This is a genomic window from Sinomonas sp. ASV322, from assembly GCF_030908245.1.
Classification (GTDB): Bacteria; Actinomycetota; Actinomycetes; order Actinomycetales; family Micrococcaceae; genus Sinomonas.
On the sequence record NZ_JAVFJJ010000007.1, the window covers coordinates 1 to 56,489 of the forward strand.

Annotated in this window: 50 protein-coding genes and 2 pseudogenes (1 of these 52 running past the window's edge); 28 read left to right on the forward strand and 24 right to left on the reverse strand. The window is 68.1% G+C overall.

Annotated features, from left to right (window positions below; all coding sequences use genetic code 11):
- From RBS12_RS11040 to RBS12_RS11050, 3 genes are all read left to right on the forward strand, one after another.
- Positions 1 to 824, forward strand: an 824-nt coding sequence (locus tag RBS12_RS11040; RefSeq protein WP_307966157.1) for a D-galactonate dehydratase family protein, incomplete at its 5' end; no start/stop codon positions are given.
- Positions 825 to 916: 92 nt separating this feature from the next.
- Positions 917 to 1,504 (forward strand): orotate phosphoribosyltransferase, encoded by a 588-nt coding sequence (gene pyrE / locus RBS12_RS11045; RefSeq protein ID WP_307966158.1) that lies wholly within the window; start codon positions 917 to 919, stop codon positions 1,502 to 1,504.
- A complete protein-coding gene (locus tag RBS12_RS11050) occupies positions 1,485 to 2,552 on the forward strand; it encodes a thioesterase domain-containing protein (RefSeq protein WP_307966159.1) in 1,068 nt (355 codons plus the stop codon). The genes pyrE and RBS12_RS11050 overlap by 20 nt, the downstream gene beginning before the upstream one ends.
- Positions 2,553 to 2,773: 221 nt before the next feature.
- On the opposite strand, the gene RBS12_RS11055 is transcribed toward RBS12_RS11050, so the two are convergent.
- The 4 genes from RBS12_RS11055 to RBS12_RS11070 all read right to left on the reverse strand — a co-directional run bounded on the left by RBS12_RS11055 (position 2,774) and on the right by RBS12_RS11070 (position 8,156).
- A complete protein-coding gene (locus RBS12_RS11055; protein WP_307966160.1) occupies positions 2,774 to 5,107 on the reverse strand; it encodes a glycosyl hydrolase family 65 protein in 2,334 nt (777 codons plus the stop codon).
- A 133-nt stretch (positions 5,108 to 5,240) separates the two neighbouring features.
- On the reverse strand, positions 5,241 to 5,972 hold the full coding sequence (locus RBS12_RS11060; RefSeq protein ID WP_307966161.1) for a beta-phosphoglucomutase family hydrolase: 732 nt from the start codon (positions 5,970 to 5,972) through the stop codon (positions 5,241 to 5,243).
- 18 nt (positions 5,973 to 5,990) lie between these two features.
- Positions 5,991 to 7,022 carry a LacI family DNA-binding transcriptional regulator gene (locus RBS12_RS11065; protein ID WP_307966162.1) on the reverse strand — a complete coding sequence of 344 codons (1,032 nt, stop codon included), beginning with the start codon at positions 7,020 to 7,022 and terminating at the stop codon, positions 5,991 to 5,993.
- A 282-nt stretch (positions 7,023 to 7,304) separates the two neighbouring features.
- Complete coding sequence (locus tag RBS12_RS11070; protein ID WP_307966163.1) at positions 7,305 to 8,156, reverse strand: HAD-IIA family hydrolase; 852 nt, start codon at positions 8,154 to 8,156, stop codon at positions 7,305 to 7,307.
- A 136-nt stretch (positions 8,157 to 8,292) separates the two neighbouring features.
- Between RBS12_RS11070 and RBS12_RS11075 the strand changes: the two genes are divergently transcribed.
- The 7 genes from RBS12_RS11075 to RBS12_RS11105 all read left to right on the forward strand — a co-directional run bounded on the left by RBS12_RS11075 (position 8,293) and on the right by RBS12_RS11105 (position 14,520).
- Entirely contained in the window at positions 8,293 to 8,700 is a 408-nt protein-coding gene (locus RBS12_RS11075) for a TOBE domain-containing protein (RefSeq protein WP_307966164.1), read from the forward strand.
- The gene (modA, locus tag RBS12_RS11080) at positions 8,697 to 9,494 is read left to right on the forward strand and encodes a molybdate ABC transporter substrate-binding protein (protein WP_307966165.1); all 798 of its coding nucleotides are present in this window, start codon (positions 8,697 to 8,699) and stop codon (positions 9,492 to 9,494) included. The genes RBS12_RS11075 and modA overlap by 4 nt, the downstream gene beginning before the upstream one ends.
- A complete protein-coding gene (locus tag RBS12_RS11085; RefSeq protein WP_307966166.1) occupies positions 9,472 to 10,323 on the forward strand; it encodes an ABC transporter permease in 852 nt (283 codons plus the stop codon). The genes modA and RBS12_RS11085 overlap by 23 nt, the downstream gene beginning before the upstream one ends.
- Positions 10,320 to 11,393 (forward strand): ATP-binding cassette domain-containing protein, encoded by a 1,074-nt coding sequence (locus RBS12_RS11090; RefSeq protein WP_307966167.1) that lies wholly within the window; start codon positions 10,320 to 10,322, stop codon positions 11,391 to 11,393. The genes RBS12_RS11085 and RBS12_RS11090 overlap by 4 nt, the downstream gene beginning before the upstream one ends.
- A 72-nt stretch (positions 11,394 to 11,465) precedes the next feature.
- Positions 11,466 to 12,962, forward strand: coding sequence for an alpha-amylase family protein (locus tag RBS12_RS11095; protein ID WP_307966168.1), 1,497 nt, complete (start codon positions 11,466 to 11,468; stop codon positions 12,960 to 12,962).
- 241 nt (positions 12,963 to 13,203) lie between these two features.
- Complete coding sequence (locus tag RBS12_RS11100; protein ID WP_307966169.1) at positions 13,204 to 13,836, forward strand: TrmH family RNA methyltransferase; 633 nt, start codon at positions 13,204 to 13,206, stop codon at positions 13,834 to 13,836.
- Between the two features lie 198 nt (positions 13,837 to 14,034).
- Positions 14,035 to 14,520: a hypothetical protein gene (locus RBS12_RS11105; RefSeq protein WP_307966170.1), complete on the forward strand. Its 486-nt coding sequence runs from the start codon at positions 14,035 to 14,037 to the stop codon at positions 14,518 to 14,520.
- Between the two features lie 218 nt (positions 14,521 to 14,738).
- Here RBS12_RS11105 and RBS12_RS11110 read toward each other — a convergent pair whose 3' ends face one another.
- The 6 genes from RBS12_RS11110 to RBS12_RS11135 all read right to left on the reverse strand — a co-directional run bounded on the left by RBS12_RS11110 (position 14,739) and on the right by RBS12_RS11135 (position 21,719).
- Positions 14,739 to 16,079 carry a NosD domain-containing protein gene (locus RBS12_RS11110; protein WP_307966171.1) on the reverse strand — a complete coding sequence of 447 codons (1,341 nt, stop codon included), beginning with the start codon at positions 16,077 to 16,079 and terminating at the stop codon, positions 14,739 to 14,741.
- A 29-nt stretch (positions 16,080 to 16,108) separates the two neighbouring features.
- Positions 16,109 to 17,452, reverse strand: coding sequence for a glycoside hydrolase family 32 protein (locus RBS12_RS11115; protein ID WP_307966172.1), 1,344 nt, complete (start codon positions 17,450 to 17,452; stop codon positions 16,109 to 16,111).
- A gap of 84 nt (positions 17,453 to 17,536) precedes the next feature.
- The gene (locus tag RBS12_RS11120; protein WP_373886514.1) at positions 17,537 to 18,598 is read right to left on the reverse strand and encodes a LacI family DNA-binding transcriptional regulator; all 1,062 of its coding nucleotides are present in this window, start codon (positions 18,596 to 18,598) and stop codon (positions 17,537 to 17,539) included.
- A 57-nt stretch (positions 18,599 to 18,655) separates the two neighbouring features.
- Positions 18,656 to 19,495, reverse strand: a complete 840-nt coding sequence (locus tag RBS12_RS11125; protein WP_307966174.1) for a carbohydrate ABC transporter permease — start codon at positions 19,493 to 19,495, stop codon at positions 18,656 to 18,658.
- Positions 19,492 to 20,349, reverse strand: coding sequence for a sugar ABC transporter permease (locus RBS12_RS11130; RefSeq protein WP_307966175.1), 858 nt, complete (start codon positions 20,347 to 20,349; stop codon positions 19,492 to 19,494). The genes RBS12_RS11125 and RBS12_RS11130 overlap by 4 nt, the downstream gene beginning before the upstream one ends.
- Positions 20,350 to 20,447: 98 nt before the next feature.
- Positions 20,448 to 21,719 (reverse strand): sugar ABC transporter substrate-binding protein, encoded by a 1,272-nt coding sequence (locus RBS12_RS11135; protein WP_307966176.1) that lies wholly within the window; start codon positions 21,717 to 21,719, stop codon positions 20,448 to 20,450.
- 561 nt (positions 21,720 to 22,280) lie between these two features.
- Between RBS12_RS11135 and RBS12_RS11140 the strand changes: the two genes are divergently transcribed.
- From RBS12_RS11140 to RBS12_RS11150, 3 genes are all read left to right on the forward strand, one after another.
- Complete coding sequence (locus RBS12_RS11140; protein WP_307966177.1) at positions 22,281 to 22,475, forward strand: hypothetical protein; 195 nt, start codon at positions 22,281 to 22,283, stop codon at positions 22,473 to 22,475.
- Positions 22,476 to 22,521: 46 nt separating this feature from the next.
- Positions 22,522 to 23,706 (forward strand): right-handed parallel beta-helix repeat-containing protein, encoded by a 1,185-nt coding sequence (locus RBS12_RS11145; protein WP_307966178.1) that lies wholly within the window; start codon positions 22,522 to 22,524, stop codon positions 23,704 to 23,706.
- A gap of 133 nt (positions 23,707 to 23,839) precedes the next feature.
- Positions 23,840 to 26,320, forward strand: a complete 2,481-nt coding sequence (locus tag RBS12_RS11150; RefSeq protein ID WP_307966179.1) for a GH32 C-terminal domain-containing protein — start codon at positions 23,840 to 23,842, stop codon at positions 26,318 to 26,320.
- Between the two features lie 4 nt (positions 26,321 to 26,324).
- Here the strand turns inward: RBS12_RS11150 and RBS12_RS11155 are convergent, their stop codons facing one another.
- The 5 genes from RBS12_RS11155 to RBS12_RS11175 form a co-directional block, all read right to left on the reverse strand.
- The gene (locus RBS12_RS11155) at positions 26,325 to 26,906 is read right to left on the reverse strand and encodes a cadmium resistance transporter (RefSeq protein ID WP_307966180.1); all 582 of its coding nucleotides are present in this window, start codon (positions 26,904 to 26,906) and stop codon (positions 26,325 to 26,327) included.
- A gap of 27 nt (positions 26,907 to 26,933) precedes the next feature.
- Positions 26,934 to 27,848, reverse strand: coding sequence for a carbohydrate ABC transporter permease (locus tag RBS12_RS11160; RefSeq protein ID WP_307966181.1), 915 nt, complete (start codon positions 27,846 to 27,848; stop codon positions 26,934 to 26,936).
- Positions 27,845 to 28,714 (reverse strand): sugar ABC transporter permease, encoded by an 870-nt coding sequence (locus RBS12_RS11165; RefSeq protein ID WP_307966182.1) that lies wholly within the window; start codon positions 28,712 to 28,714, stop codon positions 27,845 to 27,847. The genes RBS12_RS11160 and RBS12_RS11165 overlap by 4 nt, the downstream gene beginning before the upstream one ends.
- Positions 28,715 to 28,790: 76 nt before the next feature.
- Complete coding sequence (locus RBS12_RS11170) at positions 28,791 to 30,095, reverse strand: extracellular solute-binding protein (protein ID WP_307966183.1); 1,305 nt, start codon at positions 30,093 to 30,095, stop codon at positions 28,791 to 28,793.
- A gap of 175 nt (positions 30,096 to 30,270) precedes the next feature.
- The gene (locus RBS12_RS11175) at positions 30,271 to 31,281 is read right to left on the reverse strand and encodes a LacI family DNA-binding transcriptional regulator (RefSeq protein ID WP_307966184.1); all 1,011 of its coding nucleotides are present in this window, start codon (positions 31,279 to 31,281) and stop codon (positions 30,271 to 30,273) included.
- Between the two features lie 204 nt (positions 31,282 to 31,485).
- Between RBS12_RS11175 and RBS12_RS11180 the strand changes: the two genes are divergently transcribed.
- Entirely contained in the window at positions 31,486 to 32,841 is a 1,356-nt protein-coding gene (locus tag RBS12_RS11180; RefSeq protein WP_307966185.1) for a DUF2961 domain-containing protein, read from the forward strand.
- On the forward strand, positions 32,841 to 34,085 hold the full coding sequence (locus RBS12_RS11185) for a glycoside hydrolase family 32 protein (protein WP_307966186.1): 1,245 nt from the start codon (positions 32,841 to 32,843) through the stop codon (positions 34,083 to 34,085). Before RBS12_RS11180 ends, RBS12_RS11185 begins: the two co-directional genes overlap by 1 nt.
- Before the next feature lie 107 nt (positions 34,086 to 34,192).
- Here RBS12_RS11185 and RBS12_RS11190 read toward each other — a convergent pair whose 3' ends face one another.
- Positions 34,193 to 35,383, reverse strand: a complete 1,191-nt coding sequence (locus RBS12_RS11190; RefSeq protein ID WP_307966187.1) for a TerC/Alx family metal homeostasis membrane protein — start codon at positions 35,381 to 35,383, stop codon at positions 34,193 to 34,195.
- 444 nt (positions 35,384 to 35,827) lie between these two features.
- Between RBS12_RS11190 and RBS12_RS11195 the strand changes: the two genes are divergently transcribed.
- The 4 genes from RBS12_RS11195 to RBS12_RS11210 all read left to right on the forward strand — a co-directional run bounded on the left by RBS12_RS11195 (position 35,828) and on the right by RBS12_RS11210 (position 40,183).
- On the forward strand, positions 35,828 to 37,681 hold the full coding sequence (locus RBS12_RS11195; RefSeq protein WP_307966188.1) for a S53 family peptidase: 1,854 nt from the start codon (positions 35,828 to 35,830) through the stop codon (positions 37,679 to 37,681).
- Positions 37,682 to 37,910: 229 nt separating this feature from the next.
- Positions 37,911 to 38,933, forward strand: a complete 1,023-nt coding sequence (gene fbaA / locus RBS12_RS11200) for a class II fructose-bisphosphate aldolase (protein WP_307966189.1) — start codon at positions 37,911 to 37,913, stop codon at positions 38,931 to 38,933.
- Between the two features lie 5 nt (positions 38,934 to 38,938).
- Positions 38,939 to 39,367 carry a DUF3151 domain-containing protein gene (locus tag RBS12_RS11205; protein ID WP_307966190.1) on the forward strand — a complete coding sequence of 143 codons (429 nt, stop codon included), beginning with the start codon at positions 38,939 to 38,941 and terminating at the stop codon, positions 39,365 to 39,367.
- 159 nt (positions 39,368 to 39,526) lie between these two features.
- A complete protein-coding gene (locus RBS12_RS11210; protein WP_307966191.1) occupies positions 39,527 to 40,183 on the forward strand; it encodes a hypothetical protein in 657 nt (218 codons plus the stop codon).
- A gap of 109 nt (positions 40,184 to 40,292) precedes the next feature.
- Here RBS12_RS11210 and RBS12_RS11215 read toward each other — a convergent pair whose 3' ends face one another.
- Entirely contained in the window at positions 40,293 to 41,723 is a 1,431-nt protein-coding gene (locus tag RBS12_RS11215; protein WP_307966192.1) for an MFS transporter, read from the reverse strand.
- 49 nt (positions 41,724 to 41,772) lie between these two features.
- Between RBS12_RS11215 and RBS12_RS11220 the strand changes: the two genes are divergently transcribed.
- Positions 41,773 to 42,564, forward strand: coding sequence for an IclR family transcriptional regulator (locus RBS12_RS11220; RefSeq protein ID WP_307966193.1), 792 nt, complete (start codon positions 41,773 to 41,775; stop codon positions 42,562 to 42,564).
- 22 nt (positions 42,565 to 42,586) lie between these two features.
- On the opposite strand, the gene RBS12_RS11225 is transcribed toward RBS12_RS11220, so the two are convergent.
- A complete protein-coding gene (locus tag RBS12_RS11225; RefSeq protein ID WP_307966194.1) occupies positions 42,587 to 43,312 on the reverse strand; it encodes an FCD domain-containing protein in 726 nt (241 codons plus the stop codon).
- 142 nt (positions 43,313 to 43,454) lie between these two features.
- Here RBS12_RS11225 and RBS12_RS11230 point away from each other — a divergent pair, with 142 nt between their 5' ends.
- Entirely contained in the window at positions 43,455 to 43,976 is a 522-nt protein-coding gene (locus RBS12_RS11230) for a gluconokinase (protein WP_307966195.1), read from the forward strand.
- 40 nt (positions 43,977 to 44,016) lie between these two features.
- Here RBS12_RS11230 and RBS12_RS11235 read toward each other — a convergent pair whose 3' ends face one another.
- The 4 genes from RBS12_RS11235 to RBS12_RS11250 form a co-directional block, all read right to left on the reverse strand.
- Positions 44,017 to 45,261 carry an FAD-dependent oxidoreductase gene (locus RBS12_RS11235; protein ID WP_307966196.1) on the reverse strand — a complete coding sequence of 415 codons (1,245 nt, stop codon included), beginning with the start codon at positions 45,259 to 45,261 and terminating at the stop codon, positions 44,017 to 44,019.
- 8 nt (positions 45,262 to 45,269) lie between these two features.
- The gene (locus tag RBS12_RS11240) at positions 45,270 to 45,641 is read right to left on the reverse strand and encodes a non-heme iron oxygenase ferredoxin subunit (RefSeq protein WP_307966197.1); all 372 of its coding nucleotides are present in this window, start codon (positions 45,639 to 45,641) and stop codon (positions 45,270 to 45,272) included.
- Between the two features lie 74 nt (positions 45,642 to 45,715).
- On the reverse strand, positions 45,716 to 46,000 hold the full coding sequence (locus tag RBS12_RS11245) for a hypothetical protein (RefSeq protein WP_307966198.1): 285 nt from the start codon (positions 45,998 to 46,000) through the stop codon (positions 45,716 to 45,718).
- A gap of 47 nt (positions 46,001 to 46,047) precedes the next feature.
- A complete protein-coding gene (locus RBS12_RS11250) occupies positions 46,048 to 47,421 on the reverse strand; it encodes an FAD-dependent monooxygenase (RefSeq protein WP_307966199.1) in 1,374 nt (457 codons plus the stop codon).
- 308 nt (positions 47,422 to 47,729) lie between these two features.
- Between RBS12_RS11250 and RBS12_RS11255 the strand changes: the two genes are divergently transcribed.
- The 5 genes and pseudogenes from RBS12_RS11255 to RBS12_RS11275 all read left to right on the forward strand — a co-directional run.
- A complete protein-coding gene (locus RBS12_RS11255; RefSeq protein WP_307966200.1) occupies positions 47,730 to 48,857 on the forward strand; it encodes a cupin domain-containing protein in 1,128 nt (375 codons plus the stop codon).
- A complete protein-coding gene (locus RBS12_RS11260) occupies positions 48,854 to 49,768 on the forward strand; it encodes a fumarylacetoacetate hydrolase family protein (RefSeq protein WP_307966201.1) in 915 nt (304 codons plus the stop codon). Before RBS12_RS11255 ends, RBS12_RS11260 begins: the two co-directional genes overlap by 4 nt.
- 1 nt (position 49,769) lies before the next feature.
- On the forward strand, positions 49,770 to 50,534 hold the full coding sequence (locus RBS12_RS11265; protein ID WP_307966202.1) for a maleylpyruvate isomerase family mycothiol-dependent enzyme: 765 nt from the start codon (positions 49,770 to 49,772) through the stop codon (positions 50,532 to 50,534).
- A 167-nt stretch (positions 50,535 to 50,701) separates the two neighbouring features.
- Entirely contained in the window at positions 50,702 to 51,715 is a 1,014-nt protein-coding gene (locus RBS12_RS11270; RefSeq protein WP_307966203.1) for a PHP domain-containing protein, read from the forward strand.
- A gap of 191 nt (positions 51,716 to 51,906) precedes the next feature.
- Positions 51,907 to 52,575, forward strand: a pseudogene (locus RBS12_RS11275) (glycosyltransferase family 87 protein); the annotation flags it as partial.
- Between the two features lie 59 nt (positions 52,576 to 52,634).
- Here RBS12_RS11275 and RBS12_RS11280 read toward each other — a convergent pair.
- Positions 52,635 to 52,781: pseudogene (locus RBS12_RS11280) on the reverse strand (IS481 family transposase); the annotation flags it as partial.
- Positions 52,782 to 52,856: 75 nt separating this feature from the next.
- Positions 52,857 to 53,912 carry a LacI family DNA-binding transcriptional regulator gene (locus tag RBS12_RS11285; RefSeq protein ID WP_307966204.1) on the reverse strand — a complete coding sequence of 352 codons (1,056 nt, stop codon included), beginning with the start codon at positions 53,910 to 53,912 and terminating at the stop codon, positions 52,857 to 52,859.
- A 474-nt stretch (positions 53,913 to 54,386) separates the two neighbouring features.
- Here RBS12_RS11285 and RBS12_RS11290 point away from each other — a divergent pair, with 474 nt between their 5' ends.
- Positions 54,387 to 55,706, forward strand: a complete 1,320-nt coding sequence (locus tag RBS12_RS11290) for an extracellular solute-binding protein (protein WP_307966205.1) — start codon at positions 54,387 to 54,389, stop codon at positions 55,704 to 55,706.
- A 2-nt stretch (positions 55,707 to 55,708) separates the two neighbouring features.
- Positions 55,709 to 56,489: the 5' portion of a sugar ABC transporter permease gene (locus RBS12_RS11295; RefSeq protein WP_307966206.1), read on the forward strand. Its footprint extends 122 nt past the window's final position; 781 of the gene's 903 nt are visible here — the first part of the coding sequence; it begins with the start codon at positions 55,709 to 55,711; the stop codon falls past the right edge of the window.

The window sequence follows — 56,489 nt, forward strand, 5'->3', positions numbered from 1 at the left end:
GGCACCACCTCGAGCTCGGCTACAAGTCCATCCGCGTCCAGACCGCGGTCCCGGGGATCAAGGCCGTCTACGGCGTCGCGGCCCAGGCCCAGGCCTCGGGCGAGCGGTACGACTACGAGCCGGCCGGGCGCGGGGCCTACCCGCTCGAGGAGGACTGGGACACGCGCGCGTACCTGCGCCACCTGCCCACCGTGTTCGAGGCCGTGCGCAACGAGTTCGGCCCCGAGATCCCGCTCCTGCACGACGGCCACCACCGCATGACCCCGATCCAGGCCGCCAAGCTCGGCAAGGCCCTCGAGCCCTACGACCTGTTCTGGCTCGAGGACTGCACCCCGGCGGAGAACCAGGAGGCCCTGCGCCTGGTCCGCAGCCACACCACGACCCCGCTGGCGATCGGGGAGGTCTTCAACACGGTGTACGACTTCCAGTCGCTCATCAAGGAACAGCTCATCGACTACGTCCGCGCGGCCTCGACCCACTTCGGCGGCATCTCCCCGCTGAAGAAGGTCATGGACTACGCGGCCCAGTACCAGGTCAAGTCCGGCTTCCACGGGCCCACGGACATCTCCCCGGTCGGCTTCGCCGCCCAGCTGCACGTGGGCCTGGCGATCCACAACTACGGGATCCAGGAGTACATGCAGCACTCGGACGCGACGAACACCGTGTTCGAGCAGTCCATGACCTTCACCGACGGCTACCTCCACCCCGGGGACAAGCCCGGCCTCGGCGTCGAGTTCAACGAGGAGGCCGCGAACTCGTACCCGTACCAGCAGGCCTACCTCCCGTACAACCGCCTCATCGACGGCACCGTCCACGACTGGTGACCCCGTAGTTCGCTTCGCACCACCGCGCCGTCCTCTCCTGTCCGCGGACAGGGGAGGACGGCGCGTTTTGCGCACCAACTAGAATCGAAGCCATGACTGCGCCCCTCGACTCTGCCCTGCCCGACCTGGCGACCGCGCGCGCTCGCCTCCTCGAGCTCATCAAGGAACTCGCGGTGGTGCACGGCCGCGTGACGCTCTCGAGCGGCAAGGAGGCGGACTACTACATCGACCTTCGCCGCATCACGCTCCACCACGAGGCCTCGCAGCTCGTCGGCCGTGTGATGCTCGACCTTGTCGATCGCGCAGGCGTCTCGGTCGAGGCCTCGGGCGGCCTCACGATGGGGGCGGATCCCGTCGGGACGGCCATGATGCACGCCGCGCGGGAGGCCGGCCGGAACATCGACGCGTTCGTGGTCCGCAAGGCGCAGAAGTCGTACGGCATGGGCCGCCAGGTCGAGGGCCCCTCGGTCGAGGGGCGGAAGGTCGTCGTCGTCGAGGACACGTCGACGACGGGCGGGTCGGCGCTGACCGCCGTCGAGGGCGTCCGCAACGCGGGCGGCGACGTGACCGCCGTCGCCGTCATCGTGGACCGCGCGACGGGAGCGAAGGAGCGCATCGAGGCCGAGGCCGGTGTCCCCTACCTCTACGCGTTCAGCAAGGATGAGCTCGGACTCGACTGAGAGGCGCCACGGACCCCCCGCCCTCGACGAGGGCGGGGTCCGTGAGCTGGCCGCGGGCCTTCGCGCCGTCGACGGACTGCGGCGCGTGAGCCGGCGCGCGTTTGTAGGCGGCACGCTTGCGGCGGGCCTTCTCGCCGTCGACATGTTCGCGACGCGCGCGATCCAGGAGCAGCGGCGGCAAACGGTCGTGCTCACGGCGAACGACGACGACACCCGGCGGCGCTTCCCCGGAACCTCGTGGATCCTGTTCCCCGGCTACAAGACGAGCTGGGAAGAGGCCCAGCTCATCATCACCCTCCTGCGCCCGTCGCTCGGCGAGCGCGGGCAGCTCGCGGCGGTGGGCTACTCGAACAACGGCCTCGACGTGGGCGAGGTCATGAGCGCAATCCGCAATCATGCCGCGCGCAACAGGCTGACCGAACTCCACCTCTACGGCCACTCGTTCGGCGGCATGCTCGCCGTCGACGTCGCGTCGCGGCTCCTGCGCGAGAGCTCCGGGCCCTCGGTCGGGGCCATCGTGCTCGACTCGACCCCGGCCTCGAAATACGACGTCAAGGATCTCTCGTGGTTCGAGGGCGTCGTCGAGCTCTACGAGCTGGGCTTCCGCGTGCCGAGCGTGCTGCGCGGCGGCTACGAGCTCGGCGAGCGGATCGTCAACAAGCACGAGCGGACGTGGACGCAGGTGGTTGACCAGACGCTCGAACAGCTCACGCCGCTTGCGCCGTCGAGCGTGCTCATTCAGACCGAGTCCGAGTACATCTACAACTGGGACGTCACGCGGTTCAGGGGGGAGCTCGGGCACACACAGCTGGGGTTCATCGGCAACCCCGGCGATCAGACCGTCGACTACCTGGCGGCCCGTGCCCGCTGGGGAGAGAACTTCCCCGACAACCTCGTCTCGTCGTCGCTCCAGACTCTCGGCGCGTTCCCGGCCCATGCGAGTCCCGAGTGGAGCGCATTCGTGTACAACTCCGTCCTCGCGAAGCTGCTCCCACAGCTCCTGCCGCTGCCGCGGAAGCTCGGCGGCGCGGGCGGCGGGGTGGGTTAAGAGGAGGGCGGTGGGTTAAGAGGAGGGCGGTGGGTTAAGAGGAGGGCGGTGGGGTGAGGGCGGCGGGGTGGGTGAGGGCGGCCGGCCGGTCGGCAGCGTCCGACGACGCCGCCTCCACCGCGGTCCCGCCCGGTTGTGATTCCTCAATCACTCGCTACCGCAGCGTGTTGCCCCGGGACGCGATTTTCGCGGCTCAGAAGCGGGCTGGATCGCGTTGCGGCCTAGTTCACCGGCGCGAGAGCGCTGAGCCCTGCGGTCGGGAAAGGCCGGGGGAAGACGCTCGGCGCGGGCACGGCCACGGGCCCGAGCGCAACGACCGTTGGCTCGGTGCCGACCGCCACGATGCTGCCTCGCACGCTCACCTCTAGCGGGTCGCCGCCCTCGACGGCCAGCTCGATATCGTCCGAGGTCAAGCGCACGCTCAGGGTCCGACCGTGGAGCTGGAGCCGGAACGAGAGGCTCTCCCATTCCTGAGGAAGCCGCGGATCGAAGTGCGGAAGCGTGCCCTGGTCCCGGAAGCCCGCGAAACCGTTGATCAGCGCCGACCACACGCCGCCCGCGGACGCGGTGTGCACGCCGTCGATCGTGTTGCGGTGGAGATTGTCGAGATCGATGAACACGGCATGCGTGAAGTGCCGCATGGCCTCGTCGAGGTAGCCGACCTCGGCGGCCATGATGCCTTGGACGCACGCCGAGAGCGTCGAGTCGCCCGTCGTGATCGGGTCGTAGAAATCGAACGCGCGCTGCTTCTCCTCGGCCGTGAAGTCCTGCCACTGGAGGAACATCGCGAGCACCGCGTCTGCCTGCTTGATCACCTGGTGGCGGTAGATGACGAGGGGGTGGAAGTGGAGCAGGAGCGGGTACTTCGAGCGCGGCGTCTCCCAGTCCCATGGTTCGAGGGTCATGAAGTCGGCGTCCTGCGCGTGGACACGCATGTCCGAGTCGTACGGGACCGCGATCCGCTCCGCGATGTGGGACCACAGGAGCCGCTCGGTGTCCGAGATGCTCGGGTGGTCGAGCGCCGCGGCCGCGCGCAGGTTGAACCGCGCCATGACGTTGGTGTACAGGTTGTCGTTCACGACCGCCGTGTACTCGTCTGGACCGGTCACGCCGTGGATGTGGAACTGGCCGTTCTTGCCAAAGAAGCCGAGCGACGCCCACATGCGGGCCGTCTCGACGAGGAGGTCAGCACCGGGCCCCACGCGGAAGCCCGCGTCCCCGGACGCCCATGCGTAGCGCGCCGCCGCGAAGGCGATCGCCGCATTGATGTGGAACTGCGCCGTGCCTGCGGCGTAGTAGGCGCTCGCCTCTTGGCCGTTGATCGTGCGCCATGGGAAGAGCGCGCCGTCGACGTTGAGCTCCGCTGCCCGCTCCGTCGCCGCCGGAAGCATCCGGTGCCGGAATTCGAGGACCTTCCGGGCTGCCGCGGGCGCCGTATACGTGAGATAGGGGAGGAGATAGACCTCCTGATCCCAGAAGTAGTGGCCCTCGTAGCCAGAACCCGTCACGCCCTTCGCCGGGATGCCCGCGATGCCGGCCTGCGACGTCGCCTGCGCGAGCTGGAAGAGGTTCCACCGGACGGCCTGCTGAAGGTCGTCGGACGCGCCGACCTGGATATCTGCCGCGGCCCAATAGCGGGCGTAGTGCGCCGCGCTCTCGGCGAGCAGCTCGTGGAAGCCGCGGGCGGCGGAGACCGCGGCGTCGAGGAGTCCGGCCGAGCTCGACTGTGCGGCGGCGTACCCCACCCGCTTCTCGAGGCGGAACGTCTCGCCCGGGTCGAGGGGGAGGACGTACCGGACGCCGCTGCGATCCGAGCCGGGTTCGGTTGAGAAGGGCGGCATCGGGCTGTTGGCCGAATGGTCGACGGCGACGGCGATGTGCTGGCGCGACGCGACCGTCGCCCATTCGAGGCGGAGGCTACCGTTCGATCCCTCGGCCGCGATCGGCTCGAGGACGCGCCCCGCGTGCCGGCCCGCACGGCGCGGATCGTGCTCGGAGTGATCGTCCCGGGGCTGGTCCTGGCGATTGACGACGTACGACTCGACATCGGCCACGATGCGGCGATCCGCGCTGATGACGAGCTCGATGCCGAGGCTCGAGCGCGAGGCGGCGCCCACGACGCGGCGTTCGGTCGTTGTCACGATCGCCCCGGAGACGGCCTTCCACACGACCGTGCACTCGTAGACCCCCGTCGCGAAGTCGAGCCGCCGCCGGTACTCGAGGACCTCCGAGCCCGCAAGGGTGAGGTGCTCGCCGTCGACCCGCACGACCGATTCCTGCGCGTCCGGCACGTAGAGGATGCGCTGCCCCTGCTTCGCGAAGCCATACGCGTTCTCCGCATGGCGGATGTCGAAGATCTCGTGGAAGCCGTTGACGAAAGTGCCCGGAAGCCCCGCGTCGGCCTCGGCGAGGTGCGCGCCGCGCACGCCGAGATGGCCGTTGCCGAGGCTGAAGAGCGTCTCGAGGGCGCCCTCGGAACCGGGGGCGTGACTCGTTTCGACGAGGGCCCACGGGTCGACGGGGAAGCGGGTGCGGTCTGCGGAGACGAGGGTCATGAGGCGCCGTTTCGGGTGGTGGGGTGGGTAGGGGTGGGCGGGTGGGTTCGGGTGGTCGGGTGGGTTCGGGAGGTGGGGTGGGTTCCGGGGGGAACCGGGGTCGGTTCGGAGTAACCGGGGGTTCGGGTGCGACTCAGAGCAGCTCGGCGAGGTCGCCGACGACGAACGTCGCGCCTGCGGCGAGCAGCTGGTTCGGGCCCGCGCCGCGGTCGACGCCGACGACGGCGCGGAATCCGCCCGCCGCCCCGGCCTGGACACCCGAGACGGCGTCCTCGACGACGACGCATGCCGAGCGTGGCGCCCCGAGCAGCTCCGCCGCGTGGAGGAATGTCGCTGGGTCGGGTTTGCCGGGGAGCCCTTCGCGTGCCGCGAGCGAGCCGTCGACCACGACAGGGAAGGCACCGTCGAGTCCCGCCGCGCGCAGGACGGCGGGCGCGTTGCGGGAGGACGAGACGACGGCGAGTTTGACTCCGCGCTCGCGTGCCGCCTCGACAAGCCGGACGGACCCCTCGTAGGGGGCTACGCCGTCGTTCTCGATGATCGTGTTGAAGATCCGGTTCTTCCGGTTCCCGAGGCCCTGGACGGTTTCGTGGGCGGGGTCGTCGTCGAGCGGGCCCTCGGGCAGGACGATGCCCCGGGAGGCGAGGAAGTCGCGGACTCCGTCGAAGCGGGGCTTGCCGTCGATGTGGTCGAAATAGTCCGCGTCGGAGTACGCCGGGCCGCGGCCGACGGCGGCGAGGTATTCCTCGAAGAGGCGTCGCCAGGCGAGCTCGTGCACGATCGCGGTCGGGGTGAGCACGCCGTCGAGGTCGAAGAGCAGGGCTTCGGTTCCGGTCCAGAGGTCGAGTCGGGTCTCGGGGGGCATGAGGAGGCCTTCCGGGGTTCAGTGCCGTGAACGGCGGGTGGTCTTGCGCTCGATGAGGGGGGTGGGGAGGCGGTGGTCTTCGGGGTTGGCGCCGTCGTCGGGATTCTGGAGCCGTTCGGTGAGCAGCGTGGCGGCGAACGCGCCTTGGTCCGGGACCGGCTGGGCGACGGTCGTGAGCCCGAGGAATGAGCTCATGGGGTGGTCGTCAAGCCCGATGATCGAGACCTTCTTCGGGGCGGAGAGCCCGTGCTCGCGCATCGCCTTGAGTGCGCCGAAAGCCGCCTCGTCGCAGCCCGCAAAGACCGCGCTGGGGACGCGCCTCGTCGACATGAGCTCGGTCATCGCCCGGTAGCCGCCGTCGATCGTCGAGGGTGCGCTCACGACGAGGTCCGGATCCGTGTCGAGGTGCTCCTGGGCGAGGGCCCGCTCGAAGCCCGCGCGTCGCTGCGCCGCGGTCGTCACCGTCCCGTGGCTCTCCTCGTCCCCGGTGAGCATCGCGAGGTCCCAGTGGCCGAGGTCGAGCAGGTGCCGCGTCGCGGCCCGCGCGGCGGCCTCGTCGTCGATGCCGACGTTGTCCCACGGGACGCCCTCGAGGCCGACGCTCGCGACCGCGAGCCGCGATTCTGAAAGCGCTTCCACGTGGGCGGGGCCAAGATTGACGCCGAGGAGCAGGACGCCGTCGACCCGCTGGGAGAGTTCGGTGGGGTCATCGAAGAGCCGGTCCCTGACCTTGCCCTGGCCCCGGAGGCTCACGAGCACGGTATCGAGCCCGCTGTCCGCGAAGACTTCTTCTGCCGCCTCGACGGCTTCGGCGAAGAACCAGCTCGTGGCCTTCGGCGCGACGATCGCGACCTGTCCCGTGCGCCCGCCTGCGAGGCGGGAAGCGGCCGACGACGCGCGGTAGCCGAGCTTTTCGGCGGCGTCCTCGATGCGCTGCTGGGCGTCGTGGGAGACGTTTGGCAGGCCCCGGAGGGCCCGCGAGACGGTGCAGATGGAGAGACCCGAGAGGGTCGCGACGTCACGGATCGTCGCCCGAGTGCGCTCAGTCACACAACACGGCCTCAACCCTTTCACTTGAGCGGAACGGAAGAGGGCGCTCGACCGCGCCCGGAAAAGTGTAAGCAGGTACTGTAAGCGTTTACAAGATCGCCTGATTTCGGTGCTTTCACCGATTTCCCCGGTCTCCCCGGTTTCCCGTCCGAGCTCCCCAGCCTTCAGACGACGACGGCGCGACACGCCGGCGCCCGGGCACAACACACCGCGGGTTGAAGCGTGAAGTTGGGGAGGGCGGAGTTGAACTAGGGGAGGACGGAGGGCAGGGCGGCCGACTCCTCAGAGCTGCTTGAGCAGGTCCGCGACCGAGTTGAGCACCTGGTTGGGGCGGAACGGATACGTGGCAATGTCCGTCCGCTGCGTGATGCCAGAGAGCACGAGCACCGTGTGAAGGCCCGCCTCCATGCCCGCGACGATGTCCGTGTCCATGCGGTCGCCGATCATCGCGGTCGTCTCCGAATGCGCGTCGATCTGGTTCATCGCGGACCGGAACATCATGGGGTTCGGCTTGCCGATTGTGTACGGCTCGCGGCCCGTGGCCTTCGTGATGAGGGCCGTGATCGCGCCCGTCGCGGGAAGGACGCCCTCCTTGGACGGCCCGGTCGCGTCGGGGTTCGTCGCGATGAAGCGCGCGCCGCCCACGATGAGCCGGATGGCGGTCGTGATCGCGTTGAACGAGTACGTACGCGTCTCGCCGAGCACCACATAGTCGGGGTCCTGATCGGTGAGGATCATGCCAGCCTCGTGCAGCGCCGTCGTGAGCCCGGCTTCGCCGATGCAGTAGACGCGCGCGCCCGGCATCTGGTCCTTGATGAAGACCGCCGTGGCGAGGGCCGAGGTCCAGATGTTCTCCTCGGGGATCGAGAGGCCCGAGGACGCGAGGCGGGCCGCGAGGTCGCGCGGCGTGAAGATCGAGTTGTTGGTCAGGACGAGGAAGCGGCGGGACGTGTCGACCCAGCGCCGGATGAGCTCGGGCGCACCGGGGATTGGGTGGTTCTCGTGCACGAGAACCCCATCCATGTCCGTGAGCCAGCACTCGATCTCCTCGCCGCTGCGGTACACGACCTTCGAGGGTGCAGGCGCCGGAACGGCGGGGGAGGCGTCGGTGGTCGGGGCGACAGTTTCAGCCATGATGCCTCCTGCTCAGGGGACGATTCAGTGTCAGTCTTTCATCCCCCGCCCCCGGAGGCGGACATGGCATTGGTCACCCGTCGCATATGCGGATGATGTAGGCGGAAGTGCCCGCATATGCGGATAGACTTTCCCTATGCCCCTCATCCGCATTGCCGAGGCCGCGAGCCTCCTCGGCGTGAGCGACGACACCGTGCGGCGATGGGTCGACGCCGGAACGCTCACCGCCGCGAAGGATGCCTCCGGCCGCGCCGCGGTCGACGGCGCCGAACTCGCCGAGCTCGCGCGGCGGCAGGCGACGGCGCCGCGGGACGCGAGCGGCGTGGCCCGCTCGGCGCGCAACAGCTTCGTGGGCCTCGTGACGAACGTCGTCGAGGACAAGGTCATGGCCCAGGTTGAGCTCCAATGCGGGCCGTATCGCGTCGTGTCGCTCATGAGCTCCGAGGCGGTCCGCGAGCTCGGGCTTGAGCCCGGAAGCGTGGCGACCGCCGTCATCAAGGCCACCAACGTCATCGTCGAGACTCCAGGAGGCAAGGGCACGTGACGAGACCCCGACGCATCTGGTCCCTGCTGGCGGTCGCGGCCGCGGTGCTCGCTTTCCTGCTCACAGCGTGCGGCGAGATTCCGGCGTCGGGGGGTGCGGCGTCGTCGTTCGCTGCACGCGGCGTCACGCTCCGGGTCTTCGCGGCCGCGTCGCTCAAGGCGACGTTCACCCAGCTGGCCCAGGAATTCGAGGACGACCACCCGGGCACGACCGTGAGCATCAACGTCGGCGGATCCTCCGACCTCGTCTCGCAGCTCCAGAACGGCGCGCCGGCCGACGTCTTCGCTTCCGCCGACGAGGCCACCATGGCCAAGGCGACGAACGCAGGCCTCGTGAACGGCACGCCGCAGGTCTTTGCGACCAACGTGCTCGAACTCGCGGTCCCGAAGGGCAACGCGACGGGGATCCATTCGCTCCAGGATCTTTCGAGGCCCGGGGTCAGGCTCGTCGTGTGCGCGAAGCAGGTGCCGTGCGGGGCCGCGGCCCAGAAGGCGGCGCAGGCCGCGGGCGTCACGCTCAAGCCCGTGAGCGAGGAGCAGTCGGTCACGGATGTGCTCGCCAAGGTGATGTCCGGCGACGCCGATGCGGGGCTCCTATACATGACCGACGTGAAGAGCACGGCGGGGAAGGTCGACGGCGTGCCGTTCCCTCAGGCGACCGCCGCCGTCAACCGATACCCGATCGCAGCTCTCAAACAGTCCAAGGAGGCGGCCCTTGCCCAGGCGTTCGTCGACTTCATCGGCGGAGACAGCGGCCGGAAGGTCCTCGGAGATGCCGGCTTCGGCGCCCCGTGACCCGGCCCCTGCCGCTTCCCGCCCGCGGGCCGCGACCCGCGCGTATTCGGGCCTCCCGCGCTGGATCTACATCCCGGCAGCCGCGGGCGCGCTCTTCGTGCTCATTCCGTTCCTCGGGATCCTCGCGCGGGTCGACTGGCTCCACTTCGTTCCCCTCATCACGTCGGCGTCCTCGCTCACGGCACTCGGGCTGAGCCTCGAGACGGCCCTCGCGAGCACCGCCGCGTGCCTGGTCTTGGGGGTGCCGATGGCCCTCGTCCTCGCGCGGGGGCCGGTGCGCGGGCGCCGTTGGCTGCGCTCGCTCGTGCTGCTTCCGCTCGTGCTTCCGCCGGTCGTCGGAGGTCTCGCGCTCCTCTATACGTTCGGGCGGCTCGGCCTCGTGGGTCGCTGGCTCGACGTGCTCGGCGTCCACCTTGCCTTCACGACGACGGCGGTCGTCATGGCCCAGGCCTTCGTCTCGCTCCCGTTCCTCGTCGTGAGCCTCGAGGGCGCGCTGCGGACGGCGGGCGGGCGGTACGAGGCGGTCGCGGCGACCCTCGGCGCCGCGCCCACCCACGTCTTCCGGCGCGTCACGCTCCCGCTCGTCCTCCCGGGCCTGGCCTCGGGGCTCGTGCTCGCGTTCGCCCGCAGCCTCGGCGAGTTCGGCGCGACGCTGACCTTCGCGGGGAGCCTCGAGGGCGTCACCCGCACGCTTCCGCTTGAGGTGTACCTCCAACGCGAGGTCGATCCGGACGCCGCAGTCGCGCTCGCGCTCGTTCTCGTCGTGGTCGCGGCGGCTGTGGTCGGGGTGGCGTACGGACGGCGCGTGGACCGGGCGGCCGGCGCATGAGCTTCCGGATGCGGGCGGCGGTGGGGGAACGCGGCGTCGACGCGTCGCTCGACGTCGGGGACGGCGAGACCCTCGCCCTCCTTGGGCCCAACGGCGCCGGGAAGTCCACGCTGTTCGATCTCGCCGCCGGACTCGTGCGCGCGGATTCCGGCCGCGCCGAGCTCGATGGCCGGGTCCTCTTCGATGCGGCGTCCGGCGAATGGCTTCCCCCGCACGCGCGCGGCGTCGCGCTCCTCGCGCAGGAGCCGCTCCTCTTCCCGCACCTTTCGGTGCTCGACAACGTGGCGTTCGGGCCCCGCGCGTCGGGCGTCTCACGCACCGATGCCCGGACCGCGGCGGCGCATTGGCTCGGCGAGGTCGACGCCGTCGCCCTCGCCGAACGACGCCCCGCCCAGCTCTCCGGCGGGCAGGCGCAGCGCGTCGCCGTCGCACGTGCCCTGGCCGCGGAGCCCAGCCTGCTCCTCCTCGACGAGCCGTTCGCCGCGCTCGACGTGGCCGCAGCGCCAGCGCTCCGCCGCCTCCTGGGGCGCGTCCTCGCGGGCCGCACAGCGATCGTCATCACGCACGAGGTGCTCGACGCGCACCTGCTCGCGGACCACGTCGTTGTGCTCGAGGGCGGGCGCGTGGCCGAGGAAGGCCCGACGGCGGCACTCCTCGAGCGCCCGCGGAGCCGCTTCGCCGCGGGGCTCGCGGGCCTCAACTTGGTGCGAGGACCGGCGACGGCGGAGAGTGCCCTGTTCGTTGCGGGCCTCGGCGAGGTCGTCGGAGTCGTTCCGGCGGGTGACGAGGCGCCGTCGTCCGGCGACGACGCCGTCGCCGTGTTCCGGCCTGCCGACATCGCGGTGTTCAGGCCCGACGACGTGCCGCATGGTTCGCCGCGGAACGCATGGCGCGCCGTCGTCCGGGAGCTCGAGCCGCGGGGCCCGCAGGTGAGGGTGCACGCCGCGTCCCCGGGGACTGCGCTCGTCGCGGACCTCACCCCGGCCGCTGCCGCCGAGCTCGACCTTGCGCCGGGTACCGACGTCGTGCTTGTCGTCAAGGCCGCGGCGGTTGCGCTGTACGCGGCGTAGCTCGCCCGCCGCGCATGACTGGGCGAGTCAAGGTCTTGACCAATGTGACACGGGTCGCCAAGAGTGGGGGCCGTGTCCCCTTCACGAATCTTCGCCTTCGCCGCGTGCGTGGCCGCGGCACTCTCGCTTCTCGTCGGCCAGCCAGCCGGAGCGGAACCCGGCAGCCCGCCGGGAACTCCGCCCCTGCACTCCGCCGCAGACCAGCACTCGCCCCAGCATTTCAAGGACGTCATCGCGAATCTCTGGGAGTGGAACTGGCTCTCGGTCGCGAAGGAATGCACCAACGTCCTCGGGCCGAACGGGTATGCGGGCGTCCAAGTCGCCCCGCCCCAAGACTCCCTGACCCGCAGCGGACACCCGTGGTGGGAGGTCTACCAGCCTGTCGACTACAAGCTCACGAGCCGCATGGGCAGCGAGGACCAGTTCAAGGCGATGGTCTCGACGTGCCGAGCGGCGGGCGTCAAGGTCTACGTCGACGCCGTCATCAACCACATGACCGGCCAGGGGAACATCTCCTACGGGGGCGTCTCATACACCCACTACAGCTACCCGGATTACGGCTACGCGGACTTCCACCACTACCCGGCGGACTGCCCTGAACCGGACAACGGGATCCATGACTGGAACAGCTTCCAGGAGGTCACGCACTGCGAGCTCCTCGGCCTCGCGGACCTCCGCACGGAGTCGGACACCGTTCGCGCGACCCTTGCCGGCTACCTCAACAAGCTCATCGGCTACGGCGTCTCGGGCTTCCGCGTCGACGCCGCCAAGCACATCGGCCAGACGGACCTGGCGGCCTTGGAGAGCCGCTTGAACAACACCCTCGACGGCGACCGGCCCTACATGGCCCTCGAGGTGTTTCCGGGCAGTCCCGGACAGCTCGCCCCCGAGGCGTTCGAAGGCCAGGGCTCGCTGCTCGGCTTCGACACGGCCTACGAGCTCAAGTCCGCGTTCATGGGAAGCATCGCCTTGCTCAAGGGCTTCGGCGCGGGCCTCCTGCCCTCCGACAAGGAACTCGCGTTCGTCCAGAACCACGACACCGAACGCAACGGCTCGACCCTGAGCTACAAGGACGGGGCCACGAATTCGCTCGCAACGCAGTTCCTTCTCGCGAGCGGCTACGGCACGCCGCAGGTCTACTCGGCCTTCAAATTCGCGGGCGGGGACGACTCTCCGCCCGCTGACGCGAATGGGTATGTGACGGGCACCGACTGCTCGACGACGTGGGCGTGCGTTGACCGAGACCCCGCAATCCTCCATCTGGTCGCGTGGCACAACGCTGCCGCGCGCGCCGACGTCGCCAACTGGTACGACGACGGCGCGAACCTCGTCGCGTTCAGCCGCGGTGACAAGGCGTGGATCGCGATCAACAACGGGACGGCCGCGGGCACGATCGACGTGCAGACGGGGATGCCGCCTGGCACGTATTGCGACGTCATCAGCGGCAGTTCCGCGGGCGGGATGTGCACGGGGCCGACAATCACGGTGGATCCGCGCGGATTCGCGGTCGTGACTGTTCCCGCGAAGGGCTCGCTCGCGTTCACGCTCGGGGACCGGGCGCACGCGTAAGAGGGGCCGTTCCGGCCTGCGGGCTGTCCTGTACGCGTACACGAGGGGACGCGTCCGGAGCGTACGCGTTTCGCGGAAAAGCGGGGCCGCTGGCACGAACGCACGGCGGAAGATCCCCATAATTCCACGGATTAGAGGACGGACTAGCCTGTGTTCCGTCCCGTACTCGTACACAAAGGAACAGGTTCCTTCGTGTACGCGTACGGGACGGGACGCTGAGCCGCTCGAATAGGCTGGTGCGGTGACGGTAGAGCGTGAGCATGAGGTGGGCGTCGGCCCGTGGGAGGGGCGCTGGCCCGAGGGCGAGCACTGGGACCCCGACCTCCTCGCGCACGGCGACCGCCGCAACGTGCTCGACCGCTACCGCTATTGGAAGCACGAGGCGATCGTGGCCGAGCTTGATGCGCGCCGCCACGAATTCCACGTCGCGATCGAGAACTGGCAACACGACCTCAACATCGGCACGGTCGTGCGCACAGCGAATGCCTTCCTCGCCAAAGAGGTGCACATCATCGGACGACGGCGATGGAACCGGCGCGGCGCGATGGTCACCGACCGCTACCAGCACATCCGCCACCACGCGACCGTCGAGGACTTTGTCGCGTGGGCGCGGTCGGAGGACCTGCCGATCCTCGGCGTCGACATCTTCCCCGACTCCGTGCAGCTCGAGACGTACGAGCTTCCCCGACGCTGCGTCCTCGTCTTCGGTCAGGAGGGCCCGGGCCTGACGCCCGAGGTGCACGCGGCCGCCGAGGCCACGCTCTCGATCGAGCAGTTCGGCTCGACTCGATCGATCAACGCCGCCTCGGCCGCCGCCATCGCGATGCACGCCTGGATCCGCCGGCACGTCTTTGGGCAGACGCCGAGCGCCTGAATCGTAGCCCGACGATCCTTGACGCTGCCCTCGGCTGGGCTTACATTCGCGGCAGCTGGGTGCTCAGGACGGCTCTTGGACGAACCATCGCCCGCAGGGTCGCCCGATGAAAATACATCGGGGCAGGGTCTCCGTCCGGGCCAGCCCGGCGGCTGCGCGCAGCGGTGTCCCGCCAATCGGAATGAGGAAGGGCGAGACATGCTCACCAGAACGATGGCCAGCCTTGGCGCGAGTGGACTCTTGGCGGCCGCGATTGCAGCCGGGGCTGCGGCACCGGCCAACGCGACGACAACCCAGACGTGGCATTCCACCACGGTCGCGGACGTCATCCCAGTGACGTGCGACGGACCGGGAGCGAACACATCATTCTCCGGCACGGGCACCTCCGTGGCGCACCTGACGGTAAACAACGCCGGAGACAGTTGGTTTACCGAGACCCAGGAGGGCACGGTCACGCTCACCACGTTGTGGGGCGGCGTCTGGGGCACGTGGACCGGGCACCTCCAAGAGTGGTTCGGGTCCGAGGACAACAGGCAAAGCAGCGTTCAGCACGCGACGGTCAACTTCCAAGGCACGGGCGTGGCGGATCCGTCCAGGACTCTCGCCCTGCACGGCGCCTTCACCGCGACCGTCAACGCCAACGGGGTTCTCGTAGTGAACAACCTGACCGTCACCTGCCAGTGACGTCACCTCCGTGTGGGCGGGCTCTGGGACCCGCCCGCACGGCATCCAGGGGGCCCTATCGCTCCCTAGGCCCGACCCGCCGCGGTCATGCAGGCGCTCTCGCCGGGTTCAGCGCGCGGCGCGGAACGCCGGGCGGAAGCGCAGGGCCGACCACACCTCGTCGAGTGAGACCGCATTCTGAGGGCGGCTCCGGGCGCAGCACCCCGGTCCGCAAATGCCTAGAAGCCGATCGTGGGTGTGGCCCTCACGGCGTTGACAGCCCTATCTGCGATAACTTCGGCGTCACGTCCGGAATCAAGAATTGTATTCCGATCCGATTCGGAATCGACCATCACCGTCGTCACCGCGAGGCCGTCCGAAGCCGCGGTCGTCAACAGGGCGTCTACCTGGGCCGAGAAGCAGGAGTCGCTGGACTTCGAGCGGACGTCCATCGCCACCACGTGGTTGTTGGAGACGAAGTTCCCACCCCCCGCCATCAGCCGGATGATGACCGGTGCCGCGCCTGTCGGCCGGATGCGCTGGGAGTCGATGATCTGAGAGAAATGGTTGCCGACGACGGAGTTGTTGCTGCCGCTGATACGGAGAAGTCCGTTGAGGTCGTCCAGCCCGTTGTCGACTTCCAGGAAGGGCGTCCAGGGCTCATGGTCACGCAAGAAGTGATTCGTGGCCACGAGGTTCTCCGAGCTATTCGCCGCGAGAATCAGCATCCCAGGGTAGAACGAATGCAAACGGTTGTTGGTGACGCTTGAACGCGTGACGCCGTCGAGATGGACGCTGCTCGCACCCCGGGGGAAGACATTGTTAGCGGTGATCAGGAGCCCGCCATGGTTCTCGGCGTAGATCGAGCGGCCCTTGAAGCCTGCGCCGACCAAGTTGTCGGTGATCTTTGATGCCTGTCCCCATCCGCGCAGCTCAACGCAGCTTCCACATTCGGCGATGAAGTTGTCGTGAACGGAAAGCGCGTCCGCGTGGTAGGCAGTGAGAGCGTTCTCAAGGTAGACGAACCCCATGCCGGTTACCCGGAATGAGTCATTGGCGCTCGCGACGTAGATGCCGGTCTTGCCGTTGACGTAAGTGTTCTCGGGATGGAGGCCCGAGCCATCCGAGTTGAAGTGCAACCCGTCGATGCAGAAGTTGGAGAACTCGACCGAGCTGATGCGCGGACTCCCGCTTCGTTCAACGTAGAAGGCGGCTCCCTCGGATTCCTCCCCGTCTCCGCTGAGGGGAATGTCGACGAGAATGCGACTCCCTCCGGGCCACAGCTCATGCAAGTCGGGCCATTCGTCGTCGGGAACATTGAACCGGATGCTCGACGACGTAAAGCCGTGCCCCGAGCCGTGGATCCTGAAGAAGCTGACGTCGATCACCACCTGCGTACGAAGGGGGTAGTCCCCGGGCGGGATGTAGATCACCGCGCCCGGCTTTCCGCCATGGTTCGCATCGCTGCCGGTCTGCCGGTCCTTGATGTCGGCGATGATGCTGTTGATGACTTCACCGACGTCCTCAGACGGATTGCCAACGGGCCACGCAGTGACGTCGTAGTAGTTGTTGCTTGACATTGGTTGTTCCCTTTGCGATGTGGCGGAGTTCAGCCGAGCGGATAGGCCGTGCCTGCGGCGTCCCGGGCCGCGAGCGTGGCGTCGCCCTCCCGGGGCGCCGGGAACGCCAGAGCGCCGAAGGAGCCGATGATTTCAACGATGGGTCCGTCGACGACGACTCTCACCGCGCCGCTGCAGGGCATCGACCACCGTCCCAGGTCGGATGTCGCTGTCAGAGTGCCTCCCTCGGGCCCCCGGGTTCGCTCGAGCCGGAAAATGTTCCGGATCCCCTCGTCGAGGGACAGTCTCCCTCCGTGCGACCACTCGATGTCGAACGCGCCACTCACCGAAATCTCGGGCTTCTGAAGGGCAGCGAGCGGCTGGCCGAACCCCCGGCGTCCCAGCAGGCTCAACGGGAGGCGGATCTCCAGCCGGTCTCCGACGAGGGCGAGCCGATGCGGCAGGCTGTGCGCTCCGGCCCAGCCTGCGTCAGGGTCGGAGACGTGGCGGAGCCAGTAGATGATCCCCGGATTGCCGTCCTTGTCGCGGTAGACCGCGCCCGCATAGTAGGAGGGGCCATAGGTGAGCCGCCGCCAGGGCGTCTCTGCCACGAAGCGTCCGCAGACGATGTCACCGAGGGCGTAGGCCTCGTAGTGGGGCCGGATCGGCTCCCAGACGGAGACGAGCAGCGCCCACTTCTCCCCGACGCGGACGGCCTGAGGGCATTCCCACACCGAGCCGGTCCACACGCCGTCGGCCTCGCTCGAATGGCGTGAGGCGAACACGCCGTCGTAGCGCCATGCGGAAAGGTCGTCGGAGGCCCACGAATACGCGACCGCGGTCCCGTCGGGGCGGCCGGACCCCATGATCATGCGCCAGCAGGTGCCGTCGTGGAAGACCAGCGGGTCCCGAAACGCCACCGATTCCTCGCCTTCGGGGAGATCGGCGACGACGGGGCCTTTCACCCAGCGCTCCCAGCTGGCCTCGCTCCCGGGCGCGGGGCGCGCCAGCCGCGCCTTGCCGATCTCGGGGGCGTCGTCGTCGACCGAGGTGTAGAACATGGTGCTCTCGCCGCCGGGCCCGGACGCGATGCTGCCGGACCAGCAGCCGCCGTCGCCCTCTCCCGGTTCGAGGGCTACGGGCCTGGTCTTCCACGCCAGGAGGTCGTCTGAGGTGGCGTGGCCCCAGCGGCACTGCGGGGCCCAGTCGGTGGCTCCGGGGACGTGCTGGTAGAAGAGGTGGTATTGGCCGCCGTGGAACGTCAGTCCCAGGGGATCGTTGATCCATCCCGAGGGGGAGGTGAAGTGGAAGGCCGGGCGCGAGAGCTGTTGTCCCGAACCGCTGCCGTGGTCTACGGCGGCGGGGGTTTCGTCAGTCGCGGAATGTTGTGGCATGAAAGTCTCTCTCGTGAATCGTTTTGTTCGCGGCGAGGCTAGGCACTCCGCAGGGCAGAGCACCGCGGGTCACGGGCCTTCGGATCAGGTGGGGACCGATGGGCGGAACTCCCGAGGGGGCGCGACAGAGTCTCGCGTCACCAAGGGGCACGGCAGCAACGCTGAGACCCATTCGTGGTCGGATCGGTTCTCCCCGTCAGCAAGCATCTCGACGACGGTCTCGAGCGCCCAGGAGCCCATCTCGTAGTGGGGCAAGGCCACGGTAGTCAGCGCGGGGAAGAGGTTCGCCGCGATGATCTCCTGGTTGTCGAAGCCCACGATGGAGAGGTCCTCCGGGATTCTCAGGGAGAGCTCGGCCGCTGCCCGATAGGCGCCCATGGCCATGCGGTCGTTGTAGCAGAAGAGGGCCGTCGGTGCGGAGCGGGCGAGGATCTCTTTGGCGAGCTCGTAGCCTTCGGGGGTCTCCGACACTGTCTCGCCCACGAGCTTCCCGTCGTAGGGGACGTCGTACTCGGCGAGGACCTGCCGGTATCCGGCCAGGCGCCCGTGGGTCGCAGGGACGTCGTCATTGTTGTTGAGGAAGGCGATCCGCCGGTGGCCTGCCTCGGCCAGATGGCGGACCGCGGCAACAGCCCCGCCGACCTCATCGGGCACGACGGCGGGCAGCATGCCAGCGGTGTCTGTCGCGTCGATGAGAACGGCGGGCACCGCGTCGAGGTTCGGGGGGAGGGTGATTCTCCGGTGATACATCGTCGCGTAGAGGATGGCATCGACCTGCCGGTCGAGGAGGGCCTGCACGTCGGCTTGGTGCGCGGCGGCGCCGTCGCCCCGTTCAGCGCTGACGATGACTAGGGTGAGGCCGTGGGCGCGTGCGGCCTCCTGGGCCCCGAGGATGATCCTGCCCGCGTGTGGAGTGGTCGCGATCTCCTCGCTCAGGAGCCCGATCAGCCCAGATCGGCGGGTCCGCAGAGCCTGCGCGACCCTGTTCGGTCCGTAGCCGAGCGATTTCGCGGCCTCGCGGACACGGCTCCTCGTCTCTTCGGCCACGCGCGTGTGCGGCGTCTCGTTGAGCACATGCGAGACCGTCGTCACGGACACGCCCGCCATCTTGGCGACATCTCGGATGCCCGCAGTCTTCACGCGGATCCTTCCCCCGAGTTTCTCATCAGATCACATCCTTTCAGGGGACCGGTGTGGCGGGCGTCAGCCCTTGACCGCGCCGAGGGTCAGCCCAGCGACGATGTGTCGCTGGAGGAGCAGGGTCAGGAGGATCACCGGGACGGAGTAGACGACCGCAAGAGCGGTCATCGAGCCCCAATCGAGGCCGAACTGGGTCTGGAAATTGGCGATGACCACGGGCGTCGTCTGAGCCCGAACCGCTGTCAGGAGCAGGGCGAAGAGGAACTCGTTCCACGAGGCGAGGAAGGCGAAGATCGCCGTGACGGCCACCCCTCCGGACGTGACGGGGATGACCACCCGCCACAGCGCGCCGAGCCGGGAGCACCCGTCGATCTTGGCCGCCTCCTCGAGCTCGGAGGGTACGGCTTCGAAGAAGCTGGACATGAGCCAGATCGACAGCGGCAGGGAGATCGTGGTGTGTGCGACGGCCAGGGCGATCGAGGTGTCGGAGAGGCCGAGATTCCGGAAGATGGAGAGCATCGGCACGCCGACGACGATCGGGGGCACCATCCGGGTCACGAGTGCCGCGACGATGAAGAACCGTCCGAGCCTTGTGCGGAACCGGGTCACTGCGTACGCAGCGGGCAGGCCTAACGTGAGCGAGATCGCGGTGCTGAGCGTCGCCGTCACGATGCTGTTGACGAACGAGGCGGTCACGCCGCTGCGCGAGAGCGCGGAGACGTAGTTTGCGACCGTCCATTCGCTGGGCAGGAGTCGCGGGGGCACGGCGATGGTCTCTATGGGTGCCTTGAACGAAGTCAGGAGCATGTACACGAACGGGAAGCCGTAGAGCACCACGACTGCAGCGAGGATGATCCACAGAATCGTCTTCGAGCTCAGCTTGCGGACCTCGAGCCCGTTCATCGCTTTTCCTCGCTTCCGGGGCGCCAGATAGACAGGATCGCCGCGACGGCGACGGCGAGCATGGCGATCAGGTAGACAGTGCCCATGGCGCTCGCGAGGCCTGGGTCGCCGAAGCGTACCATCGTCCGGTAGATCAGCAGCGAGAGGGTCTCGGTGCTCGACTGCGGCCCGCCGTTGGTTTGAATGAGGATGACGTCGAAGGCCCTGGCGGCATCGATCCCGCGCACGATGAGCGCGACGGCGATGACCGGGCGCAGCAAGGGCAGCAGAATCCGGAACAGAATCGTGGAGTACCGGGCCCCATCGATGCGGGCCGCCTCGATCAGGTCCCCTGGGATGTTCTGCAGGCCGGCGAACAGGACGAGGGTGATGAACGAGGTGGTGAGCCAGATGTCCGGAATCGCGACAGAGAACAGGGCGATGTTCGGGTTCGACAGCCACTGGATATCCGTGCTCGAGTGCAGGACTCCGACTCTCGTGAAGAGCTCGTTGACGATGCCGAAGTTGTCGATGAGCAGGAACCGCCAGAGCAGGCCCGCCACGATCGGGGCGATCATCAGCGGGTAGAGGAACACCGTCCTGAAGACCCGCGACGCGTTGCCCAAGGCCGAGAACAGCAGCGCCACTGCCAGGCCGAGGACGAACTCGAGGGTCACGACGATGACGGCGTACAGCACGGTGCGCCACGCGGCATCGATGAAGTCCGCGTCCTGGAAGAGCCTGACGTAGTTCCCGAAGCCGACGAATTCGCGTGGGCCTCCGGCGATAGGGGCGATCTTGAAGAATCCATCGATGACGAACTGCAGGAGCGGCCAGCCGATGAAGACCGCCAGGAACGCCCCTGCGGGCAGCATCAGGAGTGCCGCGAACCGGCGGTCGGTCAGGCGGGTCCGGGATGTGCTTCCAGCGGGCCGGCGCGGGTGGCTGGTGAGGCCACCCGCGCGGTCCACCACTACTTGACTAGCGATTGGACCTGCTCCTTCGCAGCGTTCAGCAGGGCCTGGTCATCGGCCCCCGGCTGAAGCGACTTCTGGATCATCGGGACGAGCACCTTGTCCACGATCTGCTGCCACTTGGGCGTTGCCGGCCGCGGAATGGTGGCCGAGGCGTTGAGCGTGTCGATCAGCGGCTTGTAGTTCTCATAGCCGGCCTGGTTTTCGTACTTGGCGAGAGCGGACTTCCGCGCCACGAGGCCAAGGGTCGTCTGGGCGGACAGCTCGTTGTGGTCGTAGGCGAACTTCAGGAAGTCGTTCGCGGCCTGCTGTTGCTGGCCGGCTTTGGGCACCGAGAGGTACCACGCACCGGGGACGCCGGCGACGCCGCCAGGGCCAGCGATCATCTCGGCGACGCCGACTTTGCCGTTCACTGGAGCATCCTTGGGGATCGACCGGTATTCGTGCGCCCAGAAGAGCGACATGGCGGTCTTGCCCTGGTTGAACAGGTTCTGGGCTGCCGCCCAGTCGACCTGCGCACCGCCGGGAGGTGCGTACTTGGCCAGGCTGTCGTCGAACTGGAGAGCCTTGAGGCTGTTCGCGTTCCCGAGCGAGACGCTGGACCCGTCGGGGCTGACGACCATGGTCTTTTCCCCGGTCTGGGAGAGCATCGCGAGCCATTCGGTCTCGACGGCGCCTTTCACGTCCGTGCCGAACATGCCGTCCTTGGTGAAGAACGCGGCCGCGTCCAAGTACTGCTGCCACGTTGTGGGCGGCTTGAGGTCGTACCCGTACTTCGCTTTGAAGGCGGTCTGGTTGGCCGGATCGTTGAAGAGGTCTTTGCGGTAGTACAGGATTTCCGAGTTGGTCCACACCGGCATGCCGATGTATTTGCCCCCTACGTTGGCCTCATTCACGAGAGCCGGGAACAGGTCCTTCTTCACATCGTCCGTGAACAGGCTGTCCAGCGGGGCGACGGCGTCCTTGAACGCGGGCAGCCAGACGGCGTCCAACGCGGCGACGTCGAAGGAGACACTGCCAGAGGTGAACTCGCTGTTGAGCCTGTTGTACAGGCCGTCGTATGGCAGCTCGACGAAGGAGACCTTCGTGCCCGTTGCTTTGGTGAACTCGTCCGCGATCGGCTGCAGCTCGGCGTGGCCGCCGGCCTCCACGAGCACGGTGATGGTCTTCCCCGTGGCCGACGACGTGCTGCCGCCGACGCCGCAGCCGCTCATGGCCAACGCGGCAGCCGTGGCGACCGATGCGGCCACGGCGATTTTCTTGCGAAGCATCCTTACTCCGAATCTTTCGTGTCCAGATGGATCAGTGCTCTGGGTGTCCTGATGAATCAGCGCTCTGTATGGAATCAGTGCTCTGTGCGTTTCCCCGGGGTTGGGACTTCGTGCGAAAACGTCTTGGCAAAACGTCTTGGCAACGAAGCTAGGGGTGCCTGAAGAAGTGCGTCAAGTGCCAAACAGGAGCCAAAATTCCGGATCTGCAGCCAAACATTTTGGCTTCCCGACAGTTCTCGGAGGGCTTGGCCGCGACTCTGGGAGTGGGCCAGTCCCGCCCGCGGGAGAGCTTTGCTGCTCGACCGTGGGCCACGTTTCAGCGTGGTTGGCGTTCTTCGGCTAGTCCAAGTGTCGAAACGTTTACGGCCATAATTCTCGCGGGAACCATTGACATGAACAAAGGGTGACAGTAGCTTTTCGTCGAAACGTTTGCGTGACTCCGTCCGCCCGGGCGGCGCAAACGGCCCTCTGTTCGATCGAAGACGAACCGATTCATGCGTGGCAGCGCGCGAGGCGATTCAGACGATCGGGCAGTGCTTTCCCCTCGAGAGGAGAGTCTCCTTGAATCCTGCGAAGCGACCTGTCGCCCGGCGCAGCATCCTGCTCGGGATGGTCGCGAGTCTCGTGTCCTTCGGCGCCGTACAGCAGGCGCCTGCGCTCGCCCAGACGCCGCCCGCACCGGCGGTTCCCGACGCCGGGCACCCGGTTCAGCACGCGGACCATCCGCCGTACCACGCGATCGTCGGCGTCCTCTGATCGTCGCGTTGCTCGCCCTCGAATCCCACACCTCGAAAGGACCACCATGGCCAACACCGTCTACGACGTCACGACGTGGACCGGCACCCCGTACATCGACCCCCACACGGACATCGGAGCCGTGATCAACCAGATCATCGCGAATATCAAGGCCAATCAGACGACCCAGACGACGCGCCCCGGTGCCGTCATCTACATCCCGCCTGGACACTACAACCTCTTGACCCGGGTCGTCATCGACGTCAGCTTCCTCCAGATCAAGGGCTCTGGGCACGGCTTCCTCTCCGAGGCGATCCGCGACGGGTCGTCGACCGGCTCGTGGACCGAGACGCTGCCGGGCGCCAGCCATATTCAAGTCATGAACACCGACGGCAATCTCGAGGCCTTCCTCGTCTCGCGCACCGGCGATCCCAATGTGGTCGGTCGCCTCAATAGCATCGAGTTCAAGGACTTCTGCCTCGACGGCGTGACGGACAGCAAGCCGTATCTCCCCGGGAACTCCAAGATCGGCATTTCCGTGCAGTCGGACAACGACTCCGTGCGGATCGAGGGCATGGGATTCGTGTACCTGGCGCACGCGATCATCATCAAAGGCGCCGACGCCCCCAACATCACCAACAACTTCATCGCCGAATGCGGCAATTGCATCGAGCTGACCGGCGCATCCCAGGTCGCCAAGATCACCAACAACTTCCTCATCAGCGCGTGGGCGGGCTACTCGATCTATGCGGAGAACGCCGAAGGGCCGCTCATCACGGGCAACAGCATCCTGTGGGCCGCCAACATCACGATGAACAACTGCAATCGCGTGACGATCAGCTCCAACAAACTGCTGAGCAACTTCCCCAGCATGATCGCCCTCTTGGGGACATGCACCGAGAATCTCATCTCCGCCAACCACTTCCGACGGGTCTACGGGGACGGCACGTCCACCCGCTTCGACGACCTCTTCGGGCTCGTCCACCTCGAGGGGAGCAACAACACGGTCACGGGCAACATGTTCTCCTTCAATGTGCCAGCCGCGAACATCACGCCCGCCGGCGCCAACCCGACGATCGTTCTGGTGAAGAGCGGGGACGGCAACTACCTCGCGACCAACAACATCGTGAGCAATGTGCCCACCATGGTGGTCCTGGACGCGAGCACGACTGCAACACGGATCATCTACAGCGCAAAGAGCGGACAGTTCAACCCTTACACCACCAACTACTCCTTCATCGCTACGCCGTAACGGCGGACGGCGACAGGGCGGCGCGGTCCTTGCGGCCGCGCCGCTCTGCAATGACCTGCCTACCAGTCAATGACGACGAGAAAGGCCCGCACCATTGGTGAAGAAAACATGGAGGGCTGTCGCGGCGATAGCCATGGCCAGCGGAATCCTCCTGCCAACGCTCCCGGCTTCGGCCGGAACCACCTATACCGAGACCTACCGGCCACAATTCCACTACAGTCCGGCACAGAATTGGATGAACGATCCCAACGGGCTCGTCTACGCCAATGGGAAATACCACCTCTTCTACCAGTACAACCCGTTGGGAAGCACGTGGGGCAACATGTCGTGGGGCCACGCGGTGAGCACCGACCTCGTCCATTGGACTGAGCTCCCGGTAGCCATTCCCCAAGACGCGAACACCATGATCTTCTCGGGTAGCGCCGTCCTCGACACAGGCAACACGAGCGGATTCGGCACGAGCACGAATCCTCCGCTTGTCGCGATCTACACCGCGGTGAACAAGACCACGGGAAACCAATCCCAGGCCCTCGCGTACAGCACCGACGGCGGCCAGACCTTCACCAAATACGCGGGGAATCCCGTCCTCGACATCGGCTCGACCAACTTCCGCGATCCGAAAGTCTTCTGGTACGCGCCGGGAAATGAGTGGCTCATGGCGGCCGCGCTGTCGGATCAGCACAAGGTCACGTTCTACACCTCGCCCGATCTCAAGCAATGGACTCACGTGAACGATTTCGGCCCGGCCGGGGCGACGGGCGGGCCGTGGGAGTGCCCGGACCTATTCCAGCTTCCGGACCCCGCGAATCCAGGCCAACAGAAATGGGTCCTGATCGTGAATCTCAACCCGGGCGGGGTGGCCGGCGGCTCGGGCGCGCAATACTTCACGGGCAGTTTCGATCCGGTGCACGGGTTCACGCCCGACGGCGTCCCGCCCGTCGGGAGGGCGCTCGGGAGTTTCGATTCGGGCACCTTCGACGGCTGGACGGTCACGGGTACCGCTTTCGGCGCGGCCCCCGCGACGGGCACGCTGCCAAACCAGATGCCCGTCTCGGGCTGGTCGGGCGCCGGCTATGCGAGCAGCTTCAATGGTGGCGACGCCTCGACGGGATCATTGAGCTCGCCCAACTTCACGATCGATCACCGCTACCTGAACTTCCTCGTCGGCGGCGGAAACCACCCCTATGTCTCAGGATCCGTGACACCGGGCGGGATACCCGACGGGGTCACGTTCGCCGACTTCGAAGGCACGACCTATGGTGCGGGGTGGCAGGCTACGGGAGATTTCGCGGCCACCGGCCCAGCTGCCGGCACCCTGCCGAACCAGAACCCGGTCAGCGGCTACATCGGAAGACAGCTCGTCAACACGTTCACCAATGGCGACGCGTCGATGGGAACCATCACGTCGCCGTCGTTCACTATCTCCAAGCGCTACGTGAACCTGCTCGTCGGCGGCGGGAACCACCCGTGGGGCTCGCCGAACCCGACGTCCGTGAACCTCGTCGTCAACGGCCAGGTCGTGGCGACGGCGACAGGCCAGAACAGCGAACACCTTGATTGGGTCAGCTGGGACCTCAATGCCTACGCAGGCCAGGCGGCGACGATCCAGATTGTCGACCAGAACAACGGACCGTGGGGGCACATCCTCGTGGACCAGATCATGTTCGGCGACAGCCCCGTCTCGGTGGCCCAAGATACGGCAGTGCGGCTCGTCGTCGACGGCCAAGTCGTCCGCAGCGCGACGGGCCAGAACACCGAGCACCTCGACTGGACGACGTGGGATCTCAGCGACCTGCAGGGAAAGACCGCGCACATCGACATCGATGACAACAACAGCGGCACGGGCGGAGGCGCATGGGCCCACATCCTCGCCGACCAGTTCTCGCTTGCTGACGCCTCCGTGTCCTCGGCCCTGCAGACCACCCATTGGGTGGACTTCGGCAGGGACGACTATGCCGCCGTCACCTACAACAACACCCCGGACGGCAAGCGGATCATGATCGGCTGGATGAACAACTGGGACTATGGACAGTCGATCCCCACGTCACCGTGGCGGAGCGCCATGACGGTTCCCCGGGAGCTCACCCTCAGCCTGGTCAACGGCTCGGACGTCCTCGTGCAGAAGCCGATCGATCAGCTGGGCCAGCTGAGTGCTGGCCCGCCCGTCACCCAGCAGAACGTCTCCGTCCCGCCCGGCACGACGCCGCTCGCCACGAGCGGTGAGACGCTCGATCTCACCGCGACCTTCTCGCCCGGGACGGCGAGTTCCTTCGGACTCGAAGTGCGGACCGGGACGGGGCAGCAGACGATCATTGGCTACGACAACGTGGCAGGTCAGGTGTACATCGACCGGACCAGTTCGGGGAATGTGGGCTTCTCGTCGAACTTCGCGGGAGTCCAGCGGGCTCCACTGACGCTGAGCAGCGGAACGGTCAAGCTCAGGGTGCTCGTGGACTGGTCCTCCGTCGAGGTATTCGCCAACGATGGGCAAGCCGTCTTGAGCGATCAGATCTTCCCCGATCCCTCGAGCCAGGGAGTGTCTGCCTTCGCCCAGGGCGGGACGGCGACCCTCGTCTCGTTCTCGGCGACGCACCTGAACTCTGCATGGGGCTAGCGGGTCAGAGGAAAGAGCGGGCGAGCGTCGCGAGCCCGACGGCGATGTAGGCGAGCGGGACCACGCGTCCCGCTCGCCATCGCCGCTCGCCGCGCGGCCTCCAGACGGCGCGCCCCGCGAAGGACGCGAGAGCGCACCACAGGACGGTCAGGGCGGCAAAGCACGCGACGGCGGCGGCGCCGTCGGCCGCGTTCAGGTCATGGAAGAGGGGGACGTAGAGGGCCAGATTGTCCCCGCCGTTGGCGACGGTGAAGGCGATGACGGCGAGAGTCGAGTTGGCGCTGTGACGGCCGCTCGCGCCGTCGTCGTCCTTCGCGGGACGCAGCAGCGAGGTGAGCCCGATGACTATGGGAACGAGGGCGAGCCACCGGACCCACGACGACGGCGCACTCGCCACAGCGCGCGCCGCCAGGATCGCCGCTGCCGTAAGCACGCCCATGCCGACGAGCTGGCCGGCCCAAATCCTGAGGGTATTCCGGCCGCCCGCCGCCCGATCGACGGCGAAGAAAGCCGTCAGCCCCACGAAATCATCGAGGTTCGTTGCCGCAAACGTGCTTGCCGCGACGGCGAGAATTCCGATGTCCATGAGGCTGACGGCTCTTTGTCTCGGGGGTTAGCCCTTCACCGCGCCGACCGTCATGCCGGCGATGACCTGCTTCTGGAACACGGCGTAGATGACGAGCTGCGGCAGGAGCACGAGGGTGGCCGCGGCCATCATTCCACCGTAGTCCACCGTGTATTGGCCCTGGAACCGCGAGACGGCGAGCGAAACCGTCACCATATCCGGGTTGTTGATGAGGATGGACGCGAAGGGGAATTCGTTGAAGACGTAGACCACATTGAAGATGAGGATGGTGGCGATCACCGGCCGCATGAGTGGAAGGACCACCGTCCAGCACAATCGCGCCAACCCGGCTCCGTCAATGATGGCAGCCTCCTCGAGCTCGGTCGGGAATTCCCGGAGGAAGCCCGTCAGGAGCAGCGTGTTGAAGGGAATCGACACGGCAATATAGGGGAGGATCAGCGCTGCATAAGTGCCGAACACGCCGAATGCCAGATCGAGCCGGTAGACCGGGAACAGGAGAATGTAGACCGGCACCGCGAGGCCCGCGAGGAGATAGAAGCGAAGGCTCGACTGGACCTTTCGGCGGCGGAAGGTCATACGCGTGAGCGCGAAAGCGGACATGAACGAGACGGCCGTTCCGATGGTGACCGAGACGATCGCAATGAGCATCGTGTTCCCATACATCCGCAGCAGCGGGAGTGAGCCGATGACCTTGACGTAATTGTCGAGGGTCAGCTGGCTGAGCGAGAACGGGTTCCCGAGGATGTTCCCGCTCGGCTGGAAGGAGAGCAATGCAATCCACAGGATCGGGAGAATGATGAGGAACGTCACGAGGTAGGCGACGGCACCCGCAACGAGGGCAAACGGGCGACGGCGGGGCCTCGCCTTCCGGGGCGCAGCCACGGATTCTTCGAAACGGGTGGCGCGATAATGCTCGATGCGCTCGGGCATGGCCGTTCTCATGACGCCTTCCGCTCTCGGGATAGTGCGAGGTAGGCGATGGAAACGACCGCGCCCAGCACCGTGATGATGACGGCCAAGGCCATTCCCAAGCCGTACTTCTGGTTCGTGAAAGTGGTGAAGTACATGTAGCTCACGAGGGTTTCCGAGCGGTGGACCGGCCCGCCGCCCGTGAGCATGTAGACGAGTTCGAAGATCTTGAACACGTTGGTGATCATGAGGATTGTGACGATCGCGAACGTCTCGCGCATCATCGGAATCGTGACGTAGCGCAATTGCTGGAATCCCGTGGCGCCGTCGAGCTCGCTCGCCTCCATGACGTCGTGGGGAAGCAATTGGCGTCCGGCATAGAAGATCGTCATCGCGAATCCGATGCTGCTCCAGATGAAGACGAGGGCCACGGCGTAGGGCGTGAGAGTGTCGCCGCCGATCCACTGAACGGACGGCAGGCCCGCAAAGCCGAGAAATCGGTTGAGCAGCCCGATCTTCGGATCGAGGATGAAGACCCAGATGAGTCCGACGAGGATCGGGGCGATGATTGCTGGCCCGAAGACGAGGGCGCGAAGCAGGCCCGCGCCGGCCACCTTGCGGCGGAGCAGGAGCGCGAGGGCGAACGATCCGGGGACGAGGACCACGACGCCGACCACGAGGATGATGAGCGTGTTCTGCAGCGCTCGCCAGAAGAATGGATCCTGGCCGAGCGCACCGTAATTGTCGAATCCGATGAAGTCCGGGTTCCCGAAACCCCGGAATTTGGTGAAGCTGAATCCGAGCGAATAGGCGACCGGGTAGACGACGAACAGGGTGAAGAGGATCAGCGCCGGGGCGACCATCGCGAGGATCTTCCAGCGGGAGCTTATCCAGACCATTGGTGCGGACTTTCTGCTGATGGGGCGGATCACCGGTGGCCCGGCTCTGCGAGGAGCCGGGCCACCGGTGAGCGTACTACTTGGACTGGATGGCCTGCTGGACCAGGGCCACCGCCTGCTTGGGCGAGAGCTGGTTCTGGATGACGCCGTAGATGCTGTCGTACATCGCGTTGGCAACCGTAGTCGAGACGAGGAGGTCCGGCTGCGACTCGGGGCTCGTGACGCCTGACTGGGTCGCGGCGTCGAGCGCCGACTTGAGGGCGCTCTGCGCGGTCGCGTCGACCTTCGGCTTGTAGGTCGTCACGGGGGGCTGGCCGTTGTCGACGAGGAGCTGCTGGGCGGCGTCGCCGTAGTAGAAGGCGAGGAACTTCTTGACGGCGGCGAGCTTCGCGTTGTCCTTCGAGACCTTCGCGCTCACGACAAGCGGCGCCGACGCGACGTTCATGATGATGTTCTGGCTGCCGACCCCATCCTTGAACTGCGGCCCGGCCCAGAATCCAACGCTGCCGGCGACGGACGACTTCTGGATCGCGCTCGAGGCCCACACGCCGGCGTCGAGCATGGCCGCCTTGCCGCTCGTGAATTGGTCGACGGCCTGTTGGTAGGTCTGCGTGGAGACGTTCGAGGCGAAGGCCCCTGCGTCCCGGAGTTCGGCGATGTGCTCGTAGAGGTGCACGAAGTCGGGGTTGTCGTAGCTCTGCGTCCCCTTGAGGATGCCCTGAACCTTGTCGGCGTAGCCGAAGCGGTCAAGGTCCGTCAGGAAGCTCCACACGCTGAAGGAGGACTGGTTGGCTCCGTCGGAGATGGTGGTGATCCCCTTCTCCTTGAGCTTCTTGGCAACGGCGAGCAGCTCGTCGAACGTCGTGGGGACCTGGAGGCCGTTGTCCTGGAGGATCTTCTTGTTGTACCAGAGGCCCGTCAGGAGGCCCTGATAGGGGACGCCGTAGACCGCGTCGCCCGAGGTGAAGTTGGACACCGTGCTCTTGGGGAACTTGTTGGTGAGGCCGAGATCGCCCAGCACGGGGCCGAGGTTCATGACCTTCCCGCCCTGAAGCATCTCCTCGGCGTTGGACTTGTACACCCAGAACACGTCCGGCAGCGTGTCGCTCTGGGCTGCGATCGAGAGCTTCTGCAGATGCTCGGCGACGGCCTCTCCCGTGACCTCCACCTTGATGTTCGGGTTTTCCTTCTCGAAGGCCTGGACGATGGCCCACGTCGCGGGGTCGGCGGTCTTGACGTCGGGGTTCTGCATGGACAGCGAGATCGTGGTGGGGCCGTCGCTCGGCGACGAGTTCGAGGACGAGCAGGCCGCGAGGCCTCCCATGGTGGCCGAGGCAGCGATGACTGCTGCAGCGACACGGATGGTGAACGGGAAGGACACTTTCATCTCCTTTGACGAGCGTGAACGGCACCGGCCGCACGGGGGATTGGTGTGTTCTGTCGCCTGCGCGTTGGGGGGATTTTGGCAGGCAACTTCAAACTTTCAGACAAACGTTTTCGCGAAACGTTTGTCTGAAATTAGAACGCCCACCCCAGGATGTCAAGCATCGGGTTCGTCAGCTGTCCGACCTGCCGTAGCGTTCCGTGGATTCGCGCCATTCGATGCGCTGCCGCAGGCGCACAGTGCGCGGGCTCGCGTCGGGGGCCTTGAGCCGCTCGACGAGCAGGTTCACGGCCGCAACGCCCATGTCGAACGCGGGCTGCCGCACGGTGGTCACCTGTGGGTGGAACAGATCCGAGTTGTCGAAGCCGTCGAAGGCGGCGAAGGCGACGTCGCCCGGTGTCGACCGCCCGACCCGCCCAAGGGCCTGCAGGCTCAGCACCGCAAGGGGGGTGCTGCAGGCGACGACGGCGGTCGGCTCGCCGGACTTCATCACCCCTTCGAGCTCGTCAGCGACGGCCTGTGTGTCCTTTCCGGTGATGATCGCCTGATCGGCAAGCGAGAGGCGCGCGTCGAAGGCTGCGTCCGTGAAGCCGTCCATGCGCTCGCGCAACGTCGGTACGCGTGTGTCTCCGGCCACGAGCGCGAAGCGTGTGTGCCCCGACCCGATCAGGTGCGCGACGAGCTGGCGCATCGTCTCGCGGTTGTCGGCGCCCACCTGATCGAAGGGGAGTTCGGGGAAGATGCGGTCCAAGAGGATCGTGGGCGGCTTCTCGAGTTCGAGGGATTGGAGCAGGATCGGGTCCGACTGGGCAGCCCGCGCCAGGATGAGGCCGTCGACGCGCCGATTGAGCAGGGTCTGGACAGCCTTCTTCTCACGGTCCGCATCCTCGGCCGAGTTGGCCAGGACGAGCGTCAGCCCGTTCTCGACGGCGGCATGCTCAACTCCGTGGACCATCCCGGCGAACGCCGGCTCGCCGGCGTCCGAGACGACGAGGCCGATGCTGTCGGTGCGCGAGCGGCGGAGCGCCCGGGCGAGGGCGTCCTGGCGGTAGCCCGTGGCCTCGATGGCCGCGAGGACGCGCTGCCGCGTCTCGGGTTCCACATGTCTCGTCCCGTTCAGGACGTGGGAGACCGTCGAAACGGAAACCTTCGCCCGCCGTGCGACTTCGACCATCGTCGCCATTGCTCACCTCATCGTGTCGTGGCGCAACGTTTGCGCACGTGTCAGAAGTACCCTACATCCCCGCAGAGCCAGTGCAGCAAAGGGATTTCGCGCGACGCTTGCGTTCGGGAGGACATTCAACCTACGATCCAGTTCAAGCAAACGTTTCGATGACTCTGACGGCCTTGTCGACGGAGCCATCGCGAGCAAGGTGGAAGGACAACGGTGACCACACATCACACGCCCGCAGGGATGCTGGGCGATCTCACGAGGGCGCGCCGTGCACGGACCGCGCGAGCCTCGAGCTTCGACCAGACCGGGCGGAACACCGACAACTGGATCGTCATGCCGGGCGAAGAGCGCACGCTCGCCGACATTGAGGGCCCTGGCTACATCACGCACATCTGGATGACGCAGTCGTGCCGCATCCAGCCGGGCCCCGGCCAGATCGATCCGTACGTGGTGGGCGTCCCGATGCTCGAGATCCACAACGCGCTCGGCGTGAGCTGGGAAGTCGTGGACCCCGACTACTACCGCAAGGTCGTCCTCAAGATGTACTGGGACGATCAGGAGACGCCGAGCGTTGTGGCGCCCCTCGGCGACTTCTTCGGCCTCATGAATTCCCTCTCGGGCTCTTACGATTCGCTGCCGCTCTCCGTCTCAGCCAAGGAGCCAGAGCTCCACACCTTCGGCGGATCGGCAGCCTTCAACAGCTACTTCCGGATGCCCTTCGGCAAGCGGGCCAGGATCGTCGTCGAGAACCAGAACGACATCCCGTACCTCCAGTACTTCTACATCGACTACGAGCTCGTCGAAGAGCCCCTCCCCGAGGACGCCCTGTATTTCCACGCCCACTGGCGCCGCGCGCTGCCCAACCAGGGTTGGGGGCCGGATCTGCAGGCCAACAGCATCGAGACGACGGTCCCCAACCTCGACGGCGCAGACAACTACGTTGCCCTCGAGACGGAGGGCCGCGGCCATTACGTGGGGTGCACCCTCGCCGTCCGCCACTTCCAAGGCTCGTGGTGGGGCGAAGGGGACGACATGATCTTCATCGACGACGACACATGGCCCCCGAGCCTTCACGGCACCGGGATGGAGGACTACTTCGGGCACGCGTGGGGCATGCAGCACAATGCCTACCAGTTCAACGGGACGATGGTGCACGAAGAAGACGTGCCGGGCTTCCACCACAGCTACCGCTTCCACATGGCCGATCCGATCAGGTTCGAGAAGCGCATCAAGGTCAGCTTCGAGCATGGGCACGGCAACCACCTTTCCGACGACTGGTCCTCGACGGCGTACTGGTACCAGACCCTTCCGTCCCCGGTCCTCACGATCCCCGACGTCGAGGAGCGTCTCCCGCTCCGGCCGATTGACCGCGTGATCCAGGCCCCGCTCCCCGAGCTCAGCGAGGAGCAGCGGCAAGCCCGAGCCGCGGCGGCCCGGCGGATGGAGGATTTCGTGGCCCGCCGGGACGCCCTTCGCGAGGAGCGGCGCCGACAGGTCGATGAGTGGGAGCGCGGAAACGTCGAGATAGCCCGCCAGATCCGGGCCCGCTTCGATGGGAAGGCGAGCTGATGCGCCCCGCCTTCCACTTTGCGGCCGAGCGAGGCTGGATCAACGATCCCCACGGCATCACCGTCAAGGACGGCGCGTACCACCTCTTCTATCAATACGTCCCCGAGAGCATGGAATGGGCCCCCAACTGCCACTGGGGGCACGCGCGCGGCGCGGACCTCTTCTCCCTCCGCGGCCTCCCCGTCGCGCTCGCTCCAGGCGAGGGCGACGACGGCGTGTGGACAGGTTCGCTCGTCACCGACGGCGACGGCGGCACCCGCCTCTTCTACACGTCGACCGCGCAGCCCGACATCGGCATCGGCCGCATCCGAGTCGCGACGCCGAAGGACAGCGAGTGGATCGAGTGGTCCAAGGGCGACTTCGTCGCGGACGTGCCGGCGGGCCTCGACATCATTGCGTACCGCGATCCGTTCCTTGTGAAGGAACCAGACGGCTGGCGCATGTTCGTCGGGGCCGGCTCGTCTGATGGCACCGCCATGGCCTTGAGCTACACGTCGGCCGATCTCGCGGCATGGGACTACGAGGGCGTCGCCCTGAAGCGCTCGACCGAGGAGCGGGACCCCGTCTGGCTCGGGGCGCTCTGGGAGTGCCCTCAGATCTTCGAGATCGACGGCCGCCACGTCATGGTGTCCTCAGTCTGGGACGACGACGTGCTGCACTACGCCGGCTACGCCATCGGCGACTACGCCGAGGGCCGCTTCGAGCCGACCACGTGGGGAAGGCTCACGTACGGGCCTAGCTACTACGCGCCGTCGTTCTTCCGCGACGCCGACGGGCGCCCATGCCTGACCTTCTGGATGCGTGGCATCGCGGATCCCGAAGCAGGCTGGGCGAGCGCGCACAGTGTCCCGCATGTCCTCACCCTCGACGGCGATCGCCTCGTCGCGTCTCCGCACCCGGATCTGGTCAAGTACCGCGGCGCACCGGCCGGGCAGGGCGAGCTTCCTGGCCTCTCCGGGGACATCGCGTGGTGGCCTGCGCCGGGGGACGCGCTCCGCGTGACGTGCGAAGGGGAGACGGTCTTCGTGCTCAAGGCGGGTTCGGCGGCAATCGGCGCTATGACGGCGTCCGAGTCCCTCGAGCTTCCGTTTGGGGGAGGGGAAGTCAGAGTCGTCGTCGATGCACAGGCGATCGAGGTCTCGACGCGCGACGGCGTTCTCGGCTTCGGCGTCCGGCCCGGAGGGGCCACGTACGCGGTCGAGGCGAGCCACGCCGTCGCCTATCCGCTGTCGCATCCGAGCTGAGTCCGTGCTCCTGACCGGTTGAAAAATCCCAATCGGTTCGAACGACGGCGTGTCGGGCACCGGCGCGAATCCGCCGGCCAAGAAGCGGACTGGACCGCGGCCGAGCCTCAGGCCTCGCTCCGCAAATATTGCTCGTGCCGCGCATGCGCCGCACGGACCTTGGCCCGGATCGCGTCGACGTCCTTCGCCTTGTCTCGGTACCTCTTGTCCATCGCGAGGATCGCCCTCTCCTCATCGAGGAGACCCCGGTAGATGCGCTCGCGCTCGGCAGGATCGGCCGTGTACCCGAGGTCGAGGTAGTTCTCGGCATGGCGCCGGGCGTTGTTGATGGCGGTCTGCGCCTTGCCCGCGGGGCTCACGAGCGAGGCGACGACCGTCACGGCGAGGACGGCGACGATGACCGCGAGTGAAAGCCCCGTCGTCACTTCGAACACCGGGACAGCCTGGCCGCCGTTGATGAACGGGAGCGTGTTCTCGTGCAGGGCGTGCAGCACGAGCTTCGCGCCGATGAACGCGAGGATCGCGGCGAGCCCGTAGGAAAGGTAGATGAGCCGGTCGAGGAGGCCATCGAGCAGGAAGAACAGCTGCCGGAGGCCCATGAGCGAGAACGCCGTCGCAGTGAACACGACGTACGCGTTCTGGGTGAGGCCGAAGATCGCGGGGATTGAGTCGAGCGCGAAGAGCATGTCGGTGCCGCCGATCGCGACCATGACGAGCAGCATCGGCGTGAGGACTCGCCTGCCGTTCTCCACGGTGAAGAGCCGGTCGCCGTCATAGTGCGCCGACGTGCGGAGGAACTTGCGGGCGAGCCGGACGACGACGTTGTCCGCTTCGCCCTCGCCGTGATTGGGCTTGAGGAGCTGGCCGGCCGTGAGCAGGAGGATCGCTCCGAAGAGATAGAAGATCCACGAGAACGCGTCGATGAGCGCGACGCCGAGGAAGATGAACACCGTGCGCGCGACGAGCGCGAACACGATGCCGAAGAGGAGCACCTTCTGCTGGTCCTCGCGCGGCACCCGGAAGCTCGAAAGGATCACGAGGAAGACGAAGAGGTTGTCCACCGAGAGGGCCTTCTCGGTGATGAACCCGGCGAAGTACTGGCCGCCCATTTCGGTTCCGCCGAGGAGGAGGACGACGACGCCGAACAGCACCGCCGCGCCGACGTACACCGACGACCACAAGGCGGCCTCGCGCAGTGTCGGGGCGTGTGCCGTGCGGATGTGGAAGAAGTAGTCGAAGGCCAGGAGGCCGAGGATCACGGCGACCGTGATGGCCCAGATGACGGGGGAGGTGGACACTGAACGTCCCTTTCGCAGGCAGGCGTAACCGCCGCAAGTCTTTCCATCCACCGTTTCTGTTGCCCGGAAGACCGCTGCACCCGGCCAGGCTCCCGCGCCTGACGTGTTGACGTGTGCAGCGCGTGGGATACTCCCCTGCGCCCAACCAGCCTAACCCAGCGGGCTTCCAGGCGACGAAACCGCCGCCCCAAAATTCAGGGCAAACTCACAGCTTCTAGAAGCTCCTGCAAAGGTTGTTTCACAACTAGTCTCGCTCAAGTCGGGCACATCGCGCCTGTGAGGAGAGGGTTTATGGCCGTACAACAGCTTTCCCGTCGACTGACACTTCGTTCACTGGCAGCAGGAGTCGCCGTCGCCTCCGCCGTCGGGCTGGGAGCCGCGGCAGCCGCGGTCGCCTCGCCCCCCAGCCCACCGCCGTCGCACTCCAAGTCCTATCCAGGATCCGTGCCGCCCTGGGCGGGCTCGCGCGCCAAGACGGGGATCCCCCTCTCGAACACGACCGTCGAGGGCGAGATCTACTTCAACCTCCGCGACCTCGCAGGTGCGAAGGCCACCGCGGACGCCGTCTCGACCCCCGGCAGCGCAAGCTACGGGCAGTTCCTCGCGCCGCAGCAGTGGATCGACACGTACGCCCCGACGCAGGCGACCCTCGACGCGACCGTCGCGTGGCTCAAGGCCCAGGGCATGACCATCACGGGCATCCCGGACAGCCGCCTCTACGTCGTCTTCCGCGGAACCGTCAACCAGATCAACGCGGCGTTCAACACGGTCGAGCAGAGCTACAGCTTCCAGGGCCAGACGCTCATCGGCCCCGCGACCGCCCCGTCCGTCCCAGCGGAGCTCGGCGACGCGATCCAGTCAGTGTCCGTCGACCAGGGCAAGCTGCTCACGCGCCCCGCGAACGTGACCCCCGACTCGGGCGAGACGCCCGCGGCAACCGGCGCCATCACGCCTCCGGTCAGCGTTCCCTGCTCCCACTACTGGGGTGAGAAGACCGCGACGCTCCCCGAGGCCTACCAGACGACGACGTTCCCGACCTTCCTCTGCGGCTACACGCCGACGCAGCTTCAGGGCGTCTACGGGATCGCCCCGACGGGCACCGTGAACGCGACGGCGGGCGCAGGGCAGACGGTCGCCATCATCGATGCCTACGCGTCGCCGACCATCGTCGAGGACACCAACGCGTGGGCGGCCGCGAGCGGCGTACCCCAGCTCGCGCCGGGCCAGTACCAGCAGATCGTCCCGGACCCCCGCATGTTCCTCGACAAGGACCTGTGCGCCGAGCCGAGCGGCTGGCAGGGTGAGCAGTCGCTCGACGTCCAGGCCGTGCACGGGCTCGCCCCGGCCGCCGGCATCCTGTACGTGGGCGGCAACAACTGTGGCGGCGGGCTCGATCTCGCGATGTCGAAGATCCTCGACGGCCACCTCGCGAACATCGTCTCGAACAGCTACGGCAACGTGGGCGAGGCCCTCCCGCCGAACACGCTCATGGGCGAACAGAACATCCACCTCCAGGCCGCGGCCGAGGGTATCGGCCTCTACTTCTCGAGCGGCGACAGCGGCGACGAGAAGAAGGCGCTCGGCTACGCCTCGCCGGACTTCGCGGCGAGCTCGCCGTATGTCACGGCGGTCGGCGGCACGAGCCTCGCGGCCGGCAAGGACGGCGAGTACCTGTTCGAGACGGGCTGGGGCACGGCCCGCCAGCGCGTTGTCCCGAATGCGTCCGGCCAGCTCGTCTACGCGGGCTCGCTGCCCGGGCCGTTCCGCTTCGGCGCAGGCGGCGGCACGAGCGCGGTCTTCGAGCAGCCGGCCTACCAGAAGGCCCTCGTTCCGACGTCGCTTGCGTGCTCCACGACGTCCGCGAAGTGCTTCCGCGTCTCGCCGGACGTCTCGGCGCTCGCCGACCCCTACACGGGCTACCGCATCGGCTACAGCCCCATCACGAACGACAACGTCCTCAAGACCGGCTCGTTCGGGCTCTCGGATATCGGCGGCACGTCCCTCGCGTGCCCGCTCACGGCGGCCCAGATGGCCGTCGCGCAGGCGGCGACCGGCAAGGTGATCGGCTTCGCGAATCCGACGATCTACGCGGCCGCGGCATCGGGAGGCGCGCAGCGCGACGTCGTTCCGCCGTCGTCGCCCGTCTCCGTGGCCTTCTCGAGCACGGTGAGCGGCAACTCGTACCTCGTCGGCATGGATCACGACAGCTCGCTGTTCACCGCGCCCGGCTATGACAACGTGACCGGTGTCGGCAGCATGACCGAGGCGTTCGCGCAGCAGGTCGCGCAGCAGCACTAAGCCCTTCGGGGCTCACAGTTTGGGGGGACAGGGGGAAAGAGGACGACGACGGCGTAGCGGGCGCCGTCGTCGTCCTCGCCTGTGTCTGGGCTCGCTTCGGCGAGGAACGCAGCGCGCGGTCCGTCATGTGCTCGCGCGCACGTGGGCGGGCGACCGCGCTCTCGCTAGGATGTGAGTGGCCAGCACGCCTCCGCTCTGTTTGTTGCGCGGACTGAATCGAGGAGCTTCCATGCCTATCGCTACCCCTGAGAAGTACGCCGAGATGATCGACGCCGCCAAGGACGGCGGCTACGCGTTCCCGGCGGTCAACGTCACGTCCTCGCAGACGCTCAACGCGGCGATCCGCGGTTTCGCAGAGGCTGGCTCGGACGGCATCATCCAGGTCTCGACGGGCGGCGCCGCGTACTGGTCCGGCGCTTCGGTCAAGAACATGGTCACGGGCTCGCTAGCGTTCGCCGCGTTCGCCCGCGAGGTCGCGAAGGGCTACGACGTCAACATCGCGCTCCACACGGACCACTGCCCGAAGGACAAGCTCGACGACTTCGTCCTCCCGCTCCTCGCAGCCTCGGAGGCCGAGGTCAAGGCCGGCCGCAACCCGATCTTCAACTCGCACATGTGGGACGGCTCGGCGGAGACGCTCGAGGAGAACCTCCGCATCGCGAAGGACCTCCTCGCCCGCACTGCCGCAGCGAAGATCATCCTCGAGGTCGAGATCGGCGCCGTCGGCGGCGAGGAGGACGGCGTCGAGAACGCCATCAACGAGAAGCTGTACTCCTCGGTGGCGGACGGCCTCGCGACCGTCGAGGCGCTCGGCGCCGGCGAGAACGGCCGCTACATCACGGCCCTCACGTTCGGCAACGTGCACGGCGTCTACAAGCCCGGCAACGTCAAGCTCCGCCCCGAGATCCTCAAGGAGATCCAGGCCGAGGTCGGCGCGACGCTCGGCAAGGACCGCCCGTTCGACCTCGTGTTCCACGGCGGCTCGGGCTCGAGCGAGCAGGAGATCGCGGACGCCGTCTCCTTCGGCGTCATCAAGATGAACATCGACACGGACACGCAGTACGCGTTCACGCGCCCCGTGGCCGGCCACATGTTCTCGAACTACGACGGCGTGCTCAAGGTCGACGGCGAGGTCGGCAACAAGAAGACCTACGACCCCCGCGTGTGGGGCGCTCTCGCCGAGAAGAGCATGGCCGCCCGTGTTGTCGAGGCCGCGCAGCAGCTCGGCTCCGAGGGCAAGTCGATCAAGTAACGCGCATGAGCGACGAGTTCCGCACCAACCTTCTCGGCCCCGAGCCCGTGCGGCTCCCGGCGGAGTCCGACGTGTACCAAGGACTTGCGACCGGCCATACGGCGCGCGACCTCGTGGTGAAGCACCCGGATTCCTCGCTGCTCTGGGCGCTGCTCTCCGAGGACGCCTGGGCCGCGGGGAACACGGTCGAGTCGTACGCGTTCGCGCGGGTCGGCTACCACCGTGGGCTCGACGCGCTGCGCCGCAACGGCTGGCGCGGCGCTGGGCCGATCCCGTGGGAGCACGAGCCGAACCAGGGCTTCCTGCGTGCGCTCTACGGCCTGGGCCGCGCCGCGGCCGCGATCGGCGAGGACGGCGAGCCCGAGCGGGTCTCGAAGTTCCTCGCCGACTCGGATCCTGCGGCTCAGGCCGCGATCGAGTCACTCGGACGCTAGCAGGCAGCATTCAGGCGGGCCGCCCTTCCGGGGCGGCCCGCTTTTTCGTTGAGCGCCATGCAACGACACAACTTGGGGCCGATTCGGCCACTTTCGGGGCGTTTGCGCCTTTGAATTGTGGCGGAACGAACCCGAGCGGACTGTGGCTAGGCTGGCTCCATGGCTGTCATCCATCGCGCGTCTCTTGTTCCCGGCAAGCTTGAACTCGTCGACCCGTGGCTCGCCAGACAGCCGTGGGGCGGCGGGAGCGGGCAGCTCGAACGAGTCGGGAGCTATCGCTTCGACGATCCGGAGGGCGAGGTGGGCATCGAGGGCCTGTTCGTGACGCGCGGGGAGGCGGTGTTCCACGTGCTCCTCACCTATCGCGACGCGCCGCTTGCCGAGGCCGAGGGGCGGCTGGTCGGCACGATGCAGCATTCCGTCCTGGGGACGCGCTGGGTGTACGACGGCGCGGGGGACCCCGTCGCGGTCGCGGCCCTCGTCCGGGCCGCGCGGGGCGAGCAGGCGCAGGCCGTGCTCGAAGTCCACGACGGCGACGCCGTGGTCGGCGCCGTCGAGCCGGACGTCCACGTGCGGGCCATGGCGTCCGCCGAGCGGTCGGCTTCGGCGCCAGCGGACGCGGTGGCGGCGGAGACCGGTGCCGGGGACCCTGCCACCGCCGGGCCGGAGGTCGTGTCCGACCGACCGGTGTGCGAGGTCAGGTTCGGCGGAGCGACGCTGCGGATGGCTCGCGTGCTCGGCGCTGGGGTGGAAGGTGCGGATCAGCTCGTCGCGGACTGGCAGGGCGGCGAGGCGACCATGGCCGCCGTCCTCTGATCCCCGGACTTCGTGGCCGCGCCTCTTGACCGCGCTTCTGCGTGCCAAAGCCGCTTCTCCGTGACGGATTTACGCCGGAGAAGCGGCTTTGGGCAGGAGAAGCGTGCGCTCAGACGAGGGCGGCGGCGCGCCTGCGGCGGGCCGATGTGAGGGCGACGACGGCCGCGAGGAGCGCCGCCGACACGATCGCCGACCCCCCGAACAGCAGGAAGTTCATCACCGGGGGGATCGACTTGGTCGCGAGCATGAGGCCCGAGAGCTGCGGTGCGAGGACGGCGCCGATCCGGCCTACGCCGAGGGCCCAGCCAAGCGCCGTGCCGCGGAGCTCGTTCGGGTAGCGTGCCGTGATCGCCGCGATGACGAGAGACTGCGTGCCGTGCGTCCCAACACCAGCGATCACGAGCGCGCCGTAGACGTACGCACTGTTGCCCGCGGGGACCACGAGGAGCGACACAAGTCCGGCGCCCGCCAGGAATGCCGCGACAACGGACGTCTGGACCGTGCCGAAGCGGTCGCCGGCCCATGCCGTCACGATCGAGCCGGCCACGGCGCCGAGGTTGAGGGCGATCGTGAACGTGAGCGCGGGGCCGAGGTCGGCGCCGGAGTCGCGCATGATCTTGGGGAGCTGGGTGCCGAGCCCGTACCACGCGAACAGCGTGAAGAGCGTCGACGCGGCAAACAGGATGCTCAGGCCGAGGAACGGCACGCGGAAGAGGCCGCGGAAGCCGCCGCCCGCCGCCGTGGGTTGCGCCGCCGTGGGCCGCGCCGCCGCGGGCTGTGCCGCTGTGGGCCGCGCCGCTGTGGGCAGTGCCGCTGTGGGCCGCGCCGCTGGGAGCTCGTTCGCCGCCGGGGGCACCGGCGTCGTCCGTTCGCCCCGCGCTCGCTCGACGGCAGGTGCGGAAGCCAGCGTCTCGGGCAGGAAGCGCCAGCCGAGCGGCACGAGCACGAGCAGTGCGACGAGGGCGAGCCAGAACATCGACTGCCAGCCGAACGCGGGAATCATGCCGAGGCCCAGGACGGCGGCGGCCGTGCCGCCGAGCGGGACGCCGGACATCATGAGGGTGGCGATCGCGCCGCGGCGGCGGGCGGGGATGAGCTCGGCGGCGAGCGCGTTGGCGGACGGCACGAGACCGCCGAGGCCAAGGCCCGCCACGAGGCGGAGGGAACCGAACGCGACGGCACCCGGTGCGACGGCGCACAGCACCGTCGCGACGGAGAAGACGACGGCGCAGAGGAGGATCGCGTTCCGACGGCCCCACGCGTCGGAGAGCCTGCCGGCGAATACCGCGCCGATCATCATGCCGACGAACGCCATCGAGCCGATCGTTCCGGCGGACGCGGCGTTGAGGCCCCAGCCAGCCCGTTCGATGAGGTTGTTCTGGACGGTTCCGTAGACGATGAGGTCGTAGCCGTCGAAGAGGACCATGCCCCAGCAGAGGGCGACGGCGACGATCGTACGACGGCGCTCGGGGCCGGACCCTGGGCCCGCACCGTGGGCGCGCGCGGCCTCGTTGCCGTGAGCGGAAGTGGTGAGTGACATGCCATTCATGCTCTCGTGCCCCAGTTCACCTCGGCACTAGCATTCTGCTATGCAGAAGTTCCAGATCGTCAAGAAGCCTGCCTACGCGATCGAGTCGGTGGACAACGCCCTGCAGCTCATCCTCCTGCTTCACGAGCGCGACGCGCTCCGCGTCAACGAGGCCGCCGAGCGCCTCGGCGTAGCGCCGTCTACCGCCCACCGGCTCCTCGCGACGCTCGTCTACCGAGGCTTCGCGCTCCAGGACGAGTCCCGCAGGTACACGGCAGGCCCGGCACTGCGCGGCGCGACTCGCCAGGGCCGCCTCCAAGACGTCGTTGCGGTGGCGCATCCGTCCCTCGAAGAGCTCGCGGCCGCCGTGGGCGAGACGGTGAACTTCGTGGCCCGCTTCGGAACGAGCGTGCGATTCCTCGCGAGTGTCGAGTCGACCCAGCTCCTGCGCGTGGGGGAGAGGGCCGGGACGGTCCTGCCCGCGCGGCTTTCCTCAGGCGGCAAGGCGATCCTCGCGACGCTCGACGACCAGGCGCTGCACCAGCTCTACACCGGCCGCGCCGCGCAGCTCGCGGGGGACCAGCTCGGGGCGGACGACTTCCGCGCGCTCCAGGACGAGCTCGCTGTCGTACGCACGCGTGGCTACGCGCTCAACCTCGGCCGCACAGAGCCGGACATCGCCGCGATGGGCCGCGCCGTGGGGCCAGGGCGCGCGTGGCTCGCCGTGTCGATCAGCGCGCCCAGTTCGCGCGCCGACGTGCTCGAGCGGCCGGAGACGGTCGCGGCCCTCGCGGCGGCGTGCGACGCCGCGGCCGCGGCCCTCGTCGCCGAGAAGCTCAACAGCCCACACTAGATTCTGTTGGGCAGAATTGCTCCTATGCGAGATTGAGCGCGGCCCGCACTTCCTGGAGGACTTCGCGCAGCGCGTCCTCGGCGCCCTGGGCATCGCCGCGCACGACGGCGGCCGCCGCGCGCTCGTGTGCGTCGAGGGCCTCGCCGCGCGGGTGGAACGGCATGAGTCCCTGGCGCGTGCGGCTCGTGAGCGCGACGGCGATCATGCCGTCGAGAGCGGCGAACATTTCGTTGCCGCTGCTTCGGAGGATGAGCCGGTGGAAGGCGATATCGACAGCGAGGAAGGCTTCGAGGTCGCCACTCTGGCCAAGGGCGCGGAGCTGGGCGGCGAGGCCTGCGAGCTCGGCGCGCTGCGCGCCGCTTGCCCGGCGGGCAGCGCAGGCCGCAGCGACGGGTTCGACGCCGATGCGCAGCTCGGTGAGGGACGCGTACTGCTCGTCGCGTCGCGCCGAGGCGAGCCGCCAGCGCACGAGCTGGGGGTCGTAGACGTTCCACAGCGAGGGGTCGTGGACGACGATGCCCACGCGCCGCTTCGACGTCACGAGGTTCATGGTCTCGAGCACGCGTATCGTGTCCCGCGCGACCGTCCTCGAGACGCCGAATCCGTGCTGGAGCTCTTCGAGCGTGAGGCGCGTTCCCGGCGCGAGGCGGCCTGAGGCAATGTCCTCGCCCACGGCGTCGAGCATGCGCCGGTGGAGGCCTGCGCCGTCGCCCGTCGTCGCGGGCTCCTCGGGAGATGCCGTCGCCATCGCCGCCGCCCTTCCTCAGTGGTGACCCCCCGTAAAAGTATTATCTATCACATTCAAAGATGCTATTTTTGATGAAGCGGCGAGCCTCTTGCCGTGCTGTGCGCTTCTTCGGAAGCCGATGACGTCTTCTGGGAGGTTAGCCATGGAGTCCCTGCACATCGTGGTCATGGGTGTTGCCGGGTCCGGCAAGACGACCGTCGCCGCGGCCCTCGCCGATCGCCTCGGCTGGGTGCTCGCCGAGGCCGACGAGTTCCACCCGCCCGCCAACATCGCGAAGATGGCGAGCGGCGTGCCCCTCACCGACGAGGACCGCTGGCCATGGCTCCGCAGCATCCGCGACTGGATGACCGAGCAGGCGCGCGGCGGGCGCAGCACCGTCCTCACGTGCTCGGCGCTCAAGCACACCTACCGCGAACTGTTGGCCGAAGCCGAGGGTCGCGTCGTGTTCGCGCATCTCGACGGCTCGCCCGAGCTTCTCGCCGAGCGCATGTCCGGCCGGTCGGGCCACTTCATGCCGACCACGCTCCTGCCGAGCCAGCTCGCAACCCTCGAGCCGCTCACCGAGGGCGAGCTCGCGTCCGGCTCCCTGCGGCTCGACATCGCGGGCAGCCCGGAGGCCATCGCTGACGAGATCATCGGGTCGCTCGGCATCACGGACGCCTGATGGGGACGTGGCCACGCGTTGGCCGGGACGCCTGACCCTGTCAGCGGGTGAGCTTCCTCGGGTCGGCTGAGGGATCCGCGAGCGCGTCCGGATCCGGCACGATGCCGCGGTCGATGATCCGCCGGGCCGCCCGGACCACGAGCGGGAGGTCGACGGCGGAGCATCCGAGGAGGTGTCCGTCGGCGGCGAGCAGGAACGCGGCCTGAGGGACGCCGTCGACCATGCGCAGAACGGTGCGCGCGCCGGGGGCATGCCGCTCGTCGAGCGTTCCGACCGCCTCGACATGCACGCCGTGCCTGTCCGACCAGAGCCACGGCGCCCCGAACTGCGGCGGCTCCGCACCGAGCATTCCCGCTGCCGCGACTTGCCCCGAATGAACGGCTGCCTCCCAGTGCTCCGACCGGCGCGCGAGGGTGCCGTCCCCGGCGCGCCGGCGACAGGTGTCGCCTGCCGCGAAGACCGCTGGGTTCGAGGTGGCGCCGGTGTCGTCGACGATCACGCCGCCCTCGGCCTCGAGGCCGGCCGCCTCGGCGAGGGCCGTGTCCGGAAGGATCCCGATGCCGGCGACCACGGCGTCGGCGGCCACGGTGCTCCCGTCGGCGAACCGGACGGAGTACGCGGAACCCGGCGCGGCGCCGTCGTGCGCCTCGATTCCCACGGGCGCCCCGACAATGGTGCGGATGCCGCGCTCGGCGTGCATCGCGTGGAGCCGCCGAGCGAGCGCCTCGCCGACCGCGGGGACGAGCGGCGGATCGACGGGGTCGATGAGGGTCGCCTCCGCCCCGAGGACGACGGCGGCCGAGGCCACCTCCGCCCCGATGAGGCCCGCGCCGACGACGGCGACCCGCGCTCCGGGCGCGAGGGCGCGCCGGAGCGCGTCGGAATCCGCGAGGTCGCGGAGCGTGTGGGCGGCCTCGCCGCCCGGGACGCCCAGACACCGCGGGACGCCGCCCGTCGCGAGCAGCACACGGTCGGCGGGAAGCCGCCGTCCGCCGTCGAGCTCAACCGCCCCCTCCGCCGGCCGGAGGGCGACGGCGCGTTCCGGCACGAGCTCGATGCTCCGCTCCGCATACCACGCCTCAGGCGCGAGGCGGATCTTCGTGGCGTCCTCGGTGCCGAGGAGGTAGCCCTTGCTCAGGGTCGGCCGGTCGTACGGGAGGCCTTCGGGCGAGAGGAGGGTGATCGCACCATCGAAGCCGCGGCTGCGCAGCTCGCTGATCGCGCTGAAGGCGGCGACTCCGCCGCCCACGACGACGATCTGCCGCGCGGGGCCGCTCGCGCTCATTCGCCTGCCTACTCGGCTGCTTGCTCGCTCACGCGAGCGGCGTCCTCGGCATCGACGCCCGGGTAAAGCACGACGCGGCCGCCCGTGACCTCGACCTTGTGCGTCCGGGCGCTCTGGGTCGCGGGGAGGCACAGGACCCTGCCGGTCCGCAGATCGAAGCTCGACGAATGGAGCGGGCACTCGACCGCGTCCCCCTCGATCCAGCCCTCGGCGAGCGAGGCCTCCTCGTGGGTGCATGTGTCGTCGAGCGCGAAGAAACACCCGGTCTCGGTGTGGAAGACCGCGATCGGTTCGTCGAAGCCCGACTCCTCAGGCTCGATGACCCGCGCCGTGCCCTCCTCGATCTCGTCAGGGCTGCCGACGTCGATTCCCTCGCTCATGCTGTCCACTCTAGTCGTGGGGCACTGGCGGTGGGATCTCGAGCTTCTGAACGGTATTGCCCAGGTTCGTCCCGCTATTCGGGCCAGGTGCGTTTCGGGTCGGAGAGGATCCGGTCGAGTTCGAGGCCCGCCTCGTCGGAGCCCGCATCGGCGAGTCGCTGGAGCTCTAGCAGGTCACGAGCCGCGACGGCCCGGCGGGTCAGCAGTCGTCCGGCGTAGGTGCTTCCCTCGTCGAGCAACTCGTGGAGCTCGTCCAGATCGTCGCGGGCGTCGGCCAGATCCGCCAGGCGGTCCAGCGCCAGTTCGTTTCCCTCGTCCGCGAGCGCGCGCAGCGTCTCTCGGTCAGCAGATTCGGTCATGGAAACATCGTGCGCCGTCGACGCGGGCCGCTCAACTGTCGGGTCGCTCAACTGCCGCGCCGCATGACCGGCGCTGACCCGCTCAATCGTTGCCGGGCAGCACCTGTTGAGCGGGTTGGCACCGTTTGAACGCAGGAGGCGGCTGCCGGAGTCAGCGCATCCCGGCCGTAGAGCCAGTCCGTGTACGGGAAGCCGCCGCGGGCGTCGGCCGCCTCGAACAGCATGTTCCGGATCAGGACGGCGACCGGCTCGTCGACGTGCCACGACTCGCCCCACAGCCGCGCGGTCGTCTGGACGCGGCTCGTGCGGGGCTCGCGGGTCTCGTTGTACTCGCGCAGGGCTTCGACCCACGCGAGCCGCCGGTCGCCGTCGTCGGACGCCGGAAGGACACGGCGGCGGACGGCCTCGCCGAGCACGTGCGCATCCTCGAGCGCCTGGCACGCGCCTTGCGCCAGGTACTGCAGCATGGGGTGCGCGGCGTCGCCGAGCAGGGCCACGTTGCCGTCGACCCAGGTCGGGAGGGGGAGCCGGTCGAACATGGGCCACGAGCGCACGCGCCACAGGTTCTCGAGCGCCTTGCGGACCTCCGGAACGCAGTCCTTGTACGCCTCCTCGAGCTCGTCCTCGGTGCCCCACACCTCTTCGCCGCGGAGGAACGCGGGCGACTGGAACACCGCCACCGTGTTGAACATCTCTCCCTTCCGCAGCGGGTACTGGACGAGGTGGCAGCGCGGACCGAGCCACACGACGACGTCGTCCATGTCGGAGGCGTGCTTGACGTCGGAGATCGGCAGGGCGCCGCGGAAGGCGACATACCCCGAGGGGATGGGTTCGTCGTCGGACATTTGGGCGCGCACGACAGAGCGGAGGCCGTCGGCGGCGATGACGGCGTCGGCGTCGAACTCGCGGCCGTCCTCGGCGACGGCCGTTGCGCCGAACGCCGTGTTCTGGGTGCGGGCGACCGTGACGCCGTTGACGAGCTCGACGCCCGCCGCGCGGGCCGCGTCGACGAGGATCGCGTGCAGGTCGGCCCGGTGGGCCACGATGTAGGGCGCGACATAGCGCGCCTCGAACTCGCCCCGGAGCCTTTTGCGGAGCAGTTCGCGGCCTGTCACGGCGTCGCGGAACACGAGGTGCTTCGGCGCGACGGCGACCTCAAGCACGCGGTCCAAGAGACCCCATTCGGCGAGGAGGCGGGTCGCGTTCGGAGCGAGTTGGAGGCCCGCTCCGACCTCGCCGAATTCGAGCGCCTGCTCGACGAGCGTGACTTTGGTGCCGAGCTGGCGGAGGCGGAGGGCGGCGGCGACCCCGCCGATACCGCCCCCGATGACGACGGCGGTGGGCCGGGGGCTGGCGGGCTGGGTGGTCTGGGCGTCGCTCGACGTCGAGGGCGCTGCGGGAGTGGGGGAAAGCTGCGACATGCCACTCAGGATGAGAAGACTCCGTCCCGCCGAACAACGAGATTCTGGAGGGAGGAATCGCGTTCGAGGGTCACCTTCGGTGGGTGGGAACCCGCGGGAGGTGACCCTCCCGCCGGCTCCCAACCTTCCCAAGCTCAGGCCGGGTCCCTCGCCGGCGTGGGCCCCGAATGGGGCGAGACCCGCGGGAGGTGACCCTTGGACGGGAACGGGATATTCTGGTGTGCGGAATATCCTTGGCCCCAGAGCTCACGGCCCCGCAGTCTCGATGGTGACCCGGACAACAGCATCGAGCTGGCAAGGAGGCCATGATGAGCATCGACGGTGAGGTCACCCACGCGAGCTCCCACAACGCGATGGTCGCGAGCGAGCCCACGCCCGAGGAGGCCGCGGAGCTCGAGGCCATGTACGCGACCATGGCGCGGGAGAACATGATCCCGCTCTGGACCCAGCTCGACGAGCTCATGCCCATGGTCCCGACCCCGGCCGCCGTCCCGCACGTGTGGCGCTGGAACACGCTTCTGCCCCTCGCGGAGCGCGCGGGCGAGCTCGTGCCGGTGGGCCGCGGCGGGGAGCGGCGCGCGATCGCGCTCGCGAACCCGGGCTTCGGCGGGCGCCCCTACGCGACCCCGACCCTGTGGGCGGCGATCCAGTACCTCGGCGGCCACGAGGTCGCGCCCGAGCACCGGCACTCGCAGAACGCGTTCCGCTTCGTGGTCGAGGGCGAGGGCGTGTGGACCGTGGTCAACGGCGACCCGGTCCGCATGAGCCGGGGCGATTTCCTCCTGACGCCGGGCTGGAACTTCCACGGCCACCACAACGAGACCGATAGGCCTATGGCGTGGATCGACGGCCTCGATATCCCGTTCGTGCACGGGATGGATGCGGGCTTCTTCGAGTTCGGCACCGAGCGCGTCTCGGACGAGGCCACGCCGGACATCTCGCGCTCCGAGCGCCTGTGGGGGCACCCGGGCCTGCGCCCGCTGTCGCGGCTCGAGAACACCGTGAGCTCGCCGATCGGCGCGTACCGCTGGGAGCACACCGACCGCGCGCTCACGGAGCAGCTCGCGCTCGAGGACGAGGGCCACCCTGCGACCGTGGGCCAGGGCCACGCCGCGATCCGCTACGTGAACCCGACGACCGGCGGCGATGTCATGCCGACCATCCGCGCCGAGTTCCACCGCCTCCGCGCGGGCGTGGCGACCCGCACTGCGCGCGAAGTCGGTTCCTCGGTCTACCAGGTCTTCGAGGGCGAGGGCGCGTTCGTGCTCAACGGCGAGCGGACCGCCGTCGGCAAGGGCGACATGATCGTCGTGCCGTCGTGGGCCGCGTGGTCCATCGAGGCCGAGACGCAGTTCGACCTGTTCAGGTTCGGCGACCAGCCGATCTTCGAGCGACTGCACTTCAACCGCACGTTTATCGAAGGAGATACCAAGTGAAGCTCGCGACCCTGCGCCTGCCCTCTGCCGGGACCGCCGCGGAGACAATCGCCGTTCGCCAGGACGGGGACACGTTTGTGGAGATCCCCGGCTACGAGGACTTGGGCGCGCTGCTCGCCGCCGAGGGCTGGCGGGAGATCGCTGCGGCGGCCGACGGCGCCGCTCACCCCGTGCGCGGCGCGGACCTCGCGCCCGTGGTCCCGTCGCCGTCGAAGGTCCTGTGCGTGGGCCTGAACTACGCGAGCCATATCCACGAGATGGGCCGCGAGCTGCCGCAGTACCCGACGCTGTTCGCGAAGTTCGCCGAGACGCTCACCGGCCCGTTCGACGACGTCGAGCTGCCCGCCGCGGACCCGGCCATCGACTGGGAAGCCGAGCTCGTCGTCGTCGTCGGCAAGCGCGCCCGCCGCGTGTCCGAGGCCGAGGCGGGGGAATACATCGCGGGGTTCACCGTCGCGAACGACATCTCGATGCGCTCCTACCAGTTCCGCACCAAGGAGTGGCTCCAGGGCAAGCTCTGGGAGGCGTCGACGCCCGTCGGCCCGGTCATGGTCACGCCCGAGGAGCTCGACCGGAACGCCACGATCACCACCGAGGTGGACGGGGCCGAGATGCAGCGCGGCTCGATCGGCGACCTCGTGCATGGGCCCGAGTACCTCGTCTCTTACATCTCGGAGATGATCACGCTCAACCCCGGTGACCTCATCCTCACCGGCACGACCGGCGGCGTGGGCCGCGCACGCAAGCCCGAGGTGTACATCACGGACGGCCAGACGGTCACGGTCGCGATCGAGGGCATCGGCGAGCTGCGCAACGTCGCCCGCGCCCAGGCGGAGCTGCCCGCGGTGGCGCCGGCCGGCGTCGTCCTCCCCGTGGCTGCCGCGGGCGCAGCCACAAACACCGGGGCCTGACGTGGTCGCGCGCCACGACCTCGTCGAGGACGCGGAGGTTCGCGCCGGGCTGCTCACGGCCCGGCGCGGCACGGCGTTCTTCGCGCGCAAGCTGGGCGAACTCTCCTACGCGGACCTCGACGGGCCCTCGCTCCTGCCCGGGTGGACCCGCCGCCACGTGATAGCCCACGTGGGCTACAACGCGCGGGCGGTCGCGCGGCTCGTCGAATGGGCCGCGACCGGGGTTGAGACGCCCATGTATTCCTCGCCCGAGGCACGGAACGCCGAGATCGAGTTCGGCGCGACCCTGCCGCCGGTCGCCCTGCAGAACCTGTTCGACCACTCGGCGATCCACCTCTCGGTGGAGTGGCGCGACCTTCCGGCCGACCGCTGGGACGTCGAGGTTCGCACGGCGCAAGGGCGGCTCGTGCCGGTGTCCGAGACCGTGTGGATGCGCACGCGCGAGGTGTGGCTCCACGCCGTCGACCTCGACAACGGCGCCCGCTTTGCAGACGTCCCCGCCGAGGTTCTGCGGCCCCTCCTCGGGGACATCTGGGGCGCGTGGGAGAAACGCGGCGAGGCCGTCGGGCTCGCGGTTCGAGTGGCCGGAGGCGAGGACGCCGGGCTCACTCTCGGCGAGCCAGCGCGAGGGGTGACGGTTGTCGAGGGGCCGCTCGCCGCCGTCGTCCGCTGGGCCGCCGGCCGTGGTGCCGAGCCCGGCGCGCCTGTCACGGCGACAAATGGTGGTCGGCCCAGCGGGTTGCCTGCGGCCCCCCGCTGGATCTGAACGATCGGCGCGGGTGGGAACGGACACAATTCGGGGCCCCTCTTCCGTGTTTTCGCGGGATTCGGTCCCCGAATTGTGGTGTTCGACTCTGACCTCCGTCCTTCGCCGCAACGGTCGGCGGCGCAAGGCCGTCCCAGCGTCGCCCGGGGAAGGTGCAGTATGGGCGCATGGACGCCGTCGAAGCCCTCAACGAGATCGCCTTCCGTCTCGAGCGCGACCTCGCCCCGGCGTACAAGGTGCGGGCTTTCCGCAACGCGGCTTCCGTGATCGCGGGGATGACGGACGACGACGTCGCCGCCGGGGTGCGCGACGGGCGGCTTCGGCGGGTGAAGGGGATCGGGGACCGCACCTTCGAGGTGATCCGGCAGGCCGTCGACGGCCACGTGCCTGAGTACCTCCTCGCGCTGCGCGAGGGTGCTGAGCAGCTGCCCGGCAGCGAGCTTCACGGGCTGCTCCGCGGAGATCTGCACAGCCACACCGACTGGTCCGACGGCGGTTCGCCCCTCGAGACGATGGCGCAGGCCGCGAGGCTGCTGGGCCGCGAGTATCTCGCCGTGACCGACCATTCGCCGAATCTCACGATTGCACACGGTCTTACCCCCGAGCGACTCGCCCAGCAGGTGGACCTCATCGACGCCGCCAACGAGCGGGCAGGCGATGGCTTCCGCCTGCTCGCCGGGATCGAGGTGGACATCCTCGAAGACGGGACGCTCGACCAGGAACCCGAAATGCTCTCCCAGCTCGACGTCGTCGTCGCGAGCGTCCACTCCAAGCTGCGCTCGGACGCCCCGACCATGACGAGGCGCATGCTCCGCGCGATCGACGACCCGCACACCGACATCCTCGGCCACTGCACAGGCCGCCTCGTGACGGGCGCGCGGGGCACGCGCCCGGAATCGGAGTTCGACGCGGGGCGGGTCTTTGCCGCCTGCGCCGCGAACGGCGTCGCCGTCGAGATCAACTCGCGGCCCGAGCGGCAGGACCCGCCCGATGACCTCATCCGGCGGGCCGTCGACGCCGGCTGCCTGTTCAGCATCGACAGCGACGCGCACGCGCCCGGGCAGCTGGACTTCCTCCGCTACGGGGCTGCGCGGGCCGAGGCCAACGGCGTCCCGGCCGAACGTGTCGTGACGACGTGGCCGCGCGATCGGCTGCTCGAATGGACGGGTCGGAGGCGGTAGCGCTAGTGGATTCGCGCCTGCCATCTGCCGCACCGAAGACTCGTCATGGCAACATCGGTCACATGAAACCGAGCGAAGGTGTGACGCCCGGGCAATCGGCTCCTTCCGTGAGCACGGGAAGCCTCGTCGCTGCGCGGTATCCCCTCCTGGTCCGCACGGCGGGGATCCTGATCTGGCTCTTGAGCGCGGTGATGGTCTTCGTAACAATCCGCCATTTCGTGCTGGGTGGCGAGCTGGGTCAGGACTCCCACGCCTACTGGCTTGCGGCCCGGAGCTCCGAGCTCTACCGAGGCGTTCCCGGAGAGCGCGATGCTTATCTGTATTCGCCGGCGTTCGCCCTCGCGATCAAGCCGCTCGGGCTGTTGCCGTGGCCGGTCTTCCAGGTGATGTGGGTCGTGTTCGAGGCCGTAGTCGCGTGGTGGCTCGTCAAGCCGCTGCGGCTGAGGTGGGCCATCCCCCTCTTCCTGCTGTGCCTGCCGGAACTGATCGTCAGCAACATCTACCTGCTGCTCTCGGCCTCGGCCGTGCTGGGTCTGCGTCGACCCTCGGTCTGGTCATTTCCGATCCTCACGAAGGTAACCACGGGGATCGGTCTATTGTGGTTCGCGTTCCGCGGCGAGTGGACGCGGTTTCTCGAGGGGGTCGCCGCAACCGCGCTGATCGTCGGAGTCTCTTATGTCGTCGATCCCGCATCGTGGCGGGATTGGCTGCTATTCCTCATCGACAACAGGAGCGGGACGCCGGACGGCAGTCTGAGCTTCGTGCTGCGTGGCATCGCTGCCCTCGCTCTGGTGATCGTCGCTGCCCGCAAGGGGTGGCCGTTCCTCATCGCGCCAGCCATGGTGCTGGCATCGCCCGTCCTGACTGCCATCATCCCGTTCACGATTCTCGCCGCCGTCCCGCGCCTTCTTTCGCTCAGGTCGGAGGGTTCCAGAAGCGGCGTCCGGTTTCGGGTCGGGACACGCCCGACCGTCGAGCGGGCAAGGCGCAGGAGGTAGGCGAGCCGGTGCGGTCTCCAACGACGGGAGAAGCGTAAGGCGATGATCCGGCGTTCGGTGCGGCGAGGCTGAGTGTGGAAACCCACATCCTGCCGCGGCCAGGGCCTTGGCCTTCTTCGGCGTCGTCGTCCCGCGCAGCGGGTTCAGCCACCAGCCCTGATCCCCGGCCGCGGCGCCGTCGACTCGCGGACCACGAGCTGCGTCGCGAGCTCGACGCGGTGAGAATCGATCTGCTCGCCCCGCGACTGCCGCAGCACGGTGCGCAGGGCGGCGCGCCCCATGTCGTGCAGCGGCTGAGTCACCGAGGTCAGGGCCGGGACCGAATCCTCGGCGAGGGCAGTGCCGTCGAACCCCACGAGGCTCAGGTCCTCGGGGACGCGGATTCCCCGCCGTCGTGCCTCGCGGAGGACGCCGACGGCGATCGCGTCGTTGCCAGCGAAGATCGCACTGGGGCGCTCCTGCTCGGGCAGCGACAGCAATTTCGTGAGCCCCTCGACGCCGTGCTCGGTGCGGAACTTCCCATGGATCACGAGGTCCGGCAACACCTGGACTCCGCGCGACATCAGGGCGGACATGTAGCCGTGCAGCCTCGCCTGGTTGCACTCCGCCGATTCCGGGCCGCCAAGGTACGCGATGCGGCGATGGCCGAGGTCGAGGAGGTGTTCGGCCGCCGCTCGGCCGCCGGACCAGTTGGTCGCCCCGACGCTGATGACGTCCGCAGGCGGCGGGTTGAGCGGGTCGATGACGACGACGGGAATCCGCCGACGTCGGAACGACGCGAGGTGCGCGTCCGTGAGGCTGGACGTCACGACGATCATGCCGGCCCGGCCCTCGTCGAGCATGCGCTGCGCGCGGCGGCCGACGTCGAGCCGCGCGGCGGGCAGGCCCCCCGTGACGCTGAGCAGGACCTCGACGCCGGCCTCCGACGCGTAGTCGAGAATCCCGCTGAGCACGGTTGAGGCGTAGTTCGAGTTGATCGAGTCGAAGACGACGTCGACGACGCCGGTGCCGCTTGCCGTGCGCCGCTGGCCCGGCGACTGGTACCCGGCTTCCTCGAGCGCAGCGAGAACCTTGGCGCGGGTCTCTGCCGCGACATCCTCGCGCCCGTTGACCACTTTGGACACTGTGGGCGTGGATACGCCCGTGAGGCGCGCGATCGCGGCGAGCGTGGGCTTGCCGTTCGAGGGCGTGAGGGACATGCCGTTCCTGAACTCGGTCGTGGTGAACTTTCGAAACAATTTCGCTACCGAAAGTCTGGGGTGGCCCGAGGGGCTTCGTCAAGCCCGGGGTCCCGTTTGCGCCGCCGGGTCCGAGTCTCCCCTGTTGCGCCGTCACCTTTGAAGGGTGCGGACCCACCGGAGCTGACGGCGCAAGCGGTGCGGACCCACCAAAGGTGACGGCGCAAGCGGAGGGGACCCTCCGGAGGTGACGGCGCAAGAGGAGGCATTTCGTCAACGATCTAAACTTTTTCATCGAGACCCCTTGACCGTGATTCCCATCACGTCCTACGGTTGCAGGGCGGTCCGATAAGAATGCGAAATATTTCGACATCGGCCCCCGATCAACAGAAGCAATCCCGACCACGCCGAGGGCCATTCACTCTCACTGCTGAGGGCGATGGCCCCTCCCGGCCCGGGTGGGCAGCGACGACCCCGGAGGATGAACGGAAGACTATGAACATCACAAAACTGCGCACCGCCGCGGCCACGCTGTGCGCCGGAGCACTTGCCGTCACGCTCGCAGCCTGCGGTTCGGCCGGCCCCGCTGGCTCCGCGGTGAGCGCCGATTCGGCCACGATGTGGGGTCTGACCGGCGGCAACGAGTCCGTCCTGAAGAAGTCGATCGACTCGTGGAACAGCGCGCACTCGGGCGAGACCATCAAGCTCGACCTCTTCGCCAACGACGCCTACAAGACCAAGGTCCGCACGGCCGTCGGCGCCGGGCAGGGCCCCACGTTCATCTACGGCTGGGGCGGCGGCGTCCTCAAGTCCTACGTCGATGCCGGCCAGGTCGCGGACCTCTCCGACTACCTCTCCCAGAACCCGGACGTCAAGGACCGCTACCTCCCGTCCGTGCTCCAGAACGGCGTCATCAACGGCAAGACCTACGCGCTCCCGAACAACAACGCCCAGCCCGTGGTCCTGTACTTCAACAAGGATCTCTTCGACAAGGTCGGCGCGCAGCCGCCCAAGACCTGGGATGACCTCATGGCCCTCGTGCCGAAGTTCAAGGCGGCGGGCATCGCGCCGTTCGCGCTCGGCGGCCAGTCGAAGTGGCCCGACCTCATGTGGCTCGAGTACCTCACCGACCGCATCGGCGGCCCGCAGGTCTTCGCGGACATCGCGGCCAACAAGCCGAACGCGTGGTCGAACCCGGCCGTCGCCGAGGCGCTGACCAAGATCCAGCAGCTCGCCGACGCTGGCGGCTTCGTCAACGGATTCTCCTCGATCGCGGCGGACAGCAACGCCGACCAGGCCCTCGTCTACACGGGCAAAGCCGCGATGATCCTCCAGGGCGGCTGGATCTACCAGACCCTCAAGCGCGACGCGCCGGACGCGATCAAGAGCGGCAAGATCGCGTGGACCACGTTCCCGACCGTCGGGGGCGGCAAGGGCGACCCGACGAGCATCGTGGGCAACCCGTCGAACTTCTGGTCGGTCTCCTCGAAGGCGACCGACAGCCAGAAGAAGGCCGCGCTCGACTACATCAAGAGCGGCATGTTCTCGGATGAGAACACTCAGGGCCTCATCGACTCGGGCGCGGTGCCCGTGGTGAAGGGCATCGAGAGCAAGCTCGCCGCGTCCCCGGACAAGGACTTCCTGACCTTCGTGTACGGCATGGTCAAGAACGCCCCGAGCTTCACGCTCTCGTGGGACCAGGCGCTCAGCCCGGCCCAGGGCGACGCGATGCTGGCCAACCTTGACCAGATCTTCCTCAAGAAGATCACCCCCGAGCAGTTCGTCAGCACGATGAACGCGACGATCGGCAAGTAGCCATGGCTCTCAGCACCACTGCCTCCCGGCGGGCCCGCGAAACGGGCCCGTCGGGGTGGCTGGCCGTCCCGGCCCTTGTGTTCTTCCTCGTCTTCGCGATCATCCCGCTCGGGGGCGTCGTCGCGCTGAGCTTCACGAAGTGGGACGGGCTCGGCGAGATAACGTTCGACGGCGTTGCAAGCTGGGCGCGCACGCTCGCCGATCCGGTGACCGGCAACGCGCTGTGGGTGACGGCGAAGATCATGGTCTTCTCCTACATCGTCCAGACCCCGATCAGCCTCCTCCTGGGCGTGTTCACGGCCGGCCGGCAGAAGTACCGGGCTGTCCTCGCGGTCCTCTACTTCGTGCCTCTCCTGCTCTCCTCCGCGGCGATCGCGATCGCGTTCAAGGCCCTCCTCGACCCGAACTTCGGGATGGGGCCCGGCCTGGGCATCCCGGCCCTCGCGCAGGACTGGCTCGGCAACTCCGACCTTGTGCTGTTCGTGGTCGTGTTCGTCATCGCGTGGCAGTTCGTGCCGTTCCATACGCTCATCTACCAAGGCGGTGTGCGGCAGATCCCGGTCTCGTTCTACGAGGCAGCGCAGATCGACGGCGCGGGCCGGATCCAGCAGTTCTTCAACATCACGCTCCCGCAGCTCAAGTACACGATCATCACGTCCTCGACCCTCATGGCGGTCGGATCCCTTGCGTACTTCGACCTCATCTTCATCCTCACGGCCGGCGGCCCGGGCTATTCGACCCGCCTCCTGCCCCTGCACATGTACCTGACCGGTTTCAAGGCCA

Bases quoted from the DNA above. Each gene is read 5' to 3' on its own strand.
- pyrE (WP_307966158.1), top strand. From the start codon at position 917: ATGACTGCGCCCCTCGACTCTGCCCTGCCCGACCTGGCGACCGCGCGC.
- RBS12_RS11050 (WP_307966159.1), top strand. From the start codon at position 1,485: ATGAGCTCGGACTCGACTGAGAGGCGCCACGGACCCCCCGCCCTCGAC.
- RBS12_RS11055 (WP_307966160.1), bottom strand. From the start codon at position 5,107: ATGACCCTCGTCTCCGCAGACCGCACCCGCTTCCCCGTCGACCCGTGG.
- RBS12_RS11060 (WP_307966161.1), bottom strand. From the start codon at position 5,972: ATGCCCCCCGAGACCCGACTCGACCTCTGGACCGGAACCGAAGCCCTG.
- RBS12_RS11070 (WP_307966163.1), bottom strand. From the start codon at position 8,156: ATGGCTGAAACTGTCGCCCCGACCACCGACGCCTCCCCCGCCGTTCCG.
- RBS12_RS11075 (WP_307966164.1), top strand. From the start codon at position 8,293: ATGCCCCTCATCCGCATTGCCGAGGCCGCGAGCCTCCTCGGCGTGAGC.
- RBS12_RS11085 (WP_307966166.1), top strand. From the start codon at position 9,472: ATGCCGGCTTCGGCGCCCCGTGACCCGGCCCCTGCCGCTTCCCGCCCG.
- RBS12_RS11090 (WP_307966167.1), top strand. From the start codon at position 10,320: ATGAGCTTCCGGATGCGGGCGGCGGTGGGGGAACGCGGCGTCGACGCG.
- RBS12_RS11105 (WP_307966170.1), top strand. From the start codon at position 14,035: ATGCTCACCAGAACGATGGCCAGCCTTGGCGCGAGTGGACTCTTGGCG.
- RBS12_RS11110 (WP_307966171.1), bottom strand. From the start codon at position 16,079: ATGTCAAGCAACAACTACTACGACGTCACTGCGTGGCCCGTTGGCAAT.
- RBS12_RS11115 (WP_307966172.1), bottom strand. From the start codon at position 17,452: ATGCCACAACATTCCGCGACTGACGAAACCCCCGCCGCCGTAGACCAC.
- RBS12_RS11125 (WP_307966174.1), bottom strand. From the start codon at position 19,495: ATGAACGGGCTCGAGGTCCGCAAGCTGAGCTCGAAGACGATTCTGTGG.
- RBS12_RS11130 (WP_307966175.1), bottom strand. From the start codon at position 20,349: ATGCTGCCCGCAGGGGCGTTCCTGGCGGTCTTCATCGGCTGGCCGCTC.
- RBS12_RS11135 (WP_307966176.1), bottom strand. From the start codon at position 21,719: ATGCTTCGCAAGAAAATCGCCGTGGCCGCATCGGTCGCCACGGCTGCC.
- RBS12_RS11145 (WP_307966178.1), top strand. From the start codon at position 22,522: ATGGCCAACACCGTCTACGACGTCACGACGTGGACCGGCACCCCGTAC.
- RBS12_RS11150 (WP_307966179.1), top strand. From the start codon at position 23,840: ATGGCCAGCGGAATCCTCCTGCCAACGCTCCCGGCTTCGGCCGGAACC.
- RBS12_RS11155 (WP_307966180.1), bottom strand. From the start codon at position 26,906: ATGGACATCGGAATTCTCGCCGTCGCGGCAAGCACGTTTGCGGCAACG.
- RBS12_RS11160 (WP_307966181.1), bottom strand. From the start codon at position 27,848: ATGAGAACGGCCATGCCCGAGCGCATCGAGCATTATCGCGCCACCCGT.
- RBS12_RS11165 (WP_307966182.1), bottom strand. From the start codon at position 28,714: ATGGTCTGGATAAGCTCCCGCTGGAAGATCCTCGCGATGGTCGCCCCG.
- RBS12_RS11175 (WP_307966184.1), bottom strand. From the start codon at position 31,281: ATGGCGACGATGGTCGAAGTCGCACGGCGGGCGAAGGTTTCCGTTTCG.
- RBS12_RS11185 (WP_307966186.1), top strand. From the start codon at position 32,841: ATGCGCCCCGCCTTCCACTTTGCGGCCGAGCGAGGCTGGATCAACGAT.
- fbaA (WP_307966189.1), top strand. From the start codon at position 37,911: ATGCCTATCGCTACCCCTGAGAAGTACGCCGAGATGATCGACGCCGCC.
- RBS12_RS11205 (WP_307966190.1), top strand. From the start codon at position 38,939: ATGAGCGACGAGTTCCGCACCAACCTTCTCGGCCCCGAGCCCGTGCGG.
- RBS12_RS11210 (WP_307966191.1), top strand. From the start codon at position 39,527: ATGGCTGTCATCCATCGCGCGTCTCTTGTTCCCGGCAAGCTTGAACTC.
- RBS12_RS11215 (WP_307966192.1), bottom strand. From the start codon at position 41,723: ATGTCACTCACCACTTCCGCTCACGGCAACGAGGCCGCGCGCGCCCAC.
- RBS12_RS11220 (WP_307966193.1), top strand. From the start codon at position 41,773: ATGCAGAAGTTCCAGATCGTCAAGAAGCCTGCCTACGCGATCGAGTCG.
- RBS12_RS11225 (WP_307966194.1), bottom strand. From the start codon at position 43,312: ATGGCGACGGCATCTCCCGAGGAGCCCGCGACGACGGGCGACGGCGCA.
- RBS12_RS11230 (WP_307966195.1), top strand. From the start codon at position 43,455: ATGGAGTCCCTGCACATCGTGGTCATGGGTGTTGCCGGGTCCGGCAAG.
- RBS12_RS11235 (WP_307966196.1), bottom strand. From the start codon at position 45,261: ATGAGCGCGAGCGGCCCCGCGCGGCAGATCGTCGTCGTGGGCGGCGGA.
- RBS12_RS11240 (WP_307966197.1), bottom strand. From the start codon at position 45,641: ATGAGCGAGGGAATCGACGTCGGCAGCCCTGACGAGATCGAGGAGGGC.
- RBS12_RS11245 (WP_307966198.1), bottom strand. From the start codon at position 46,000: ATGACCGAATCTGCTGACCGAGAGACGCTGCGCGCGCTCGCGGACGAG.
- RBS12_RS11250 (WP_307966199.1), bottom strand. From the start codon at position 47,421: ATGTCGCAGCTTTCCCCCACTCCCGCAGCGCCCTCGACGTCGAGCGAC.
- RBS12_RS11255 (WP_307966200.1), top strand. From the start codon at position 47,730: ATGAGCATCGACGGTGAGGTCACCCACGCGAGCTCCCACAACGCGATG.
- RBS12_RS11270 (WP_307966203.1), top strand. From the start codon at position 50,702: ATGGACGCCGTCGAAGCCCTCAACGAGATCGCCTTCCGTCTCGAGCGC.
- RBS12_RS11285 (WP_307966204.1), bottom strand. From the start codon at position 53,912: ATGTCCCTCACGCCCTCGAACGGCAAGCCCACGCTCGCCGCGATCGCG.
- RBS12_RS11290 (WP_307966205.1), top strand. From the start codon at position 54,387: ATGAACATCACAAAACTGCGCACCGCCGCGGCCACGCTGTGCGCCGGA.